At 63.2% G+C, this 45,991-nt stretch carries 44 protein-coding genes and 1 tRNA gene; 25 read left to right on the top strand and 20 right to left on the bottom strand.

The annotated features are described in order from the left end of the window. From AC2VNO_RS04445 to lpxC, 9 genes are all read left to right on the top strand, one after another. The coding region (locus AC2VNO_RS04445; RefSeq protein WP_486932996.1) for a glutamate ligase domain-containing protein at positions 1–410 on the top strand (410 nt) is incomplete at its 5' end. Continuing rightward, complete coding sequence (ftsW, locus tag AC2VNO_RS04440) at positions 400–1,659, top strand: putative lipid II flippase FtsW (RefSeq protein WP_486932995.1); 1,260 nt, start codon at positions 400–402, stop codon at positions 1,657–1,659. The genes AC2VNO_RS04445 and ftsW, both read left to right, overlap by 11 nt. A gap of 29 nt (positions 1,660–1,688) precedes the next feature. After that, positions 1,689–2,744, top strand: coding sequence for an undecaprenyldiphospho-muramoylpentapeptide beta-N-acetylglucosaminyltransferase (murG, locus tag AC2VNO_RS04435; protein WP_486933001.1), 1,056 nt, complete (start codon positions 1,689–1,691; stop codon positions 2,742–2,744). 58 nt (positions 2,745–2,802) lie between these two features. Continuing rightward, on the top strand, positions 2,803–4,215 hold the full coding sequence (murC, locus tag AC2VNO_RS04430) for a UDP-N-acetylmuramate--L-alanine ligase (RefSeq protein ID WP_486933000.1): 1,413 nt from the start codon (positions 2,803–2,805) through the stop codon (positions 4,213–4,215). After that, positions 4,212–5,141 carry a D-alanine--D-alanine ligase gene (locus tag AC2VNO_RS04425; protein ID WP_486932994.1) on the top strand — a complete coding sequence of 310 codons (930 nt, stop codon included), beginning with the start codon at positions 4,212–4,214 and terminating at the stop codon, positions 5,139–5,141. Before murC ends, AC2VNO_RS04425 begins: the two co-directional genes overlap by 4 nt. Then, positions 5,138–5,860 (top strand): cell division protein FtsQ/DivIB, encoded by a 723-nt coding sequence (locus AC2VNO_RS04420; RefSeq protein WP_486932993.1) that lies wholly within the window; start codon positions 5,138–5,140, stop codon positions 5,858–5,860. Before AC2VNO_RS04425 ends, AC2VNO_RS04420 begins: the two co-directional genes overlap by 4 nt. Positions 5,861–6,055: 195 nt before the next feature. Further along, positions 6,056–7,339 carry a cell division protein FtsA gene (ftsA, locus tag AC2VNO_RS04415; RefSeq protein WP_228578584.1) on the top strand — a complete coding sequence of 428 codons (1,284 nt, stop codon included), beginning with the start codon at positions 6,056–6,058 and terminating at the stop codon, positions 7,337–7,339. Positions 7,340–7,372: 33 nt separating this feature from the next. Then, positions 7,373–8,542, top strand: a complete 1,170-nt coding sequence (gene ftsZ / locus AC2VNO_RS04410) for a cell division protein FtsZ (RefSeq protein ID WP_486932992.1) — start codon at positions 7,373–7,375, stop codon at positions 8,540–8,542. Positions 8,543–8,653: 111 nt separating this feature from the next. Beyond that, a complete protein-coding gene (lpxC, locus tag AC2VNO_RS04405) occupies positions 8,654–9,565 on the top strand; it encodes a UDP-3-O-acyl-N-acetylglucosamine deacetylase (protein ID WP_486932991.1) in 912 nt (303 codons plus the stop codon). Between the two features lie 57 nt (positions 9,566–9,622). On the opposite strand, the gene bioA is transcribed toward lpxC, so the two are convergent. The 7 genes from bioA to bioB form a co-directional block, all read right to left on the bottom strand. Continuing rightward, positions 9,623–10,891 carry an adenosylmethionine--8-amino-7-oxononanoate transaminase gene (bioA, locus tag AC2VNO_RS04400; RefSeq protein ID WP_486932990.1) on the bottom strand — a complete coding sequence of 423 codons (1,269 nt, stop codon included), beginning with the start codon at positions 10,889–10,891 and terminating at the stop codon, positions 9,623–9,625. A 135-nt stretch (positions 10,892–11,026) separates the two neighbouring features. After that, positions 11,027–11,111, bottom strand: a tRNA-Leu gene (locus AC2VNO_RS04395). A gap of 44 nt (positions 11,112–11,155) precedes the next feature. After that, positions 11,156–11,857 (bottom strand): dethiobiotin synthase, encoded by a 702-nt coding sequence (bioD, locus tag AC2VNO_RS04390; protein WP_486932989.1) that lies wholly within the window; start codon positions 11,855–11,857, stop codon positions 11,156–11,158. Further along, positions 11,839–12,669: a methyltransferase domain-containing protein gene (locus tag AC2VNO_RS04385; RefSeq protein WP_486932988.1), complete on the bottom strand. Its 831-nt coding sequence runs from the start codon at positions 12,667–12,669 to the stop codon at positions 11,839–11,841. Before AC2VNO_RS04385 ends, bioD begins: the two co-directional genes overlap by 19 nt. Continuing rightward, complete coding sequence (locus AC2VNO_RS04380; RefSeq protein ID WP_486932987.1) at positions 12,666–13,403, bottom strand: alpha/beta fold hydrolase; 738 nt, start codon at positions 13,401–13,403, stop codon at positions 12,666–12,668. Before AC2VNO_RS04380 ends, AC2VNO_RS04385 begins: the two co-directional genes overlap by 4 nt. Further along, positions 13,400–14,551, bottom strand: coding sequence for an 8-amino-7-oxononanoate synthase (gene bioF, locus AC2VNO_RS04375; RefSeq protein WP_486932986.1), 1,152 nt, complete (start codon positions 14,549–14,551; stop codon positions 13,400–13,402). Before bioF ends, AC2VNO_RS04380 begins: the two co-directional genes overlap by 4 nt. Before the next feature lie 6 nt (positions 14,552–14,557). Beyond that, positions 14,558–15,655, bottom strand: a complete 1,098-nt coding sequence (bioB, locus tag AC2VNO_RS04370) for a biotin synthase BioB (RefSeq protein ID WP_486932985.1) — start codon at positions 15,653–15,655, stop codon at positions 14,558–14,560. A 181-nt stretch (positions 15,656–15,836) separates the two neighbouring features. Between bioB and AC2VNO_RS04365 the strand changes: the two genes are divergently transcribed. Together AC2VNO_RS04365 and AC2VNO_RS04360 are read left to right on the top strand one after the other, a co-directional pair. Then, positions 15,837–16,613, top strand: a complete 777-nt coding sequence (locus tag AC2VNO_RS04365; RefSeq protein ID WP_486932984.1) for a ComF family protein — start codon at positions 15,837–15,839, stop codon at positions 16,611–16,613. A gap of 68 nt (positions 16,614–16,681) precedes the next feature. Continuing rightward, positions 16,682–17,668 carry a serine/threonine protein kinase gene (locus AC2VNO_RS04360; RefSeq protein ID WP_486932983.1) on the top strand — a complete coding sequence of 329 codons (987 nt, stop codon included), beginning with the start codon at positions 16,682–16,684 and terminating at the stop codon, positions 17,666–17,668. A 29-nt stretch (positions 17,669–17,697) separates the two neighbouring features. On the opposite strand, the gene AC2VNO_RS04355 is transcribed toward AC2VNO_RS04360, so the two are convergent. Beyond that, a complete protein-coding gene (locus tag AC2VNO_RS04355) occupies positions 17,698–18,261 on the bottom strand; it encodes a hypothetical protein (protein WP_486932982.1) in 564 nt (187 codons plus the stop codon). Between the two features lie 271 nt (positions 18,262–18,532). Between AC2VNO_RS04355 and folE the strand changes: the two genes are divergently transcribed. From folE to AC2VNO_RS04330, 5 genes are all read left to right on the top strand, one after another. Then, a complete protein-coding gene (gene folE / locus AC2VNO_RS04350) occupies positions 18,533–19,090 on the top strand; it encodes a GTP cyclohydrolase I FolE (RefSeq protein ID WP_228574554.1) in 558 nt (185 codons plus the stop codon). A gap of 43 nt (positions 19,091–19,133) precedes the next feature. Next, on the top strand, positions 19,134–19,544 hold the full coding sequence (gene folX / locus AC2VNO_RS04345) for a dihydroneopterin triphosphate 2'-epimerase (protein WP_486932981.1): 411 nt from the start codon (positions 19,134–19,136) through the stop codon (positions 19,542–19,544). A gap of 104 nt (positions 19,545–19,648) precedes the next feature. Next, on the top strand, positions 19,649–19,966 hold the full coding sequence (locus tag AC2VNO_RS04340) for a hypothetical protein (RefSeq protein ID WP_486932980.1): 318 nt from the start codon (positions 19,649–19,651) through the stop codon (positions 19,964–19,966). Positions 19,967–20,032: 66 nt separating this feature from the next. Further along, positions 20,033–21,493, top strand: coding sequence for an NAD-dependent succinate-semialdehyde dehydrogenase (locus tag AC2VNO_RS04335; protein ID WP_486932979.1), 1,461 nt, complete (start codon positions 20,033–20,035; stop codon positions 21,491–21,493). A gap of 103 nt (positions 21,494–21,596) precedes the next feature. Next, positions 21,597–23,246 (top strand): diguanylate cyclase, encoded by a 1,650-nt coding sequence (locus tag AC2VNO_RS04330; RefSeq protein ID WP_486932978.1) that lies wholly within the window; start codon positions 21,597–21,599, stop codon positions 23,244–23,246. 61 nt (positions 23,247–23,307) lie between these two features. Here AC2VNO_RS04330 and purH read toward each other — a convergent pair whose 3' ends face one another. The 8 genes from purH to ppa form a co-directional block, all read right to left on the bottom strand. Further along, complete coding sequence (gene purH, locus AC2VNO_RS04325) at positions 23,308–24,888, bottom strand: bifunctional phosphoribosylaminoimidazolecarboxamide formyltransferase/IMP cyclohydrolase (RefSeq protein WP_486932977.1); 1,581 nt, start codon at positions 24,886–24,888, stop codon at positions 23,308–23,310. A 75-nt stretch (positions 24,889–24,963) separates the two neighbouring features. Then, positions 24,964–25,206, bottom strand: coding sequence for a DNA-binding transcriptional regulator Fis (gene fis / locus AC2VNO_RS04320; protein ID WP_228574610.1), 243 nt, complete (start codon positions 25,204–25,206; stop codon positions 24,964–24,966). A 98-nt stretch (positions 25,207–25,304) separates the two neighbouring features. Beyond that, positions 25,305–26,348 (bottom strand): tRNA dihydrouridine synthase DusB, encoded by a 1,044-nt coding sequence (dusB, locus tag AC2VNO_RS04315; RefSeq protein ID WP_486932976.1) that lies wholly within the window; start codon positions 26,346–26,348, stop codon positions 25,305–25,307. Between the two features lie 81 nt (positions 26,349–26,429). Next, the gene (prmA, locus tag AC2VNO_RS04310) at positions 26,430–27,344 is read right to left on the bottom strand and encodes a 50S ribosomal protein L11 methyltransferase (protein ID WP_486932975.1); all 915 of its coding nucleotides are present in this window, start codon (positions 27,342–27,344) and stop codon (positions 26,430–26,432) included. 79 nt (positions 27,345–27,423) lie between these two features. Beyond that, positions 27,424–28,764, bottom strand: coding sequence for an acetyl-CoA carboxylase biotin carboxylase subunit (accC, locus tag AC2VNO_RS04305; RefSeq protein WP_228574530.1), 1,341 nt, complete (start codon positions 28,762–28,764; stop codon positions 27,424–27,426). 27 nt (positions 28,765–28,791) lie between these two features. Beyond that, positions 28,792–29,256 carry an acetyl-CoA carboxylase biotin carboxyl carrier protein gene (accB, locus tag AC2VNO_RS04300; RefSeq protein WP_486932999.1) on the bottom strand — a complete coding sequence of 155 codons (465 nt, stop codon included), beginning with the start codon at positions 29,254–29,256 and terminating at the stop codon, positions 28,792–28,794. A 208-nt stretch (positions 29,257–29,464) separates the two neighbouring features. Next, entirely contained in the window at positions 29,465–31,312 is a 1,848-nt protein-coding gene (dsbD, locus tag AC2VNO_RS04295; RefSeq protein WP_486932974.1) for a protein-disulfide reductase DsbD, read from the bottom strand. A gap of 211 nt (positions 31,313–31,523) precedes the next feature. Further along, the gene (gene ppa, locus AC2VNO_RS04290) at positions 31,524–32,054 is read right to left on the bottom strand and encodes an inorganic diphosphatase (RefSeq protein ID WP_228574524.1); all 531 of its coding nucleotides are present in this window, start codon (positions 32,052–32,054) and stop codon (positions 31,524–31,526) included. Between the two features lie 300 nt (positions 32,055–32,354). On the opposite strand from ppa, the gene AC2VNO_RS04285 reads away from it, so the two are divergent. Then, entirely contained in the window at positions 32,355–34,010 is a 1,656-nt protein-coding gene (locus AC2VNO_RS04285; protein ID WP_486932998.1) for a serine/threonine protein kinase, read from the top strand. A gap of 79 nt (positions 34,011–34,089) precedes the next feature. On the opposite strand, the gene AC2VNO_RS04280 is transcribed toward AC2VNO_RS04285, so the two are convergent. After that, positions 34,090–35,349 (bottom strand): 6-phosphofructokinase, encoded by a 1,260-nt coding sequence (locus AC2VNO_RS04280; protein WP_228574521.1) that lies wholly within the window; start codon positions 35,347–35,349, stop codon positions 34,090–34,092. Positions 35,350–35,529: 180 nt separating this feature from the next. On the opposite strand from AC2VNO_RS04280, the gene mpl reads away from it, so the two are divergent. The 3 genes from mpl to AC2VNO_RS04265 all read left to right on the top strand — a co-directional run bounded on the left by mpl (position 35,530) and on the right by AC2VNO_RS04265 (position 38,214). After that, complete coding sequence (gene mpl, locus AC2VNO_RS04275; protein WP_486932973.1) at positions 35,530–36,909, top strand: UDP-N-acetylmuramate:L-alanyl-gamma-D-glutamyl-meso-diaminopimelate ligase; 1,380 nt, start codon at positions 35,530–35,532, stop codon at positions 36,907–36,909. Then, a complete protein-coding gene (locus AC2VNO_RS04270) occupies positions 36,902–37,519 on the top strand; it encodes a flavin prenyltransferase UbiX (RefSeq protein ID WP_486932972.1) in 618 nt (205 codons plus the stop codon). Before mpl ends, AC2VNO_RS04270 begins: the two co-directional genes overlap by 8 nt. A 71-nt stretch (positions 37,520–37,590) precedes the next feature. Next, entirely contained in the window at positions 37,591–38,214 is a 624-nt protein-coding gene (locus tag AC2VNO_RS04265) for a LysE family translocator (RefSeq protein WP_486932971.1), read from the top strand. 24 nt (positions 38,215–38,238) lie between these two features. Here AC2VNO_RS04265 and AC2VNO_RS04260 read toward each other — a convergent pair whose 3' ends face one another. The 3 genes from AC2VNO_RS04260 to AC2VNO_RS04250 are packed head-to-tail and all read right to left on the bottom strand — an operon-like array spanning position 38,239 to position 41,479. Further along, on the bottom strand, positions 38,239–39,639 hold the full coding sequence (locus tag AC2VNO_RS04260; RefSeq protein WP_228574509.1) for a bifunctional DedA family/phosphatase PAP2 family protein: 1,401 nt from the start codon (positions 39,637–39,639) through the stop codon (positions 38,239–38,241). 45 nt (positions 39,640–39,684) lie between these two features. Beyond that, positions 39,685–40,617: a diguanylate cyclase domain-containing protein gene (locus AC2VNO_RS04255; RefSeq protein WP_228574506.1), complete on the bottom strand. Its 933-nt coding sequence runs from the start codon at positions 40,615–40,617 to the stop codon at positions 39,685–39,687. Beyond that, positions 40,610–41,479 (bottom strand): hypothetical protein, encoded by an 870-nt coding sequence (locus AC2VNO_RS04250; protein ID WP_228574504.1) that lies wholly within the window; start codon positions 41,477–41,479, stop codon positions 40,610–40,612. Before AC2VNO_RS04250 ends, AC2VNO_RS04255 begins: the two co-directional genes overlap by 8 nt. Before the next feature lie 88 nt (positions 41,480–41,567). Between AC2VNO_RS04250 and AC2VNO_RS04245 the strand changes: the two genes are divergently transcribed. The 5 genes from AC2VNO_RS04245 to mrdA all read left to right on the top strand — a co-directional run. Beyond that, complete coding sequence (locus AC2VNO_RS04245; RefSeq protein WP_486932970.1) at positions 41,568–42,869, top strand: glutamate-5-semialdehyde dehydrogenase; 1,302 nt, start codon at positions 41,568–41,570, stop codon at positions 42,867–42,869. Between the two features lie 65 nt (positions 42,870–42,934). Next, on the top strand, positions 42,935–43,564 hold the full coding sequence (gene nadD, locus AC2VNO_RS04240; protein ID WP_486932997.1) for a nicotinate-nucleotide adenylyltransferase: 630 nt from the start codon (positions 42,935–42,937) through the stop codon (positions 43,562–43,564). 66 nt (positions 43,565–43,630) lie between these two features. Further along, complete coding sequence (gene rsfS / locus AC2VNO_RS04235; protein ID WP_486932969.1) at positions 43,631–43,993, top strand: ribosome silencing factor; 363 nt, start codon at positions 43,631–43,633, stop codon at positions 43,991–43,993. Next, a complete protein-coding gene (gene rlmH / locus AC2VNO_RS04230; RefSeq protein WP_486932968.1) occupies positions 43,990–44,457 on the top strand; it encodes a 23S rRNA (pseudouridine(1915)-N(3))-methyltransferase RlmH in 468 nt (155 codons plus the stop codon). Before rsfS ends, rlmH begins: the two co-directional genes overlap by 4 nt. A gap of 41 nt (positions 44,458–44,498) precedes the next feature. Further along, positions 44,499–45,991: penicillin-binding protein 2 (gene mrdA, locus AC2VNO_RS04225; RefSeq protein ID WP_486932967.1), on the top strand; the 1,493-nt coding region annotated here is incomplete at its 3' end.

Below are 45,991 nucleotides of genomic sequence, written 5' to 3'. Positions count from 1 at the left end.
GTTGGATCAATGATTCGAAGGGCACCAATGTCGGGGCTACACTGGCGGCGATTGGCGGCCTTGGCCCTACCTTGTCGGGCCGCCTGGTGCTTCTGGCTGGCGGTTTGGGCAAGGGCGCCGACTTCAGGCCGTTGGCCGAGCCGCTGGCGCGCTACGGACGCGAAGCGATACTGTTCGGCACCGATGCCGGTCTCATGGCTTCTGCCTTGCAGGGGAGCGTAAGCGTGACACGGGTCGACGATCTCATGACCGCCCTGGCTCGAGCACGAGAGATCGCCGAGCCGGGAGACTGTGTGTTGCTTTCGCCGGCCTGTGCCAGTCTCGATCAGTTTTCCGGCTACGGTGCCCGCGGCGATGCGTTTCGGCAGTGGGTCAGGCAACACGTCGAGGAGGCGCGGCATGTCGACTAAGGCCAAGCAGGCGTCCAAGCCAAGGTTCGTCCGCCTTCGGCGCCTGCGGGCGCGTCTTACAACGCAGGACCAGCCGTTCGACGGCTGGCTGCTGTTCGCCGCTCTGGCATTGGTCCTGACGGGCTGGGTCATGGTCACGTCGGCCTCCACCGAGGTGGCCGCCAGCCTGACCGGCAACCCATGGTATTTCAGTCAACGCCATGCGCTCTTCGTGATGATGGCGCTGGGGGTGGCGGTAGTGACCTTGCGCTCGCCGCTGGCCTGGTGGCGGGCTAACGGCCCCTTATTGCTGCTGATCAGCATTGCCTTGCTGTTCCTGGTCCTGCTCATCGGGCGTGAGGTCAATGGCAGCCGGCGCTGGCTGTCGATTCCGCTGCTGCCCTTCAATTTACAGGTTTCGGAAGTGGCCAAGCTGTGCCTGATCGTCTATCTGGCGGGCTACCTGGAGCGCTTCCTTCCCGACGTGCGGCGCAGCTGGGGGGCTTTCCTGCGCCCGCTGCTGGTGATGGGCGTGATTGCCGTGCTGCTGATCCTGGAGCCGGACTATGGCGCGGTCGTCGTCATGACGGGTTGCGTCATGGGTATGCTGTTGCTGGCAGGAGCGCCCTGGGGACGATTCGTCTTCATTCTGGTCGCCGTCGGTGTGCTGGGGTTCTACGTGGCAATTGCAGAGCCCTATCGTCTGGCGCGACTCACCAGCTTTTCCGATCCCTGGGCCGATCAGTTCGCCAGCGGCTACCAGCTGACCCAGGCGCTGATTGCCTTCGGTCGCGGTCACTGGCTGGGCATGGGGCTCGGTAACAGCGTGCAGAAGCTGTTCTATCTGCCGGAGGCGCATACCGACTTCGTCTTCGCCGTGCTAGCCGAAGAACTCGGCCTGTTTGGTGCCATTGCCGTGGTCGGCTTGTTCGCTCTGCTGATCTGGCGTGCGTTGGCAGTAGGCCGGCGGGCAGAGCTGGCCGGCATGGCCTTCGCCGCCTACGTCTGTTACGGCATTGCGCTGGTGATAGGGGCTCAGGCTTTCATCAACATCGCCGTGAGTACCGGTATGCTGCCCACCAAAGGGCTGACCTTGCCCCTGCTCAGCTATGGCGGTTCCAGTCTGCTGGTGAGTGCGGCGATGGTGGCATTGCTGCTGCGTGCGGACATCGACACCCGGCTGGCGCAGCGTCGGACCAGCCCAGCGGCTCCCCGGGAGCCGTCGGGTCGCCGCGAACCCCTGATCAACGGACAAGGAGTCATGAAGTGACCGAGGCCAGGGCACGTCGCGTGCTGATCATGGCCGGTGGCACCGGTGGGCACGTCATCCCGGCGCTGTCGCTGGCGCGCGGGCTTCAGGCTGAAGGGCTGGAAGTGCACTGGCTGGGCAGCCCGCGGGGCATCGAGAATCGCCTGGTGCCAGCCGCCGAACTGCCGCTGCATCATGTGTCTGTGGCGGGGTTGCGGGGCAATGGCCTATCCGGCTGGCTCATGGCACCCTTCAGCCTGGCGCGTGCCGTGTGGCAGGCAAGAGGCGTCATCCGCCAGCTCGACCCGGCGCTGGTGGTCGGGCTTGGCGGTTTCGCCAGCGGACCCGGCGGGCTTGCGGCCTGGCTGCTGCGATACCCGCTTGTCATACATGAGCAGAACGCGGTGGCCGGCATGACCAATCGCGCCCTGGCCCGGCTGGCACGGCGAGTGTACGCTGCCTTTCCGCAGGCCTTTGCCAAGCGTGCGGAAGTGGTGGGGAACCCGGTACGCGACGAGATCGCCGCACTGGGAGAGTCGCCGCGAGAGGCGGCACAGATGCAAGGACGCCGCCTGCGGCTATTGATCGTTGGCGGCTCGCTGGGCGCCTTGGCGCTCAACCAGCGTCTGCCTGAAGCCCTGGCGGAGCTGCCTGAAGCGAGTCGTCCCGAGGTGCGTCACCAGGCTGGGCGCGACAAGGACGAGGCGACCCGGGAAGGCTATCTGGCTCGACACGTCGAGGCCGAGGTGAGCGACTTCATCGATGACATGGCCAAGGCCTATGAGTGGGCCGATCTGGTGGTGTGCCGGGCAGGCGCCCTGACCGTTTCCGAGGTGGCTGCCGCGGCCAAGCCGGCCCTTTTCATCCCCCTGCCACATGCAGTGGATGACCATCAGACAGCCAATGCCCGCGCCCTGGTGGCGGCGGGAGCGGCTCAGTTGATACCACAGCAAGAGATGACGGCAGCGGCGCTGGCACAGAGCCTGACGACGCTGCTCGACCCCGACACTCTCGCCACCATGGCACGACAGGCGAGGCGCTGCGCGCACCTCGACGCCGTCGAACGCATGGTGGCCGGTTGCATGGAGACAGCGCTTGAGCGATAGCACCTTGAGGCCGGTTCCCGGTCAGGCCACGCTGCCCCGCAATGGGCAGGGCCTGGGCATGCGCCGTATTCGGCACATTCATTTCGTGGGCATTGGCGGTGCCGGTATGTGCGGTATTGCCGAAGTGCTCGTCAATCAGGGCTACCAGGTCAGCGGCAGCGACCTGAAGGCGTCGTCGGTGGTGAACCGGCTACGCGAACACGGCATTCGCGTGGCGATAGGCCACGCCGAAGAGAACGTTGCCAGCGCCGACGTGGTAGTGGTCTCGACCGCAGTAGACGCGTCGAACCCTGAAATTCGCTGGGCCCAGGAGCATCGCGTGCCGGTGGTACGGCGGGCCGAGATGCTCGCCGAGCTGATGCGTTTTCGCCACGGGATCGCTGTCGCCGGCACCCATGGCAAGACCACTACCACCAGCCTCACGGCAACGCTGCTGGCTGAGGGCGAGCTCGATCCGACCTTCGTCATCGGCGGCAAACTGACCAGCGCGGGTGCCAATGCGAGGCTGGGAGAGGGCGATTATCTGGTTGCCGAGGCCGACGAGTCCGACGCCTCCTTCCTGCACCTGCAGCCTATGGTCTCGATCATCACCAATATCGACGCCGACCATATGAGCACCTACGGTGGCGATTTCGAACGTCTCAAGGGCACCTTCATCGAGTTTCTGCACAATCTGCCCTTCTACGGACTTGCCATTCTCTGTATCGACGACGACAACGTCCGCAGCCTGCTGGATCGTATCCACCGGCAGTTCGTCACCTACGGTTTCAGTGAAGACGCCGACTACCGCATCGCCAGCTTCACCCAGCGAGGAGGTGAAGTCCGTTTTACGGCACTGCGTCCCGATGGCTTGGCTCCGCTGGAGGTGCGCCTGGGCATGCCAGGTCGCCACAACGCTCTCAATGCGCTGGCGGCCATTGCCGTTGCCACCGATGCCGGCGTAGAAGATGACGCAATCTTGCGGGGACTGGCCGCGTTTGCCGGTGTGGGCCGTCGTTTCCAGGTTCACGGTCACTTTCCGCCGCCCGCAAGCAGCGGCGAGGTCATGCTGGTAGACGATTACGGCCACCACCCGCGAGAGGTGGAGATGGTCATCAAGGCGGTACGCGCCGGCTGGCCCGAGCGCCGGTTGGTGATGATCTATCAGCCTCATCGTTACAGCCGTACCCGCGACCTCTATGAGGATTTCGTGCGCGTTCTGGCCGGGGTCGACGTGCTGCTGTTGCTGGATGTTTACAGTGCCGGGGAGGCGCCCATACCCGGCGCCGACGGTAAGACCCTGGCCGGTTCGATTCGGCAGCGTGGCAATCTCGATCCGATCTTCGTTCAGCACAAGTCCGAATTGCCGTCATTGCTTGCCAAGGTGCTGCGCGATGACGACATCCTGATTACCCAGGGCGCGGGTGACGTGGGCGGCATCGCCCTGGCACTGGCCGAGAGCCAACTGAAGCTTGACGAGGTGGTGTTATGACGCTGGCTCAGGACTTTGGGCGGGTGGTTGTCCTCTACGGCGGCAATTCCGCTGAGCGCGAGGTCTCTCTCAAGAGCGGTGCGGCGGTGCTGGCGGCGCTCGAGCGCAGCGGTGTCGACGCCATAGGCTACGACCCTGCCGATGGCGGTCTGGTCGGGCTCGAGGCGCTCGCCCCGGATCGCGTCTTCATTGCCCTGCATGGCAGAGGGGGAGAGGACGGCACCCTCCAGGGAGCGCTGGAACTGCTTGGCATCCCCTATACCGGGAGTGGCGTTTTGGCCTCGGCGCTGGGCATGGACAAGCAGCGCACCAAGCTGCTGTGGCATGCCGTTGGCCTGCCGACCCCGGAGTCGCTGATGCTGGTCGCCGATGCCGACTGGGATGCCATCGTCGCGCAGTTGGGTCTGCCGCTCATCGTCAAGCCGGTGCACGAAGGATCGACCCTGGGTATCAGCATCGTCGAAAGCAGGGCGGCTCTCGAGGCTGCTTATCGTGAAGCGGCGCGCTTCGATGCCAGAGTCATGGCCGAGCGCTTCATCAGCGGTAAGGAGTTCACCGTATCGCTGCTGGGCCAACGCGTGCTGCCAGCCATACGGGTGGAAGTGCCCAGTGGCTTTTACGACTATGAAGCCAAGTACGTCTCCAACGATACCCGCTACCACCTGCCCTGCGGCCTGAGCGTCGAGCAGGAGGCCGAGCTGGGCGCCTTGTGCCGTCAAGCCTTCGAGGCGGTAGGCGGAGAAGGGTGGGGTCGCGTCGACGTGATGCAAGATGCGCAGGGCCGCTTCTGGCTGATCGAGGTCAACACGTCGCCGGGCATGACCGACCACAGCCTCGTGCCTCAGGCGGCCGCCCATGCAGGGATCGGCTTCGAAGAGCTGGTGCTGATGATTCTGCGTACCACGCTGGAGCCGCGTCAGGCATGAGTACCCGAGGCTCGACGCTGGGTTTGCTGCTGCTGCTTATCTTGTTGGGAGCTGGGGGACGAGCCCTGTGGACCTGGCTTGACCGACCCATCGAGCGGGTCTCTATAAGCGGTGAGCTTCAGCACGTCAGTGCCGATTATCTTCGCTCTCAGCTGGCACCGCTGCTGCAAGGTCAGACCTGGCTCTCGGCCGATTTGCCTGCCCTGCGTCGGGCGGCGCGCAATATCGACTGGCTGGCGGAGGTCCGTCTTTCTCGCGAATGGCCCTACACGCTGGCTTTCGAACTGGTGGAACAGTCGCCGGTAGCGCGCTGGAATGACGATTATCTGCTCAATTCCGATGGCGAGCCCTTCGCCTTTGCGCCGATCGAGCCCCCTGAAGGCTTGCCCGATCTGGCCGGCCCTGTCGGTAGCGGCGCCGAGGTGCTGGCCTACCACCGGCGGTTGAGTTCGCGTTTCGACCAGCTCGATCTCACTATCACCCAGTTGCGGCTGGAGCCCCGTGGCGCCTGGCGACTTCAGCTCGACGATGGCGTTTGGGTGATGCTGGGGCGCAGCGATCGTGAGGCCCGTCTGGCGAGGCTGGCGGCGGCTTGGCAGCGGCAACTTGGCTCTCATGCGACCCATATTCGCTATATCGATCTGCGCTATCCGAATGGCGTATCCGTGGCCTGGCACGGCGAAACCGAGCTGAACGAGGAAGAAGAAGGTCCAGGTTGATACCTTTTTTCACCATTTGATCTCGACTTACGGTCACTGCGCTATTTTCTTTGTCGTCAATAACCCGTATCGTGAACCAGGTTTTTCGTAATGGACTGGTGGTTTAACGCCAGTTGTTTCTATAATGGGCGCAATGACCATTTATCAGAATAATGGATACCCAGCGGGTCAAGTTTCCAGGAGACACTCCGACACATGGCAGTCACTTCCAATTCCTCCAACATGGTAGTCGGACTGGATATCGGAACGTCCAAGGTGGTGGCCATCGTCGGACAACCTACCGATGACGGCGGCATCGAGATTGCCGGCATAGGTTCGCACCCTTCGCGTGGCATGAAGAAGGGTGTGGTGATCAACATCGAGTCGACGGTACAATCTATTCAGCGTGCCGTTGAAGAAGCCGAGTTGATGGCCGGATGTGATATCCATTCGGTGTATGTCGGTGTGGCGGGAAGCCATATCAGTTCGATGAACTCCGACGGTGTAGTCGCGATAAAAGAGCGCGAAGTGATGCCCGCAGATATCGACCGGGTCATCGATTCGGCTCGCGCGCGGGCAATTTCCGAGGGGCAGCGTGTGCTGCATGTGCTTCCTCAGGAATTCGCCATCGACACCCAGGGGGGAATTCGTGAGCCGCTGGGGATGTCAGGCGTACGTCTCGAGGCGCGCGTTCATCTCGTCACTGCCGCTCTAAATGCGGTGCAGAACATCGATAAATGTGTGCGGCGCTGCGGCCTCGAGGTCGATGCCATCATCCTCGAGCAGCTCGCCTCGAGCATGGCGGTGCTGACCGAAGACGAGCGTGAGCTGGGCGTGTGCATGGTCGATATCGGCGGCGGTACCACCGATATCGCCGTGTTCACCGAAGGGGCTATTCGCCACACCGCAGTGATACCCATTGCCGGCGATCAGGTCACCAACGATATCGCCATGGCACTGCGCACACCGACGCAATATGCTGAAGAGATCAAGGTCAAGTACGCCTGCGCTCTCACCCAACTGGCCGCCAGCGACGAAATGATCAAGGTGCCGAGCGTCGGCGATCGCCCCGCTCGGGATCTGTCGCGCCAGGCACTGGCCGAGGTGGTCGAGCCGCGCTATGAAGAGCTGTTCACGCTGATCCGTGATGAGCTGCGGCGCAGCGGTTACGAAGATCTGGTGGCCGCTGGCGTGGTGCTGACCGGAGGTACGTCGCGAATGGAGGGTGTCGTCGAACTGGCCGAGGAGATTTTCCACATGCCGGTTCGTATCGCCTGCCCGCACAACGTTCGCGGTCTGGCCGACGTGGTACGCAACCCGATTTATTCCACCGGTGTAGGTTTGCTACATTACGCCCTTCAGGAAGCCAGGCATGGGCATGGCCGTGAGGGCAGGGTGGTGGCAGCACCGCCCAGGCGTGATGACGTCTCCCAGCGCGGAGGATGGGAAGGGATTCCGGCGCTGGCAAAACTCAAGGGCTGGTTGAAAGGAAATTTCTGACAGGGCCGCGGCGCGGTCCAGGAGACGGGGCTTATGTTCGAACTGGTAGATAGCGCACCCTCGAGCAGTGCGGTCATCAAGGTCGTCGGCGTAGGTGGTGGCGGCGGTAACGCCGTCAATCACATGGTCGAGAGCAATATCGAAGGCGTGGAGTTCATCTGCGCCAACACGGATGCCCAGGCACTCAAGCGAGTGGCTGCCAAAACCGTGCTCCAACTCGGTAACGAAATTACCAAGGGGCTGGGCGCCGGCGCCAACCCTGAGGTCGGCCGGCAGGCGGCGATGGAAGACCGTGAGCGTATCGCTGAGCTCATCAGCGGCGCCGACATGGTCTTCATTACCGCCGGCATGGGTGGCGGCACCGGCACCGGCGGTGCTCCGGTGGTGGCCCAGGTGGCCAAGGAGCTCGGCATTCTCACCGTGGCCGTGGTCACTCGACCGTTCCCCTTCGAAGGTCCCAAGCGTATGCGCGTGGCTGAAGAAGGGATGAAGGAGCTGTCTGAACACGTCGACTCCCTGATCACCATTCCCAACGAGAAGCTGCTCTCCGTGCTGGGCAAGAACGCCAGCCTGCTGACGGCCTTCAGCGCTGCCAACGACGTGCTGCTGGGTGCCGTGCAGGGTATCGCCGAGCTGATCACCAGCCCGGGCATCATCAACGTCGACTTTGCCGACGTGCGTACGGTGATGTCGGAAATGGGCATGGCGATGATGGGTACCGGCGGTGCCACGGGCGAGAACCGTGCTCGCGAGGCCGCCGAGAAGGCCATTCGCAGCCCGCTGCTGGAAGACATCGATCTGCATGGCGCGCGCGGCATCCTGGTCAACATCACCGCCGGACCCGATCTTTCCATCGGCGAGTTCAACGACGTCGGTGCTACGGTGCAGGAGTTTGCCTCCCAGGATGCCACCATCGTCGTGGGTACTTCCATCGACATGGACATGACCGACGAGCTGCGTGTCACCGTGGTCGCCGCCGGCCTCGAAGGGCGTCAAGTCAAGGCAGCGAGCCAGACGACCGCAAAGCGCAACGAAGGCAGCGACTACCGTCAGCGCACCCAGCCGGCCATGCGCCAGCAGAGTGCCGTGGCCAAAGCCGAGCCTCAGGAGGCCGTCAAGCCGCAGGCCGAGAAGCGTCGCTCGCCTCAGGAGCTGGATGACTACCTCGACATTCCGGCCTTCCTGCGCCGGCAGGCTGATTGAGAAAAGCTATTGCAGGTATTGGCAGGGTCAGGAGATGTTTTTTTGTTGAAACACGCCTACGGTGTTATAGTGAACAGTGTTTGATAACTTACAACGGCCTGGCTACTGCCCATGATCAGACAACGCACCCTGCAGAACACCATCCGCGCCACCGGCGTTGGCCTTCACTCCGGCAAGAAGGTCTACCTGACCTTGCGTCCCGCCCCGGTCAATACGGGGATCGTGTTCGTTCGCACGGACCTGCAGCCGGAAGTCCAGGTGCCGGCCAGCGCTACCCTGGTCACCGATACGACCCTTTGCACCGCGCTCTCGCGTGGCGATGTCAAGGTGGCTACCGTGGAGCATCTCATGTCCGCGCTGGCGGGCCTGGGAATCGATAATGCCTATGTCGATCTCAGCGCTGCCGAAGTGCCGATCATGGATGGCAGCGCCGGTCCCTTCGTATTCCTGATCCAGTCGGCCGGTATCGCCGAACAGGAAGCCCCCAAGAAGTTCATTCGCATCAAACGCGAAGTGGTGGTACAGGACGATGGCAAGGAGGCGCGCTTCCTGCCGCATCAGGGCTTCAAGGTATCCTTTGCCATTGACTTCGACCATCCGGTTTTCGAGGATCAGAAGCAGACGGCGGTGGTGGATTTCTCCACGACCTCTTTCGTCAAGGAGGTTTCCCGTGCCAGGACCTTCGGCTTCATGCGTGACCTCGAATATCTGCGCTCCAACAATCTCGCCTTGGGTGGCAGTCTCGACAACGCCATCGTCGTCGATGACTACCGCATCGTTAACGAGGGTGGTTTGCGCTACGAGGATGAGTTCGTCAAGCACAAGGTGCTCGATGCCATCGGCGACCTCTACCTGCTGGGCTACAGCCTGATCGGCGAGTTCCGCGGCGTGAAGTCGGGCCATGCGCTGAACAATCAGCTGTGCCGGGCGCTGCTGGCACAACCCGATGCCTATGAGATCGTCACCTTCGAGAAGGAGCGCGAGCTGGCGCCCATCTCCTATGCCCAGCCTGCCATGGCCTGATCGGCCCACCTCGATTGCCCATGCCAACAGCGCCGCCTACGGGCGGCGCTGTCGTTTTCAGTCGAAAAACCAAGCCTTCATCGTATGGGTAATCCGCCGCATATCCGCCTCGCTGGTGATATAGGCGGGCATGGTGTAGAGCCAGCGTCCGAAGGGGCGCAGCCAGACGCCGCGGCGGCGGGCGAATGCCGCGACGCCCTGCAGTCGGGTGGAATCCTTTACCTCGATGACCGCAGTGGCACCGAGCACGCGTATGTCGCTTACGGCTGGATGGTGGCGTAGTGCTTCGTCTGCTAACAGCTCTTCACACAATACGCGATTCAGGCCGGCGATCTTTTCCAGGTAGTTCTCCTCCTCGAATACGGCGAGACTCTCCAGGGCGACGCGGCAGGCCAGCGGGTTGCCCATGAAGGTAGGGCCGTGCATGAACGCGTGCAGAGGTGTCTCGCCGGCGAAGGCGTCGTGCACCCTGTCGGTCGCCAGCGTGGCGGCATGGCCCAGGTAGCCGCCGGTGAGCCCCTTGGAGAGCACCATGATGTCGGGGGTCACCCCGGCGTGGTCGGCAGCGAACATCCGGCCGGTTCGACCGAAGCCCGTGGCGACCTCGTCGAACACCAGCAGCACGTCGAATTCATCGCACAGCTCCCGGGCACCGGTCAGATAGAGGGGAGACGTCATATTGAGCCCGCCCGCGGCCTGTAGCAGAGGCTCCATCAGCAGCGCGGCGATCTCTTCATGGTGGTGTTCCAATACGCCACGCAGCGCCGCAAGGTCCTTGGCGACGAGCTCGGCAGCGGCATCGTAAGGTGCCACCGGAGCAGGCGCGAAATGGTGGCGAGGCAAATAACCGGAGAACAGGCTGTGCATGCCTTCCTCGGGATCGCATACCGCCATGCAGCCACTGGTATCGCCGTGGTAGGCCTTCATCAGCGACAGCATGCGGTGCTTTTCCGGCCTGCCACGAAGGTAGTGGTATTGCACTGCCATCTTCATCGCCACTTCCATCCCCACTGAGCCGCTGTCGGAATAGAAGACGTGCTCGAGCCCTGGCGGGGTGATTCTTACCAGCTCACGGGCCAGGCGGTCTGCCGGCTCATGGGTCAAACCACCCAGCATGACGTGGCACAGCGTATCCGCCTGCTCCTTGATCGCTGCTACCAGGCGAGGATGGGCATAGCCGTGAATCATGCACCACCAGGAGCAGGTGGCGTCGAGCAGCGTTTCGCCGCCTTCGAGGAAAAAACGGGCCCCTTCGCCGCCGACGACCTTGGGTGCGACGGGTTGAGTGAGCAAGTGAGCATAGGGATGCCAGACGGGGGAAGCCATCATTGCCACCGTGAGGTATGCGAAACAAGCAGCCCGTGCATACGACAGGCGCAGGTAGTCAAGGCAGTCGCGAGTGCCGTAACGAATAAGCTGTCGACAAGGTGTGTCAGTCGGCTCGGCAAAGAGGAGCCGTGATGGTGCGGATGGGGAGACTTGAACTCCCACGCCCGAAGGCACCAGAACCTAAATCTGGCGTGTCTACCAATTCCACCACATCCGCAGGGTTGGGCAGGCGTCCACATTGTACGGACCCTTGTTCGCAAGTCAATTGTCATTGGGCAGGTCGAGGTACGCAATTGCGGCTTCCGGACGCCTTGACGGGGCTACCCGGCTCAAGCGTGGCACTATTCCCAGGCATGGTGCAGCCAGCGTGTGCCGCAGGGTATCCAGATTGGCCTCGTAAAGTGTGGCATGTCGGGCAAAGTCGGCGTCCAGCAGGTTCCCCACCCAGCCGGCGAGACGAGCGCCATCCGCGCGTATCGCCTCCGCCGTCAAACGCGCATGATTGATACAGCCAAGCTTGAGGCCGACCACCAGAATCACCGGAAGCTCGAGCCTAAGCGCCAACCCGGCAAGCTCTTCCTCGTCGTTCAGCGGTACCCGCCATCCGCCGGCGCCCTCGATGAGTAGCAGGTCCCGCGTTGCAGAAAGCGGCGAGGCGAGGCGCTCCTCGAGCTTAGCGAGAGTCACGTGGCTACCGACCTGACGGGCGGCCAGGTGGGGGGCGATGGCAGGCTCGAAGGCGAATGGGTTGATCGTTTCGTAGCTTACGGGCGGTACGCTGCGTGCCTGAAGGGCTAGGGCGTCGTCATTGCGCAGCCCATCGGGTGTCATCCGGCAGCCGGAAGCCACTGGCTTGAGCCCCAGCGTGGTCAGACCTCTGGAGCGGGCCAATGCCAGCAGGCCGGCGGCGACCAGTGTCTTGCCGGCATCGGTATCGGTGCCGGTCACGAAGAAGGCGGACATGGCGTCGGCTCCTTGTCGAGAACGATGCATAGGCGCTGATAGCTGACCGGCAGTCCCGCGGCTTCCCGCAGCGCTTCGTAGCGCTTCTCGGCACGAGCGACATCGCTGCGCGTCAGTGTCACCGTGCGGCGGGTTGCATGGGCCCCGACACCCTTGATCGAGGCCATTACCGCTCTCAGATCAGGGTAGTGGAAGCGTTCGCTCACGGCACGGCACTGGACCATGCCGAAGCCTGCCAGGCGTGCGCTGGCCAGATGTCGGTCACGGGATGGGAAGGGGAGAAGGGCGTCACCGCTCGACCAGGCGTGAGCGAGTTCCTGTAGTGTCCCCGGCCCCAAGGTGTTGATCACGGCACGGCCGCCGGGTCGAAGCACTCGGTAGAGCTCCGCCATAATGGCGTCGAGGTCGGGACACCACTGAATCGCGAGATTGGAAAATGCGACGTCCACCCGGCAGTCGGCAAGCGGAAGGTCGGCGGCGTCGGCGCATAGCCAGTGGACTCGAGGCGCGGGAGACTGGCGGGCGGTGGCGAGCATGCCTGGGGCTATATCGACACCGATGACGCGACAGTCCGTACCGTAGTGTTCTGCCAGGCATCGGCTCCAGTGCCCGGGGCCACAGCCCAGGTCGAGTACGCTCCGGGCATGGGCCGGAAGGTGCTCCCAGAGGGCTTCCCCCATCTTCTGTTGGGCCAGGGCCAGCTGCTTGTAGCGGTCCGAGGCACGCGAGAAGGCCCTGGCAACCTGTCGGCGCCAGACGCCTGGGTCGCTGGTTTCATTTCGACAGGCCGCGCGACTTTGAACGCCAGTCATTGCGCTGCCTCCGCCTTGTCGTCACAGGCGCGGGTGAACTCCTGTCCCAGGCCTGAGAGGTAACCGGCCAGCGCTGCGGGGCGGGATAGCATCGGGCAGTGACCGGTTTCGGTAAGCAGCAGGTCAGCCGATTCACGTGTGGTTGCATGCATCAAGCCGTCATGCTCCCCCGCGATGCGGCGTATCGGACACGGCGGCGATGCCAGCATGGGCGTAAGATCCATGTCGCCCAGTTGATGAAGCCCGGCCTCCAGGGAGCGCAGCGAAGCGCTTGGCTGACTTCCGATCAGGTCGAGCAGGCGCCGGTGGGCTGAGCGCGGTGCAGGCTCCCCCTGGAGCTGCCAGCGCAGGAAATGTTGCCAGGTGGCCATGGGGTCACGCTCGAAGGCCCGGCGAAAGGTAGCAAGTTCCGCTGTCGAGACGCCGTCGGCATGGCAGAACTTCGGACCGGTTCCGATCAACACCAGCGCCTTGGGCACTGGCAGGTGTGCCAGCAACGCGCCGGCCAGCAAGCCGCCGAGCGACCAGCCGACCCATACGGCATCGTTGGGCAGCTGATCGCGCATCTTGGCGGCCAGCGCCGGGAGGGAGACCGAAAAGCTTTCAGCGAACCGTTCACCGTAGCCTGGCCAGTCGGGCGTTCTCACGTCGAGATGTTTCGGCCAGTGAGGCGCGAGCGTTTGCCAGATCCGCGCATCGATCCCCCAGCCGGAGAGAAGTACCAGTGCCGTCATACCGTCAGCTCCCGTTGCATTCGCGACAGGGCGTCGAGCAGAACATCCAGTTGGGTCGTGCTGTGGCTGGCGGAAAGGGTGATGCGCAGACGGTCCTCACCCCGAGGCACGGTAGGTGGACGAATGGCGCCGACCAGCAGGCCAGCCTCCCGCAGCCGTGCTGCCCATTGCATTACGCGTGCCCCTGCACCCAGTATCAGCGGCTGAATGGGCGTGAAGGAGTCCGTAAGCGGCAGGTCGATCAGCGCTGCCTCGTGGCGGAAATAGCTGATATTGCGACGCAGGCGCTCACGGCGCTCCGGCTCGGCGGCAAGGATGTCGAGTGCCGCCAGACTGGCGCCGGCCACGCCGGGGGGCTGCGCCGTGGTGTAGACATAGGCGCGTGCGAACTGCATCAAGTGCAGTATCAGCGCTTCGCTGCCGGCAACGAAGGCGCCGGCGGTACCCAGCGCCTTGCCGAGAGTGCCGACCAGTATCGGCACGCTCTCATGGCCATGGGCGCGACCCACGCAGCCATCTCCCCGGGCGCCGAGCACGCCTACCCCATGGGCGTCGTCGATCATCAGCCAGGCGCCGTGTCGGGCGCTGACTGCCGCCAGAGCGCCTACATCCGCTACGTCGCCATCCATGCTGAACACACCATCGCTGACCACCAGCTTCGGTGTCTCCGGTGGAGCTCGGCGGAGAAGGCGCTCGAGGTCGTCGTGGTCGCGATGATGGAAGCGGCGTGAGCGAGCACCCGCGAGTCCGGCGCCATCGATCAGCGAGGCGTGGTTGAGACGGTCCTGGAAAACCAGTGTATGGCTGTCGCACAGCGCCTGCAGCGTGCCCAGATTGGCCATGTATCCGGTGGAGAAGAGCAGCGCACGGGGGCGTCCAACGAGCTCGGCCAGGCGTCGTTCGAGCGTTTCGTGTACCTCCAGGTGCCCCGTTACCAGGTGAGAGGCCCCGGCTCCGCTTCCGTACTCCCGCGCCGCTGCGGCCTGCCTCTCAGCCAGACGCGGGTCGCCCTTGAGTCCGAGGTAATCGTTACCGGCAAAGTCGATCAGTCCGGCCTGGAGCGTACGACGCTCGCGCCACAGCCCCTCGGCACGACGCCAGGCCGCCGCCTCATGGAGGCGTGCAGGCCACACGGATGAAGACGTCATTCCCGATCAGGCCTGAGTGGCGTCATAAGCCAGCGCTGCGCTGCGAGCCTGGCTCGTCTGACGTGCCAGAGCGCCCTCGAGAGAGCTTTGCTGCTGAGCATCGTCCTGGCAGGTGCTGCGACGCTCAGGGTGCAGCCCGAGTTTTGCGAATAGCGCACGGTCGCGGGTCGCCTGCGGATTGCCGGTGGTAAGCAGTCTGTCGCCGTAGAAAATCGAATTGGCACCGGCCAGGAAGGCCAGCGCCTGAGTCGACTCATCCATCTGCTCGCGACCGGCCGACAGCCGCACATGACTGGCCGGCATCAGAATCCGGGCCACGGCAATGGCGCGTATGAACTCGATGGGGTCGAGGTCCTCGACGTTCTCCAGCGGTGTGCCGGGCACCTTGACCAGCATGTTGATCGGCACCGACTCGGGATGTGGCTCCAGCCGGGCCAACTGCTGGAGCAGCGCCGCGCGGTCGCGGGGGGCTTCGCCCATGCCGACTATGCCCCCCGAGCAGACCTTCATGCCTGCCTCGCGCACGTTGGCCAACGTCTCCAGCCGGTCGGCGTAGGTTCGGGTGGTGATGATCTCACCGTAGTAGTCCGGCGAGGTGTCGAGGTTGTGGTTGTAGTAATCGAGACCGGCTGCAGCAAGGCGGCTGGCCTGAGCGCCGTCCACCATGCCCAGGGTCATGCATGTCTCCAGCCCCAGGGCCTTGACCCGGCTGACCATCTCGAGCACTACGTCGAGGTCCTTTTCGCGCGGGCTGCGCCAAGCCGCACCCATGCAGAAGCGGCTGGCGCCTGCTTCTTGCGCGGCCTTGGCCTGAGCCACTACCTTCTCGATCTCAAGCAGTTTTTCCTTGTCCAGTCCGGTGGCATAGTGTCCCGACTGCGGGCAGTACTTGCAGTCCTCGGGACAGGCGCCGGTCTTGATCGACAGCAGGGTGGAGACCTGTACCGCGTTGGCGTCGAAGTGAGCTCGATGAACCTGCTGAGCGTGGAACAGCAGGTCGTTGAAGGGAAGAGCGAAGAGTGCCTCGATCTCGTCCAACGACCAATCGTGGCGGGGGGGCTTTCTTGCCTCGTCGGCTTGGCTGGCATGCATGAGATCGGACATGTGAACTCGCCTTGGTCAACTTTATATAGGATAGGATGTTGACTGTGAGCGTACGTGAAATTACCGCTCTGTCAACTAGGCGGATCTTTCAGGTTGACGAGAAGGCAAGGGCAGGCAAGGCAGCAAAAGGAGAGTGCTAAGCTCGGCACCAATACGCAACGCGGCGATAAGGACATTGGTAGTGAAACCAGAATTCGAGCCGGAGCCCACCGATGAGGAGCGGCGCAGCAAAAGCGGATGTCGTAGCTGGCTGACGCCGCTCTGGCATGGGCTGGATCTCGGCCTGCGCCGCGCGCTGCCGGGCCGCTGCAGTTTCTGTCTGGCGCCGGCCGTGCAAGAGCGGCCCTGGTGCGAGGCGTGTTTCGAGTCGCTGCCCTGGAACCTGCCCGCTTGTCCGAGCTGTGCCGAGCCGCAGCCGATGGGCTCCCACGCAGACAGACTCTGCGGACACTGCCTGACCCGTCCGCTGGCCATCGTTCGCTCGCGCGTGCCGTTGCGCTACGAAGGGGAAGTGGCCCAGCTCATGCAGCGCTTCAAGTTCCACGCCTCACCCCGGGCCGGCAATGTCCTGCTGGAATTGCTCGAGCTAGGCCTGCCACCACACGCATTGGCTTGGCCCGAAGCGCTGATTCCGGTGCCTCTGCATCCACGACGCGCCAGGGAGCGAGGCTTCGATCAAGCCGACTGGCTGACCAAACGGCTGGCGGCACGCCACGGCCTGCGGTTGCAAAGGGCAAAACGGCGCCATCACACTCCCAGCCAGCGCGGCCTCGACCGCGTCGAGCGTTTCCGCAACCTGCGTGGTGCTTTCGTCATACCCGCCGAGCTTCCCGCTCGCGTGGCGCTGCTCGATGACGTCATGACCACCGGCGCAACGTTGGATGCGCTGGCTCGGGCGTGCCTGGCGGCCGGGGCTCGCGAGGTAGAGGCTTGGGCGGTGGCGCGCACGCCGTTGTAGCAGGACGAGCGGCGTACACGGCAAGCTGTGGCTGTTAACATGTGAGCTCTTCTCTACCGGTGACGATCATGCAGAGTACGCCGCACCCTTTTGCTGCCCTTTCCCCCGCGCGTGTCGTGGCTGCCGTCGAGTCGCTCGGCTTCTGGCTGCCGGGTGAGCCTTTTGCATTGAACAGTTACGAGAATCGGGTCTACCTACTGCATGACGACGAAGGGCGGCGTTGGGTCGCCAAATTCTATCGTCCCGAGCGTTGGCACGATGTCCAGATTCAGGAGGAGCACGACTTTCTGGACGAACTGGCGGCAGGGGGAGTGGCCGTGGCCGCGCCATGGCGCGATGCCGAGAGGCGAAGTCTGCACCACGCCGAGGGCTTCCGGTTGGCCCTGTTCCCACAGCGTTCGGGGCAAGCCCCCGAGCTGGAGAAACCGTCCCATCTATTTGCCTTGGGCGAGCTCATCGGCGCCGCTCATGCCGTAGGGGAGCGCGAGGCCTTCCGGCACCGGCTCAGCCTCGACATGGATGAAATGGTTCGTGAAGCTCAACGGCGGGTATTGAGCGCCCCCTGGCTTGATCGTCGCCAGCGTCAGGCCTACGAGCGCGTATCCGATGCTCTGCACAGCGAATTGCAGCGCTATGCCTGGGCATCACGCTCGGCTATCCGCGTTCACGGCGATTGCCATATCGGCAACATTCTCGGCCGGGATGACAGCTTTGCCCTAGTGGATTTCGACGACTGTCTGATGGCGCCCGCCATCCAGGATCTCTGGATGCTGCTAACCGCGCAGCAAGAGGCGGAGTGGCACATGCAGCTTTCGGAGGTGCTCGAGGGTTACGAGCAGAGTCGGGAGTTCGATCGCGATGAGCTCAAACTGATAGAGCCACTGCGCACGCTGCGGCTCATGCGCCACAGCGCCTGGCTGGTGGCCCGCTGGGATGACCCCGCCTTTCCGCCGGCGTTTCCGTGGGTGCCCGACGCAGGCTATTGGGACGCTCATATTCGCCAACTGGAACAGCAGCGTCAGGCGCTTGGAAAGACGCCGCTGTGGTTGGCCTGAGGCGCACTCATCTGAGTGCGCCGGCGGGTTCATACGTCATCGGGGTTGGGGCGCTCGGCAGGTATCGGGTTGGCGATACCTGCGCCATTGGCCTGGCGGCGCTGCTCGTTGATTCGCGCAGAGGGGTTATCCTGCTCGGCGATCTCCAGCCGAGTCGCCAGCTTGAGATGAAAGACGTGCTCCGCGGAGAGTTCGCAACGGCCAGCTTCACACACCGACAGCCCATAGCTGCCATCCAGGTCATAGCCGGCGGCTGAAATTTCCCCGCTGTAGATATCGCTGTCGCTTCCGTCTGTTTCGATGCAGGTCAGTGACTTGGTGGTGACGCGCAGGCGGTCGCCGTCCTGACGGGCATCGCCAACCAGTACGCAGTATTCCGGCAGCTCGTGGCTGGCTCCGTCGACTCCGCTGACGGGGCGCAACAGAACATCGTCCATGCGCCCTTCGTCTGCCTCGATAACGAGACTGTCCACGGCCTGTACTGCGACCGAGGCGTCCTGGGGCAGGGAAAGCGTTCCCGCCGAAGCATACAGGGGTAACAGAAGCAGGGCCATTCCACTGGCTGACAGTATCGCGTGCGGAATCTTGATCATTTCGTGCTCTCGCGGGGGCTCAGACTGCCCGTTTCGGCAGTTTTCATATGGCTCATTTTACCATAGCTGCCAGGGTGCGGCAGTGGCCCGAATGTCGCACGGGTGCAATTTCGTACGAGCTGCCTGCGATAGACTGTCGGTTACGATAGAATGGCGAGTTGAAGTAGATAAAGTTGTACAATATTTAATTTTTGTATATCTTTTGTATTTAGTGGTGACGATGGCCAGGCCATCGCGAAACAAGCGGTATCACCAGTTTCAGGGCCTGACCATGAACGAAGAACTTGCCGGCTTCTACCGCCAGATCATTCTCGAGCTGGGTGAAGACCCGAATCGTGAAGGGCTGCGCGATACGCCCAAGCGTGCTGCCAAGGCGATGCAGTTCCTCACGCGCGGCTATTCCCAGACGCTCGAGGAGATCGTCAACGGCGCCGTTTTCCAGAGCGAAACCGACGAAATGGTGCTCATCAAGGACATCGAACTCTACTCGATGTGCGAGCATCATCTATTGCCCTTCATCGGCAAGTGCCATATTGCCTACTTGCCCAGCGGCAAGGTTCTAGGGCTTTCCAAGTTTGCGCGCATCGTCGACATGTATGCCCGCCGCATGCAAATCCAGGAAAACCTGACTCGCCAGGTTGCCGAGGCGGTGCAGCAGGTCACCGGTGCGCGTGGCGTGGCGGTAGTGATCGAAGCGCGACATCTATGCATGATGATGCGTGGCGTGGAGAAGCAGAATTCCAGCATGTCATCTTCCATGATGCTGGGTGCGTTTCGAGACAACCCGACGACACGCCAGGAATTCCTGACCCTCGTCAGCGGGCGCTGAAGTACCTTCGGCCTATGGCCATTCCTCTCTGGAGCCGATGCCTATGACGCTGCATGCCCTGGATGATCAGCATCTCGACCATGACCTGGCCACGATACGCATCAAGAACCTGCGTCTGCGCACCTACATCGGCATCAAGGAGGAAGAAATCCTCAACCGTCAGGATGTCATCATCAACGCCGTGATTCGCTACCGGGCAGACCAGGCGGTGGCGTTCAACCATATCGAACAGGCATTGAACTACCGTACGATCACCAAAGAGATGATCGTCCTGGTGGAAGAGAACCGCTTCCTGCTGCTGGAGCGCATGACCCGCGAAGTGCTCGATCTCATCATGGGCCATGAGCAGGTGCTCACGGCCCAGGTCGAGATCGACAAGCCCCATGCGCTGCGCTTTGCCGACTCCGTCTCCATTACCCTCTCCGCCAGTCGCGAACCGCGTCGTCCACGCTGAGGGCGCGCCTCTGTCTGCCGTGAAATTGCCACGTTTTTTTGTGGCTACGGCACTTTACGCTTAGCATGGGGCTTCCTGCTGAGTCGACACAGAGAGACCTTAAGTTGGAACGCCACTCCTCGGCCCCCGCTTCACCGCGGCGACGCTATGCCCCTTGGGCCATGACCGCCATCGTCACGGCACTCATCGCCCTGCTGTTCCAGGGTAGCCTTCCGCCACTCAACATTGCCGCAGCGATTTTTGCGGTCATGGGGCTACGCCAGATCCGTCGCCAGCCCGACCGCTATATCGGTCGTGCCTTCTGTTGGCTGGCCATCGCGCTGGTGCTGATCCTTGCCATACTGACGGCGATGCTTCAGCCCCCGGTACTGGACGCCCCATCCGTTACTGTACCAGAGCAGAGAACCCTCGAGGCCGAGTGACGAGAGTGGGCTCGGCACGAATTCATCGAACATGAGTCAAGGCCCGCTGAGGCCAGGAGAGACACCATGGAAGCCCTCAAGGAAACGCAGCTCTACTGTCCATTCGCGTATATCGACGGCAGCTGGGTCGCTGCCGACAGCGGGGAGCAGATCGAGGTGGTCAACCCGGCGTCCGGCGAGACCTTCGGCACCGTGCCCAGGCTCGGCCGGATCGAGACCGAGCGTGCCATCGCCGCAGCGGATGCGGCCCTGGTGGGTTGGCGTGCGCTGACGGCCCAGGAGCGAGCCGATATCCTGTTGAAATGGCATGATCTCATGCTCGAGCATCAGGATGATCTGGCAATGATCATGACCTATGAGCAGGGCAAGCCGCTCAAGGAGGCGGCAGGGGAGATCGCCTATGCGGCCAGCTTCCTGCGTTGGTTCGCTGAAGAGGCCAGGCGAATCTATGGTGAGACCATCCCGGCTGCGAAGCCCAATCAGCGTATCGTCGTCACGAAGCAGCCGGTCGGCGTCGTCGGCGCCATCACCCCATGGAACTTCCCGGCTGCCATGATCACCCGTAAGGCCGGCGCGGCATTGGCGGCAGGCTGTACCATCGTCATCAAGCCGGCCAGTCAAACCCCCTTTTCGGCCACTGCCCTGGCCCTCCTGGCGGAGCGGGCCGGCATACCTCGCGGGGTGTTCAACGTGGTGCCGGGGCGCGCCAGTGAGATTGCCGCGGCCATGACCGAATCGCCGCTGGTGCGCAAGATCACCTTCACCGGCTCAACTGAGGTGGGTCGTGAGTTGATGGCACGCGCCGCCCAGCACATCCAGAAGATCTCACTCGAACTGGGTGGCAATGCGCCGTTCATCGTGTTCGAAGATGCCGATCTGGATGCGGCGGTTGAAGGCGCCATGGCGGCCAAATTCCGCAATGCCGGGCAAACCTGCATCTGCACCAATCGTTTTCTGGTTCAGTCCAGCGTAATCAACGCCTTCTGCGAAAAGCTGGCGGTCGCGATGAACAGCGAGCTGAAGGTAGGCGACGGCACCAAGCCAGACATCAATATCGGGCCGCTGATCGATTCGAATGCGGTAGCCAAGGTCAGTGAGCACGTTCACGATGCCGTCGACAAGGGTGCCGAGCTGCTGCTTGGCGGTCACCCGCACCCGCTGGGCGGCAACTTCTTCTCACCGACGTTGATCAGTTTTGCCAACGGTGACATGAAGGTGGCTCACGAGGAGACCTTCGGCCCGCTGGCGGCAGTGTTCCCCTTCGAGGACGAGGAGGATGCCGTGCAGATGGCCAACGACACGCAGTACGGCCTCGCTTCCTATTTCTACTCGCGGGATCTGGGCCGTGTCTGGCGGGTCGCCGATGCGCTGGAATACGGCATGGTGGGCATCAACACCGGGCTCATTTCCAACACCAGCGCACCGTTCGGTGGGGTCAAGGCATCGGGACTCGGCCGAGAGGGCGGCCGTCAGGGAATCGAGGAGTTTCTGGAAACGAAATACCTCTGCATCGATCTCGGCGCCTGAACGCAGCGCCGTGGTAGCCAGCCTCAAGCCCACCTGATGGTGGGCTCTTTTACAGAACAAGACGGTAAGTCGTTGGCGCATGCCTCGGCAAACGGAAAAAGATATGCCTACCTTCCAGCGCAAACTGTTGATCATGCTTGGCCTTGCGCTTGCCATCGTGGCCCTGATAACTGCTGCGGTCATGTACAACGCTCGTCAGGAAGCCCAGACGGAACAGCTCGTACATGAAAGCGGCTCTCGCATCACGATCCTGGATAACTTGCTGGCATCACTGTTCGAAGCCGAGTCGAGCCAGCGCGCTTTTGCCGCGAGCCGAGACGCGCTGTTCATCAATGAACACCGTCAGGAGCGTGATGATGTCGAGCGGCTCCTGGCTGCTTTTCGACAGCAAGACTTCGCGGTCGAGCCGACACTCACCACGCAGCTCATCGACCTGATCGAGCAGCGAACCGCGCTGATGGATGAATTGCTTCTCGTGAGCCAGGAGCAGGGCACGGTGGCCGCTGCACAGATGATCGCCTCCTACGAGGGCAAGCGCATCATGGATCGCATACGTGACGTCAGCTCACGCATGGTCCAGGCCGAGCGTAGCCGCATGGAGCGCAAGCTGCTCGAGTCCGAGCGCCTTTCCCAGAGGCTGCAGCTGTGGGTCGTGCTGGCGGGGCTTATCAATTCGCTGCTGCTGGTCGGGGCCTTTCTACTGATTCGCCGCGAAGCGCAGCGTAGCGAGAATCTGGTGGAACAGCTGCGCCAGACGAGCAACGAAGTGACGCTGGTAAATCAGCTCAGCAGCGGCCTGCAGTCCTGCGAGACGAGAGAAGATACCGCGGCCGTATTACAGCACTACATGCTTCGGCTTTTCCCCGGCATGACCGGTGGACTCTACCTGATGCGCGGCTCCCGTAACCTGCTGCAGCTCGCCGCCGCCTGGGGGGAGGAGGCGGATCAACTCGTCGACCCCATTGAGCCTCAGCAGTGCTGGGCGCTGCGCATGGGGCACACTCACCAGACGAGCGATCCTGACAAGGCGCTCAGATGCCAGCATTGGCCTGACCTGCACCACGCCTATCTCTGTCTGCCGCTGCTGGCACAGGGTGAAATCGTCGGCATGCTCCACCTGTCGTTGCGTGACAAGGGCAAGCTGGAGGAGGCGCAGCGTCTTGCCGAGCTATTGTCCACTCATGCGGCGGCTGCCATGGCCGGAATATTGCTGCGTGAAGCGCTTCATCATCAAAGCGTGCGCGACCCGCTCACCGGTCTTTTCAATCGTCGCTATCTCGAGGAGACCATGGAGCGCGAGCAGCTGCGTGCCAAGCGTAACAAGAGTGGCTTCGGTTTGATCATGCTCGACGTGGACCACTTCAAGCGCTTCAACGACGATTACGGCCACCAGGCCGGCGACCTGTTGCTCAAGGAGCTGAGCCAGTACTTGAGACGCTACATTCGCGGCGAGGACATTCCCTGTCGCTATGGGGGCGAGGAGTTTCTGCTGGTATTACCCGGGGCCACGCTCGAGCAGTGTCGTGAGCGTGCGGAGGAGATCAGGCGCAATCTCGCTGGCCTGCAGCTAGATTTCCAAGACCAGCGGTTGCCCTCGGTCACGGCTTCCATCGGGGTGGCGGCTTATCCAGACCATGGAGAAGAGTGGCAGGGCATACAGCATCTGGCCGACAAAGCGCTCTATCAGGCCAAACGCAGCGGTCGAAATCAGGTCAATGTCGCGCCGCTGCCGAGGACCCCTGACGAGGAATGAGAAAGCCCCGAGGCCTTTAGCGCGTCGGGGCTGCCTGGCTGCCGTACGGCCAGAGGCTACATCAGTGCCGGAAATGGCGCATGCCGGTGAACACCATGGCGATGCCCGCCTCGTTGGCGGCGTCGATCACTTCCTGATCGCGCATGGAGCCGCCGGGTTGAATCACCGCGGTAATGCCGGCCGCGGCGGCGGCGTCGATGCCGTCACGGAAAGGGAAGAAGGCGTCCGAGGCCATCACCGAGCCGGGAACCGAGAGGCCCTCGTCAGCGGCCTTGATGCCGGCGATTTTGGCCGAGTAGACGCGGCTCATCTGGCCGGCGCCAACCCCGATGGTCTGCCCGTCCTTGGCATAGACGATGGCGTTGGATTTGACGTACTTGGCCACCTTCCAGGCGAATGCAAGGTCGCGTAGCTCCTGCTCGCTGGGAACACGCTCGCTGACCACCGTTAGCTCGTCGCGGCCGATCATCCCCAAGTCGCGATCCTGCACCAGCAGCCCGCCGGTAACGCGTTTGAAATCGTGGGCGTGCTCGCGCTGGCCGGGCCAGCTGTCGCCGACGTCGAGCAGACGCACGTTCTGCTTCTCGGCAACGATTGCCCGGGCCGCGTCTTCAACGCCGGGGGCGATGATCACTTCGACGAACTGACGCTCGATGATGGCGCGAGCGGTCTCTTCGTCCAGCGTGCGGTTGAAGGCAATGATGCCACCGAAGGCGCTGGTGGGGTCGGTAGCGAAAGCCTTGTCGTACGCCTCACGGAGGGTGGTGCCAACCGCCACGCCGCAGGGGTTGGCATGCTTGACGATGACGCAGGCCGTGTCGGTGAAACTCTTGACGCACTCGAAGGCGGCGTCGGTATCGGCCACGTTGTTGAAAGAGAGCTCCTTGCCCTGGAGCTGACGGGCAGTGGCGACACTCGCTTCGCAGGCATCGGCTTCGACGTAGAACGCCGCACTCTGATGCGGGTTCTCGCCGTAGCGCATGGCCTGCTTCTTGACGAACTGTACGTTGTAGGTGCGCGGGAATCCGTCCTCGCCGCCGGGCACTCGCTGGCCCAGATAGTCGGCGATGGCTGCATCGTAGCCGGCGGTATGCTCGAAGGCCTTCACCGCCAGATCGAATCGTGTAGCGTCGCTTACGGCGCCATTGTGAGCAGCCATTTCCGACAGCACGCGGTCATAGTCATCGGCGTCGACCACGATAGCGGTATGGGCGTGATTCTTGGCGCAGGCGCGCACCATAGTCGGGCCGCCGATATCGATGTTCTCGATGGCGTCTTCGAGGGTGCAGTCCGGCTTGGCCACGGTCTGGGCAAAGGGGTAGAGATTGACCACCACCATGTCGATGGGTGCGATGCCGTGTTCGTCCATCACCGCATCGTCTTGTCCGCGTCGGCCCAGGATGCCGCCGTGTATCTTGGGGTGCAGGGTCTTGACGCGCCCGTCCATGATCTCGGGAAAGCCGGTGTGCTCGGACACCTCGGTCACGGCGATGCCATTCTCCTGAAGCAGGCGGAAGGTGCCGCCGGTGGAGAGTAGCTCGACGCTGCGCTCGGCCAGGCCGCGGGCGAAGTCGACAATGCCGGTCTTGTCGGAGACGCTGATCAGCGCACGGCGTACCGGGGTGGGGGAGACTTGGGCCATGATGGGGTACAACTCTGTAGCGGGAGTGGAATGAATCCGGAGCCGACGGTAGCTGTAGCGTCGACCCCGATCGGTTCAGATCAGGTCGTGCTGCTTGAGCTTCTTGCGCAGCGTGCCGCGATTGAGGCCGAGCATTTCGGCGGCGCGGGTCTGATTGCCCTGGGTGTGTTCCAGCACGCTGGCCAGCAACGGCGCTTCGACCTCGGCCATGACCATTGCATACAGGTCGGTAACGGTGCCGCCGTCGAGGTGGTCGAAGTACCGCCGCATGGCGACGTCCACGGCTTCACGCAGCGGCTGTTCGGCCAATGTCGTCATTGGCGTCAGGATTGGACTGCCAAGGGCCGTCAGGTCGGCGCAGGGGCCACCCTCCAGGCCTGCTGGCGCATCGGCATTCTGGTTGAAAGCTTCACGGTTCATGCGGCACTGATTCCATTCGTTGCCCACGAGAGGTCGGCTTCGCTCTCGAGGGAAAACAGATCGTCGATGAAGGCATACTGTTCGTTCGGCTGCATCAGGGCGTTGAAGGCCGCCCTTAGTACCCGCTGTCGCACGGGGTCGAAGCGGTGATCGGCAGCGATGTACCAGCCCAAATGCTTGCGTGCGATGCGCACCCCCATGAAATCGCCATAGAAGTCATGCAAGGCGTGTAGATGGCCTCGCAGGACGCTGGCCCGCTCGTTCATGTCGGGGGGAGGACACCCGTGTCCATGGCGCAGGTAGTGGTCGATCTCGCGGAAAATCCAGGGATTGCCCTGGGCGCCACGACCGACCATCACTGCATCCGCTCCAGTATAGTCGAGAACGTCGGCTGCCTTGCGTGGAGAGTCGATATCGCCATTGGCGAAAACGGGGATACGCACCGCCTGCTTGATGGCGGCAATGGTGTCGTACTCCGCCTCGCCCTGGTAACGCTGCTGGCGATGACGGCCATGCACTGCCAACGCCTGGATTCCGGCCTCTTCGGCCAGGCGGGCCACGCGTACGCCATTGTTGCTGTCGGCACACCAGCCGGTACGGATTTTCAGTGTCACCGGCACCTCGACGGCGGTCACCACGGCATCGAGAATTTCCGCCACCAGCGCTTCGTCGCGCAGCAATGCCGAACCGGCGGCCTTGTTGCACACTTTCTTGGCGGGGCAGCCCATGTTGATATCGATGATCTGGGCGCCCCGCTCGGCGTTCAGGCGTGCTGCCTCGGCCAGCATCGCGGCGTCTCCGCCGGCAATCTGTACGGCCCGGGGGCCGGGCTCGCCGCGGTGATCCATGCGCTGGCGCGATTTGCGCGTGTGCCATAGCGCCGGATCCGAAGTCACCATCTCGCCCACGACCAACCCCGCCCCCAGGCCTCGGCAGAGCTGGCGAAACGGGCGATCGGTCACGCCAGCCATGGGGGCCAGGATGACCCTGTTGGGCAGGCTGTAAGGGCCGATCTTGGGCAGCGGACGACTATCGGGCATGAGTCGGATCAGTCAACTTTGGGCTGCATATCATACGCCCCCGCGGGGCCAGGGTGAAGGTGGTAAAAAGCGTCGTCAGGCTCAACGAGCACGATGCCCGCTGAGTCGCACCCAGCCTTCGCGGACCATGGGCTCTTCCATCGCCAGCCCCTGGTCGCGGTAGGCATCGAGTACCTCGTCGGCCTGGTGCTCGAGAATGCCCGACAGCGCCAGGCGCCCGCCTGGGGCTACGTGGCCGGCGATCGTCGCGGCCAGTTGCACCAGGGGGCCGGCCAGGATGTTGGCTACCACCAGCGGAAAGCGTCGTTCGGCACCGAGCTGCTCCGGATAGCACAGCGTCAGCTCATGCTCGGCAATGGCGTTACGCTCGGCGTTGTCGCGACTTGCCAGCAGCGCTTGAGGGTCGATATCCGTGCCGATGGCCCGTGCCGCTCCCAGCTTCAGGGCGGCAATGGCCAGAATGCCGGAGCCACAGCCGACGTCGAGCAAGTCGATGTCGTCGAGGCCGCCGTCCAGCGACAGCCCATCCAGCCATTCGAGGCACAGCGCAGTCGTTGGGTGGGTTCCGGTACCGAAGGCAAGGCCGGGGTCCAGCTGCAGGTTGACGGCGTCCGCCACCGGCGGCTCGTGCCAGCTCGGCACGATCCACAGTCGCTGGCCCATGCGCAGCGGCTGGAAGTCCTCCATCCACTCACGCTCCCAGTCACGATCGGCCAGCAGCTCGTGTTCGATGACCGGGCAAGGCTCGTCGGGTTGAGTTTCGGCCCATGCTGCGGCGAGACGCTCGAGCATCGCTTCCAGGCCCTCGAGATCGTCGTAGAGGCCGGTCAGTACGGTCTCGTTCCACAGTGGCGTAGTGCCACGCTCGGGCTCGAAAACGGGGTCGTCGTGGGCGTCCTGCAGCGTGATGGCGGTAGCGCCTTCGGCCAGCAGCAGTTCTTCGAGCAGTTCGGCCTGCTCCGGGGCGATGCGTGCCTTGAGTTGCAGCCAGGGCATGAGGTTCTCCGTGACTAACGCAAGCAGGGTGGCCGTGGCCACCCTGCCGGGAGCGATGCTCGTTCCAGGAGTCGTCTTCCTAGGAGCCGAGCTTCTTCTCCAGATAGTGAATGTTGACGCCGCCCTGCTGGAAGTGGCCATCGCGGACCAGATCCTTGTGCAGGTCGGTGTTGGTCTTGATCCCTTCCACCAGCAGTTCGTCCAGCCCGTTGCGCATGCGGGTCAGGGCGATCTCACGACTATCGCCCCAGGTGATCAGCTTGCCGATCAGCGAGTCGTAGTGGGGCGGTACGGTGTAACCGGTATAGAGATGCGAATCCATGCGCACGCCAAGGCCGCCCGGTGGATGGTAGAGCGTAACCTTGCCGGGAGAGGGCAGGAAGGTGCGGGCGTCTTCCGCATTGATGCGACACTCGAAGGCATGCCCGCTGACCTTGACGTCTTCCTGGCGGATCGACAGCGGCAGGCCCGACGCAATGCGCAGCTGTTCACGCACGATATCCACACCCGTCACCATTTCAGTGACAGGGTGCTCCACCTGCACCCGGGTATTCATCTCGATGAAGAAGAACTGCCCATCTTCATAGAGGAACTCGAAGGTGCCGGCGCCGCGATAGTCGATCTCGATGCAGGCCTGACGGCAGGCTTCCAGCACCTTGGCACGTGCTTCGGGGTCGATTCCCGGTGCCGGGGCCTCTTCCAGCACCTTCTGGTGTCGGCGCTGAAGGGAGCAATCACGATCGTACAGGTGAATGGCGTTGCCCTGGCCGTCGGCCAGTACCTGTACCTCGACGTGACGTGGACGCTCGAGAAACTTCTCCATGTATACCGTGCCATCGCCAAACGCCGCGTGTGCCTCGGTACGGGTTACGGTGATCGCTGACAGCAGGTGCCCCTCGGTGTGCACCACGCGCATGCCGCGGCCCCCGCCCCCGGCGGCCGCCTTGATGATCACCGGATAGCCGATACGCCGGGCGATGGCCATGTTGTCGCCCTCGTCGTCACCCAGCGGACCGTCCGAGCCGGGCACGGTAGGTACGCCGGCCAGCTTCATCGCTTCGATGGCGCTGACCTTGTCACCCATCAGGCGAATGGTCTCGGCGCGCGGGCCGATGAAGACGAAGCCGGAGCGTTCCACCTGCTCGGCGAAGTTGGCGTTCTCGGAAAGAAAACCATAGCCGGGGTGAATGGCACTGGAATCGGTGACTTCCGCGGCGCTGATCAGCGCCGGAATGTTCAGATAGGATTGCGCCGAGGGGGCCGGGCCGATGCATACGGCTTCGTCGGCCAGACGTACGTGCATCAGCTCGCGGTCGGCCTTGGAGTGAACCGCCACGGTCTTGATGCCCAACTCCTTGCAGGCACGCAGAATTCTCAGGGCGATCTCGCCACGGTTGGCGATGAGTACCTTGTCCAGCATAGGGGGTCCGCCAGTGTCGGTGAAGGATCAGGAAATAACGAGCATCGGCTGGTCGAATTCGACCGGCTCGCCGTCCTCGACCAGAATCGCCTCGATGACGCCGTCGCGATCGGCTTCGATCTGGTTCATCATCTTCATGGCTTCCACGATACACACGGTTTCGCCCTTTTTGACGCTTTGACCCACTTCCACGAAAGCTTTCGAACCGGGGGCCGGGCTGCGGTAGAAGGTTCCGACCATGGGGGATGTCAGTGCGTGACCCCGGTAGGTTGCTGCCGGAGCCTCTTCGGCGGGGCTGGCTGCGGAAGAGGGTGCGGGCTGACTGGGTGTCGCATAGGGAGCGGCATACTGCGGCATGGGGGGCTGGGGCCAGCTCACTCCGTTGGGGTGCCGGCTGATACGCACCGATTCTTCGCCTTCCTGAATCTCGATTTCACTGATGTTGGATTCTTCGAGCAGCTCGATCAGCTTCTTGACCTTGCGGATATCCATGTTGAGTCTCGACCGGTGGGTAAATGGCGGTAGGGCGAGGGCGCTGTTAACCCTGTCCAACTTTCGATAGATCGCGGCAAGATGACGAACATTGCCGACGCTATCGGCCTTGAAGTGCGTTGTTGGCGGAGTGTGCCTAAAATCGCCGGGGATGTCCAGCTGGTCGAGAACAGTGTTCGGTGGCGTATTGCCGCTGTAGGACATGAGCTCAGCTGTGCGGCTGATCGATCCACTGGAGCAAGCCTTGGAGGTGACTGGCGAGCTCTCCTGCCCTGACCTCGCCCTGAATGCGGGCCTCGCGAATTTCATCATCACCGCTGAAGAATAGCAGGCTCGGTGGGCCGAACAGGCCGAAGTGATCGAGCAGCTCACGGCTGGCGGCGTCGGTGCGGGTAACATCGACGTTGATGCGGGCGAAGCGTGCCAGTGACTCGGCGACCTGAGGATCCGGGTAGACCTGGCGCTCCATCTGTTTACAGGAGATACACCAGTCGGCAGTGAAGTGAACGAAAGCCGGTTGACCTTGTTCCGTCCGTTCCCTGAGCGTGGCATTGAGAGCGTCGAGGTCTTTTACCGTGGTCACCTCCAGGGCGTCAACGTTCGAGGTGCCGGTTGAATACAATGCCAGCGGGCGAAGCGGGTCGCTGCTACCCATTGCGGCGCCGAACACCAGGGCGATGCCCCAGGCCAACAACAGCAGGCCGCCGGCCTGGCGCACCCGGGGCCAGCCTTGGGCCAGATTGAGCGACAGGGCGCCAAGCGCCAAAGCGCTGCCGATCGCCAAGGCCGCCCAGAGGAGCAGGCTGACCGCCGGCGGCACCAAGCGCTCGATCAGCCACACGGCGACGCCAAGCAGAAGAATGCCGAAAGCGATCTTGAACCCGTTCATCCATGCACCGCTGCGAGGTAGTGCGGTAGCCCCGAAGGTACCGACCAGAAGCAGCGGCACGCCCATGCCTAGGCCCAGTGCCAGCAGAGCCGCGCCACCCATCACGGCATCGCCGGTGGATGAGATGAATACCAGAGCCCCGGCCAGGGGTGCCGAGACGCAGGGGGACACTACCAGCACGGAGAGAGAGCCTGCGCCGGCCAGACCAAGCGGTCCGCTGCGCTGGGCACGGTCTTGCCAGGCATCGACTCTTCCCGCCAGACGTGGAGAAAGGCGCAGATCGAAGGTGCCGAACATGGCCATGGCGAAGAGCACGAAGAGCACGGCAAAGACGATCAGCACAGGAGCGGATTGCAGGTGTGCCTGCAGGTTGAGGCCGGCACCGAACAGGCCCATCAGCACGCCAACCAACGCATAGGTGAGCGCCATGCCGGCTACGTAGCTGGCAGACAGGGCAAAGGCACGCGGGCGGGTCGGGTTCTGACCGACGATGATCGACGAGAGAATCGGCACCATCGGTAGCACGCAGGGAGTGAAGGTCAGGCCCAGTCCAGCCAGGAAGAAAAGACCAAGCACCAGCGGCAGGCTGGCTTCACTCATGAGGCTGCTGAAGCGACCGTCCTGGCTCTGCAAGGTGGGTGGAGCCGGTCGGTTCGCACCGTTGCCGCTTGCATCGCCGCCCTCTCGCCACCCGGCGAAAGCGGCCGGCATTTCACTGGCAGGCGCCTGCAGCTCGACACTCTCGGGTGGGTAGCAAAGGCCGGCATCGGCGCAGCCTTGAAAGCGAACCGTAACCTCCAGCGGTCCCTCGGCGGAGCCCTGCAGAGGCGCTTCGAAAACCACCCGATCATAGAAGACATACACGTCGCCGAGGAATTCGTCGCTCTTGAACTCTCCCGGTGGTATCTCGGGCTCGCCGACCTCGAACGCCCCGTCACGGCTCTCGACGCCGAGCTGGTGGCGATAGAGGTAATACCCCTCGGCATTCTCGAAGCCGATGAAGAGTGTTTCACCGTCATGCCAGGCGCTGGGCTGGAAGGCCTCCATCACCGGTAGAAAATTGCTCTGATTGGTGGAAGAGGAGGAGAACCACTGGGCATGGGCGAACAGCGGCAGCCACAGCAGCAGGCTGAAGATCAGGCGTATGGCGAGAGAGCGGCTAGTCAACGCAAGCGTTCCTTTTCGAAGCGAGGCCGGGTGCTACAGGGACCCTGAAGCGAGACGCCGAGTTCCCGGACCGGGGTGAAGCGTCATTCAAGCATAACCCAGTCACAGGCAGCGTTTGAATGGCTTCCACGCCACCATGCTGCGCCTCATTGTCGCAGAAAGGCGAACGGGCCGCCCAGTGGCGGCCCGTTCGGCAAGGGGTTGGCCAGGCTCAGGCCTTTTCGTAGGCGGCCACGGACTTCTCGATGGCCTTGCGTGCGGCATCGGCACCTTCCCAGGATTCCACCTTCACCCACTTGCCCTTCTCGAGATCCTTGTAGTTCTCGAAGAAATGCGCGATCTGCTGGCGCAGCAGTTCAGGCAGGTCGGCCACTTCCTGTACGTCGTCATAGAGAGTGGTGAGTTTGGCATGGGGTACACAGACGAGCTTGGCATCTTCCCCGGCTTCGTCGGTCATGTTCAGAATGCCGACCGGACGTGCACGGATGATGCTGCCGGCCTGGACCGGATAGGGCGTTACCACCAGGGCGTCCAGCGGGTCGCCATCGTCGGCCAGCGTGTGGGGGATGAAGCCATAGTTCGCCGGATAGAACATCGGCGTGGCCATGAAGCGATCCACGAGAAGGGTCCCCATCTCCTTGTCGATCTCGTACTTGATCGGAGCGTGGTTGGCTGGGATCTCGATGGCGACATAGACGTCATTGGGGAGGTCCTTGCCGGCGGGGATGTGGTCGAAGTTCATCGTCGCTTCCTTCGTTGGCGAAAAGTTGAGACACCGCAAAATGCGCAGAATTATACGTAGCCGGCCTGGGGATTACCAATTCGACATAGGTGAGGGGCGTCCCGGCTTGGGCTTTGGTTGACAGGTGGTAATCGCCGCAAGCGTGTATGATGGCCGACGTCAGGCGGTTCGGCCAGTCATTCGGAGCGAGCGGTGATCAGTGGCGATATCTTGAAGGAGCGCGTTTTGCCGACCAACCGGCTTGCGCTGAGTGTCGGGCAAGCCTTCGTGGCTCCGGATCGACGGCGCCACCGCAGCTCCATGTCGGTGCGCATACCCGAGCAGCCAGCGCAGTACATCGCCAAGGGTGCCAGCGCCGCCATCAGCGATACCAGCTCGCGCAACGGCATCGCCAAGCAGGCGGGCGACCTTAGCGTTCGCGGCTTTCTGGCCGACTATTTCTCCACGCCCGACCACTGGGACGTGAAGACGTCGGCTACCCGCGTGCTGCGCGCACTCAATGGCTGGTGCTACAGCCAGAGCACCTTCGTCGAAGGCGGCGGCTATGTGGCCTCGCTCTCGGCCATGGTCTATCGCGGTCGCGAAGCGCACCTGTTTCACATGGGCGATACGCTCATCTTCCGTCTGCGCGGAGCCGAATTCGAACAGCTCTCGCGAGACCATATCACCGACCTCGGCGGCTATCGCTATCCGTCGCGAGCTCTGGGTCTGGACGGCAGTATCGATATCGATTACCTGCAGCTCCCTCTGAAGCAGGGGGATCTCTTCCTTTTCACCACTCAGGCGGTCCGCGGTACGTTGATGCCCTCCGACTATGTCGGCTTGATCCGCCAGGATGCCAGTGACCTCGACGCCGCCTGCGAACGGTTGGCCGCCGCCGCTCGCGACAGGGCGCAGGAGCGTGGCTACGGCGCCGATCAGTTCTGCTTCCAACTGGTGCGCATCGACCAGCTGCCCGAAGAAGAGCGCGATCATCCCAGTCGTATCTATGGGGACCTGCCTATCCCACCCGAGCTGTCGTTGGGCGAGCGCATCGACGGTCTGGAAGTGCAGGAAGTGCTCTCACGTACTGCGCAATCCCGGGTCTATCGGGTGCGCGACACCCGTACCGAGCGGGAAATGGTGATGAAGGCTCCGAGTCCGGAGCTCTCCAATCGCAACGCCTATCTCGAGCACTTCTTGCTTCAGCAGTGGGTGGTGGAGCGGGTCAAGTCGCCGTTCGTGGCTCGTGTCATGGAGTCCTCGCGGCCGCGTCGTTATCTCTATTACCTAATGGCCTACGTGGAGGGCATGACCCTCACCGAGTGGGCTCTTCGCCACCCTCAGGCCAGCCTGGCCCAGCGACTGGATATAGCCGTGCAGTTAGGCAAGGCGATGCAGGCGCTGCATCACCGTGACGTGCTGCATCAGCGTATTCATCCCGACAACATTCTGATCGATGTCCATGGACAGGTGGTGTTGACCGACTTCAGTGCCTGTCACATGCGTGACCTTGACGGACATAGGCGCTCACGTGAGCTTGCCCGCCAAACCGGTCTTTCCGAGCACAGTGCGCCGGAGTATGCATTGGATGACAGTGTCGGGAGGCGTAGCGATCAATATTCGCTGGCGTCTACCGTCTACTGGCTGCTCACCGGAGCATTGCCCTATGAGTTGACGCCCGATCGGCTGCGCAGCCACACCGACCTCGAACAGCTCGACTATCGTAGTGCCAGGTTGTTCAACCCCGAAATCTCAGCTCAGCTCGACGATACGCTGCGCCGCGCCCTGGACCCGCAGCGATCCCTGCGTTTCAGGCGTCTTTCAGAGCTGCTCTATGCGCTAAGACATCATGAGGGGCGCGACATGCCGAGGCGTCGCGATCCGCGCCGTTTCCTGCGCGATCCAGCCAACTTCTGGCAGGGGGTGGCGGGCATTCTGTTACTGCTGCTGGTGCTTTCCTGGCTTCTTAAGTAAGAACCGCTCGGCGTTGCAAGCTCTAACGCAAGAGCCCTGGCCGGTGCCAGGGCTCTTGCTTTGCAGTGCCGCGTTCGCCTTACAGCGTGAATTCGGGAAGCTTGCGCTCCACCTTGGCCAGCTTGAGCTTGGCTACCTTGGGCAGACCGTTCTCGAACGGCGGGTAGTCTTCGCCCTGAATCAAGGGCGACAGATAGCGGCGACAGGCCTCAGTGATGCCGAAGCCGTCCTCGCGAATGTACTCGCGGGGCATGAACTTCTCGCGGTTGGCCACCTCTGCCAGAGGAGCTGGCTCGATGCGCCATTCATAGGGCGAATCGCTGATGCGTTTGATAGCCGGCATCATGGCATTCTTGCCGGCGACGGCGAGCTCCACCGCCTGCTGTCCCACCGCATAGGCCTGCTCGACGTCGGTGCGCGATGCAAGGTGGCGTGCGGCTCGTTGCAGGTAGTCGGCTACGGCCCAGTGATACTTGTAGCCCAGATCCTGCTTGACCATGCCAGCCAGCGTCGGTGCCACGCCACCGAGCTGGCGGTGACCGAAAGCGTCGGTATTGCCCGAGTCGGCCAGAAAGGTGCCGTCCTCGTAGCGGGCGCCTTCCGAGACCACGATGACGCAGTAGCCGTATTTCTCGACGCACTCCTCGACGCGAGTCATTACCTTGCTGCGCTCGAAGGGTACCTCGGGAAAGATCACCAGGTGGGGCGGCTGGCCTTCGCCTTCTCCAGCCAGCGCGCCGGCCGCGGCGATCCACCCGGCGTGGCGACCCATGACCTCGAGTACGAATACCTTGGTCGAGGTGGCGCACATCGAGGCGATGTCCAGCGACGCTTCCAGAGTGGAGGTGGCGATGTACTTGGCTACGCTGCCGAAGCCCGGCGAGTTGTCGGTGATGGGCAGGTCGTTGTCCACGGTCTTGGGCACGTGGATGGCGGTCAGCGGGTAGCCCAGCTTATCGGAAAGCTGCGAGACCTTGAGACAGGTATCGGCGCTGTCGCCACCGCCATTGTAGAAGAAATAGCGGATGTCATGCGCCTTGAACACTTCGATGAGGCGTTCGTACTGGGTGCGGTGGCTTTCGATGTCCTTGAGCTTGTAGCGGCAGGAGCCGAAGGCGCCGCCAGGGGTGTGGCGCAGGGCAGCGATCGTTTCGTCGGATTCCTGGCTGACGTCGATAAGATCCTCGGTCAGGGCGCCGATGATGCCGTTGTGTCCGGCATAGACCTTGCCGATGCGATCGGAGTGTTGGCGGCAGGCTTCGATCACGCCGCAGGCACTGGCATTGATCACGGCGGTGACACCGCCAGACTGGGCATAGAAGGCGTTATGCTGGGCCATGGGGCTTATGTGCTCCTGGGAAAGTTCCATTTCATGCGTTACGGCAAGGCGATGTATTTTAGACGAAAGGCGCCGAGCCTGCACGCCGGCTGGAGGGCCGGCGTCGCGCCGTGCTAGTCTGCCGATTCCCTACCGGCAGGCGATGCCTGCCTGCGCTACCCGGTGATAAGGTCGGACTTAATGCACGTTCATATTCTCGGTATCTGTGGCACTTTCATGGGCAGTCTGGCACTGCTGGCGCGTGATATGGGCCATACCGTCACCGGTTCGGACAGTGGCGTCTATCCGCCCATGAGCACTCAATTGATCGAGGCCGGTATCGCTCTGCGCGAGGGGTATGCCGCGAGCAACCTCAAGCCACTGCCCGATCTGGTAGTGGTGGGCAATGCCCTGTCGCGGGGAAATGCCGAGGTCGAGGCGCTGCTCGACCTGGGTCTGCCCTATACGTCAGGCCCGCAGTGGCTGGCCGAGCACGTGTTGCCGGGGCGTCAGGTGATCGCCGTGGCCGGCACCCACGGGAAGACCACGACGGCAAGCCTGACGGCCTGGCTGCTCGAGTCGGCCGGACTCGAGCCAGGCTTTCTTATCGGCGGCGTGCCGCGCAACTTCGGCGTGTCGGCACGGCTCGGCGCTCCCGGGTCACCCTTCGTGGTCGAGGCGGACGAGTATGACACTGCCTTCTTCGACAAACGCTCCAAGTTCGTTCACTACCGCCCCGAGATCGCAGTGCTGGGCAATCTCGAATATGACCATGCGGATATTTTCCCTGATCTTGCCGCCATCGAGCGTCAGTTCCATTACCTGGTACGCAGCGTACCGGGCCGCGGCAGGCTGTTGGTGGCGGATGGCGAGCCGTCCCTGGATCGTGTGCTCGAGATGGGCTGCTGGACCCCGGTGGAGCGCTTCGGTGACCAGGCCTCGAGCCCCTGGAGGTTGGAGCTTGAGCGCGACGATGCATCGCGTTTTCGCGTGGTACACCAGCAAGGCGAGACCAATGAAGATGCCGTCATCGATTGGCCGTTGACCGGTATCTACAATGCGCGAAATGCATTGGCGGCCTTGGCGGCAGCCCACGTCTGCGGGGTCGATCTGGCGCGTGCCTGTGCCGCCGCCGCTCGCTTCGAAACGCCGCGGCGACGGCAGGAAGTGCGCGGAGAGGTGGGCGGTGTCCAGGTCATCGACGACTTCGCTCACCACCCCACGGCCTTTGCCGCCACTCTAGAGGGCCTGCGCGCCGCCACTCCGCGAGGACGCTTGCTGGCGGTGATCGAGCCGCGCTCCAACACCATGCGTCTGGGCACGCTACGCGATCGCCTGATGGCGAGCACCGCAGCAGCCGATCGGGTTTACTGGTACCAGCCGCCGGGCCTCGATTGGTCGCTGGCCCCGCTAGTCGAGGCGAGCCCGGTTCCGGCGTGCCTCGAGGAGGACATCGACGCACTTGTGGCGTCGCTGGTCGCCGAGGCGCGACCGATGGACCGTATCGTGGTCATGTCCAACGGCGGCTTTGGCGGCATTCATGAAAAGCTGCTGGCGGCGCTCGAGGTGGCTCATGGCTGACGGCCTCTTTCTGCCACCCGTCACGGTGGCGCTCACCGGCGCTTCCGGCGCGCAGTATGGTCTGCGTCTTGTCGAGGCGTTGGTCGAGGCGGGGCACGAGGTCTGGGTCATGGTCTCCAAGGCGGCTCACCTGGTCATCGAGACGGAGACCGACGCCAGCCTGCCGGCGCGGCCCGAGCGGCTGGCCAGTGCCTTGACCGAACGCTGTGGCGCCGAGAGGGGCCAGATCCGTTGCTTCGGACGTGAGGATTGGATGGCTCCGGTGGCCTCGGGGTCCGGGGCGCCGTCGGCCATGGTGATCTGTCCCTGCTCGACCGGTACCTTGTCGGCGGTGGCCACCGGTGCCAGCAACAATTTGATCGAACGGGCGGCTGACGTCGCCTTGAAGGAGCGGCGCAAGCTGATACTGGTGCCACGCGAAACGCCGTTTTCTGCGATCCATCTCGAGCACATGCTCAAGCTGACTCGCATGGGAGCGGTGATTCTGCCGGCGGCGCCCGGTTTCTATCACCGGCCCACGTCGGTGGAAGACCTCGTCGACTTCATCGTGGCGCGTATTCTCAACCAGCTTGGCATCGAGCATCGTCTCATGCCGCGGTGGGGCGAGTGAACGCCGCGCCCTGACACCGCCATGTCATACGAACCTGCTAGAACAAGCGCCTGAAGACGAGGCCTAGCCGCATGATCAAGCTGTCCCTACTGTCGGTTTTCGTACCGACCTTCCTGTTCGTCTCGCTGACCCCGGGCATGTGCATGACCCTGTCGATGGTGCTGGGCATGACCCAAGGAGTAAAAAGAACTCTCTGGATGATGGCCGGCGAGCTCATCGGGGTGGGGCTCGTGGCGCTTGCCGCCGGAGTCGGCGTAGCCGCCCTGATGCTGCGACAGCCGGAACTCTTTGCTCTGTTCAGGTGGGTGGGTGGAGCCTATCTGGGTTACCTGGGGGTCATGATGTGGCGCTCGCGCGGGCGCATGGCGATACCGCTCGAGAACGTCGATCTGCCCAGGGTCTCACGGGGCCAACTGGCATTACAGGGCTTCGTCACCGCCGTGGCGAACCCCAAGGGCTGGGCCTTCTTCATCGCTCTGTTGCCGCCTTTCCTCGATGCCTCGCGGTCGCTGGGCGGTCAGCTGGCCGTGTTGATCGGCGTTATCCTGATGATTGAATTCCTCAGCTTGTTGCTGTATGCCGCTGGTGGCAAAGGGCTGCGCCGCGTGCTTGGCGAGAGCGGCAACGTCAGGCTGCTCAATCGCATTGCCGGAACACTGATGGTGGGCGTGGGGGTATGGCTCGCATTGGGGTGACGGGCCCGCCCGGCCGGTGTGTGCTCACACCGGCGGCAGCAACGCCACTCGGAGGCTGATCAATACCATCGAGGCCACCGCCAGCCATCGCCAGGGGCAGGGCGCGAGAGAGGAGTGGTGGCCCCGCTGCCAGGCCAGCCTTACCAGAGCGCAGACGACCAATCCCAGCAGGCCGCCACCGATCAGGTCCGAGAGCCAATGAACGCCTATCACCAAGCGCGACAGCGCCATGGGTAGCGCCAGGGCGATCGCCACCCAATAGACCCAGAAGCGTCGCTGCGGCGGCAACTCTTGAGCAATGAAGGCGGCGGCCATGCCATACAGCACCACAGCGGATGAAGCGTGGGCGCTGGGATAGGCCAACGAACCGGTTAGGTACTCGGGGGTGTCCGGACGGGGGCGGCCGATAAGCGCCTTGCCGAACGTATTGATCAGCGCGATGGCTCCCAGGCCGCAGGCGATATGGGCGAAGGCAGCCAGGTGGCGTCGCGCCAGCAGCCAGATGCCCCAGGGTAGTACCAATGCCAGGATGCCGTACATGTCCCCGATGCGCGCCAGGAGCTGGCCCACCTCGGGCATCATCGGCACGACCAGCGTGTCGAAGAAGGCGTGAACCTGCAGATCGATGAGAAAAGGCCCACGCTGACGGATGACCGCGATGGTCAGCCCCGAAGCTCCACCAAGCGAGAAGACCAGCAGCAGCCAGCTAGCCAGCGGTACCTCGCCGCGCCGCCAGCTCTGCTTCAGCCAGGTCCGCCGCAGCAGGCGGTTTCGTCTTGCTCCATGGGCCAGCATTCGATAGACACGCCCGGAGCGGCTGACCTGATAACGCAGCCATGAAAAAGCTACCGCCAGTACCACGATGATCGCCGCCACGATGATGAGCAACGCCTCGAGCCCCGGGGGAATCGTCAGCAGCTGCTGCCAGGTCTGGCCGAGCAGGTACCCAGGAAGCACATAGGCCGGGGCCCATAATGCCGCCGACGCCAGGTTGGCCCACAGGAAGGCCCGGGGCGACATGTGCAGCATGCCCGCAATGAGTGGGATGACGGGGCGCACCGGCCCTACGAAGCGTCCGAAGAAGACCGACAGACTGCCATAGCGCTGAAAGAACCGAGCGCCGCGAGCCAGCCACTCGGGATGGCGTGACAGTGGCCATAGCCGGGTGACTCTCTCGCGCTGGCTGTAACCCAGGGCGAAGCTGATGCCGTCGCCGATGACGGCGCCGATGAAGGCCGCCAGCAAGAGCGATGTTATGGCCAGATCCTGGTGCCCGGCCAGAGAGGCTGCCGCCGTGATCAGCAATACACCGGGTAACAGCAGCCCGACCAGGGCGAGAGATTCGAGCAGGGCGATGGCGCCAACGATGAGCAGCAGCATCTCGGGGGAGGGCGAAAGCTGTTGCAGTGTCTCGATCATGCTCAACGATAACTCCTTGTTCGGACGAGCCTGTCGGGTCCAGTGAGCGTATCAGGTTTCGCCAAGCTGCCGTGTCTGCTCCAGCAGGCGCTGCTCGAAGCGTGGCCAGCTCTCGCCGGGAAGTCGCTGGAAATGGACAATGGAGGCGCGTAGGGGGCCGGTATCCACCAGCACGGTGGCTTCGAGAGCCTGCTCGATGCGCTGCAGTACCATCTGGGCGCCGCCCTGACTGGTGTCGGGTAGTACCAGCCAGAAGGTCGCGTCGCCTTGACGCCCCAGGAAATCGTGTCGTCGCGAGCAACGCTGAACGGCCAGGCAGAGGGCGTCGAGCAGGGTCTGACGTGCCCTGCTCCCAAACTGCTCACTGGCCATTTCCAGCTGAGGCAAGTGTATGACCAGCACGCCCAGCGGCTGGCCAAGAAATTGGGTGCGCTGATACTCGCTGACCAGCAATTCGTGCATGGCTTCGCGAGCCAGCGCATTGCAGTGGCGATCACGCGGGTTGGTGGCGTCGAGTAACGCCTGTTGGCGACGCTGCTCCCACGGTACCAGGGCGACGACCAGGGTCATGGCCAAATAGCTGAGAATGACGTGCGGCTCGGTCAGCGTGTCGCTGAGAATGAGCCAGGCGGGAGCCAGGAGTAGATTCAACACCATTGCTGAGGCGAGCGGCAGTAGCAGGACCGTGAGCAAGGGAGCCAGGCCAAGCCACATGATGGCCGCTCCCTCGAGCCATGGCAGTTCCAGCGCCAGCATCAGGTAACCGACGATAAGCGCCAGGTAGGCCGGCAGACGAGCATGACTGACACGGGCCACGTGCAGTAGGCAGGCGACCAGCATCACCAGGGCGAGCGATGCCGGCAGCAGGATGCGCTCGTAATCGCCCATCAGATAGCGCCAGGTGGCATATCCGCCCAGCAGAAGCATGGTGAAGGCATAGGCAAAGACGAAGCGGCCCGCGAGGTTGCGGCTTTCATCATCCATCGTGGCGCTCCGTCTCGATTCCTTCTTTCGCTCGCCCTGGCTTGAATTGCGCCGCGAGATCCTCGAGGGAGGCTACCTGGCTGAGTGCTATGAAGCGTACCTCGACATGGGGCCGCAGTCCTTTGAGCAGCACCTTGCGCCGCTTCATGACCTGCTCATCGTTGCGGCTCAGCAACAGGGTGGCCAGGGTGCGTCGATCGAGGCGATAGCAATTCTCGAACTCGAGGGTCAAACGGCAGAGGTCCTGGGCCAATGGCCAGAACTGGCCGCGAGGCGTGCGTATCAGCATGAGTTCGCCGTGGACGCCTTCCCGGCGGCAGCGCGCGCGTTCAAGGCGTAAGTCGATCGCCAGCTGCTGGCTGCTCCAGAGGGGAAGGCCCGGCACCAGGCGCATACGCTGGCGAGCTTTGGACCGTGTTGGTAGCAGATAGCGGTTGCGTGACAGACCCAGCAGCATCAAGGGGAGCAGCACCAGCCCGGAAAAGAGAGTCTGTTCGATCCCGAGCAGCTCAGCCAGTCGCCACCAGGTGACCCCGGCCAGTGCACAGCTCAGCGCGAGCACCCAGCCGGGTTGAGGCAGCATCAGCAGGGCGGGCCAGACCCATATCCACAGGGCGTGGCGCTCGGGTTCGGTAATCAGTAGGCCAGCCAGCAGCAGGCTAGGCAGCAACTGCCAGGGAACGGCAGCGGGGCGGCGATAGCTGAATTCGAGCCGGCTCGCCGTCACCATCAGCCAGACACTGGCAAGGGCCAGCAGCAGAGCGCTGGTCAGCGGTTCCGAGAGATAGGCCAGCAGGATTAGGAGCAGCGCCGCGGCCCAGAGATTCAGGCGCATCAGCCCGACTTTGTACTTGCTCTGCATGGTGCCTTACTATGGGGGCCAACGAGGTATCGCGCCAGTATAACGTCCCCAGCGCCCAGTGGCGCTCTGCCAGGAGAACTTCGACAGCATGACCGCTCACGCCCCCCAAACCGAACGTTCCGTTGTCGAGGTGGCCGATGTCGCTGCCTATATGGTGGGTCTTGGGCAGGCGGCTCGTGCCGCTGCCAGCCAGATGCGCCGCGCAGCAACGGGAGACAAGAACCGCGCCTTGTTGGCCATGGCCACACACTTGCAGCGCCAGCGCGGCGAGATATTGGCGGCCAACGCCGCCGATCTGGCGCGCGGTCGCGAGAGTGGCCTCGAGGCGGCTCTCCTGGATCGGCTGGCACTCAACGACGACCGCCTCGATGCCATGGTCGAGGGGCTGGTGCAGGTAGCCGCGTTACCGGATCCCGTAGGCGAGATCGACGGTATGCACTCTCGTCCCAGCGGCATACAGGTAGGTCAGATGCGCGTGCCGCTTGGTGTGATTGGCATCATCTACGAATCGCGGCCCAACGTGACCCTGGAGGCGGCCAGTCTGTGTCTGAAGTCCGGTAACGCCAGTATTCTGCGCGGTGGCTCCGAGGCGCGGGATTCCAATGCCGCCATCGCCGCCTGTATTAGAGATGGTCTGTGCGACGCCGGGTTGCCTGAGGCAGCGGTACAGGTGGTGGCCACTACCGATCGCGCTGCGGTCGGACAGCTGATCACCATGCCCGAATATGTCGATGTGATCATACCGCGTGGCGGCAAGTCGCTCATCGAACGAATCTCGCGTGAGGCACGCGTGCCGGTGATCAAGCATCTGGACGGCGTTTGTCACGTCTACATCGACGCTACCGCCGACCTCGACAAGGCCCTGGCCATTGCCGTCAACGCCAAGACGCATCGCTATGGCACCTGCAATACCATGGAGACGCTGCTGATCGACGCCCAGGTTGCCGAGCGGATATTGCCGCGCCTGGCCGAGGCCTATGCCCGGCACGATGTCGAGCTGCGTGGCTGTGAGCGTAGCCGCGCCATACTCGACGGGATGTCGGCTGCCACGGAAGAGGACTGGCATGCCGAATACCTGGCGCCGGTACTGGCGGTGCGCCTGGTCGACGGCATCGACGCCGCCATCGAGCACATCGAGCGCTACGGCTCACACCACACCGACGCCATCGTCACCGAGAATTACGGCCTGGCACGCCGCTTCATGGCCGAGGTCGATTCCAGCTCGGTCATCGTCAATGCCTCGACTCGCTTTGCCGATGGTTTCGAATATGGCCTTGGCGCGGAGATCGGCATCTCCACCGACAAGCTTCACGCGCGTGGTCCGGTGGGTCTCGAGGGGCTGACGACCCGCAAGTACGTGGTGCTGGGTGACGGCCAGGTACGCCAGTGACGGCTCAGAGCGGTGCGCTGCCATGCCGCCAGGCCGTCAGGCCGCTCGAACCGCCTCGGGTAGCGATGCTGGGGGGAACCTTCGACCCGGTTCACATTGGACATCTACGCAGTGCCGTCGAGCTGCACGAAGCCTTGACGCTGGATCGCGTGCATCTGGTGCCGGCAAGCAAGCCGCCGCTGCGCGGCGAGCCCCAGGTAACTTCGCAGGAGCGCCTGGCCTTGCTCAGGCTGGGGATAGGCGATACGCCGGGGCTCGTGGCCGACGGCCGTGAACTCGAGCGTGACGGCCCCTCCTATAGCATCGATACCCTGGCGAGCCTGCGCGAAGAGTATGGCAGCCAGGCTCGCTTGGTCATGGCCCTGGGCCATGACGCCTTTCTGCGTCTCACCGAATGGCATTCGCCGGGTCGACTGTTCGAGCTTGCTCATCTGGTGGTGATCGATCGTCCCGATCATGAGTCGCCACTTTCCCAGGCGTTGGCCGAACTGATTGCAGGGCGGGAGGTCGATAGTCCCGGTGTGCTCATGCAGCGCCCTGCAGGGGGACTGTTGCGCCTGACGTTACCTACCCGCTTGGCGCTCTCGGCAACCGCGATACGCCAACGCCTGGCAGAGGGTCTGAGCGTTCGCTACCTGCTGCCCGAGGCCGTAGAACGAAGAATAAACGCCAACTCGCTGTATCGTGATGGTTGAACGCTGCCAGCGGCGGCTCAAGGCGCTACAATGGCGCCGACCAAGACTTCCCGTTGATGAGGGGCTATGCAGAACGAATCGCTCAAGACACTGGTGGTAGATGCACTGGAGGACCTCAAGGCCAAGGATGTCGCGCTGCTGGACGTGTCCCGGCTGACCAGCGTCACCGATCTGATGGTCGTGGCAAGCGGCACGTCGACTCGCCACGTGGCGGCGCTGGCCGAGCATGTGGTCGAACAGGCCAAGGCCAGTGGTATCCAGCCCTTGGGCGTGGAGGGGCAGGCAGGTTCCGACTGGGTCCTGGTGGACCTCGGCGACCTAGTCGTCCATGTCATGCTGCCCGACACCCGCCAGCTATACGATCTGGAACGCCTGTGGGCCGATTTGCCCAGCGATTCCGAACAGCAGCAGGAGCAGGGTGGGGCATGAAGATCCGCCTGCTGGCGGTTGGCACTCGCATGCCCGGCTGGGTCAACGAAGGTGTCGAGGAATACCGCAAGCGGCTGCCCCGTGATTTCAGCCTGGAGATAGAGGAGATCGCTCCGGGCCAGCGTGGCAAGAACGCCGATACCGCCAAGGCGGTGGCGCTCGAGGCCAAGCGGATACGTGAACGACTTCGTGGAGACGAGCTGATCGTGGCGCTCGAAGTCGGCGGGCGACCCTGGAGTACCCAACGCCTGGCCGAGGAGGCCGAGGGCTGGCGGCTTGAAGGGCGCGACGTGGCGCTGCTGGTGGGGGGGCCGGATGGCCTCGCCCCTGAGCTCTCCGCCACCGCTGACCGTAGCTGGTCGCTGTCACCGCTGACCCTGCCTCATCCGCTGGTCAGAGTGCTACTCGCCGAACAGCTCTACCGCGCCTGGACCCTGCTGGTGGGACATCCCTACCACCGCTGAGCGGTCCCACACCGAAACCTGAGTCGAGATCATTAGCCGGCATGCGCGATCGCCGTGACACCCTCAAGAATCCCGAGCAGGAGCTGCGCATCTTTCGTGTGCGCGCCTTCCTGGCGGTGCTGACGATCCTGATCCTGAGCGGACTGCTGTCGGGCCGGCTCGTCTACCTGCAAGTGGTCCAGCACGAGGTGTACAGCACGCGCTCCGAGAAGAACCGCGTACGAGTGGAGCCGCTGCCTCCGACGCGAGGTCTGATCTACGATCGCAACGGCGTGCTCCTGGCCGAGAACCGCCCCACTTACAATCTGACCTTGATCCGCGAGCGGGTCGACAATCTGGATACCACCCTGGACCGGCTCGAAGAGCTGTTGAACCTGAGTCCGGAGGAGGCGGAGGGCTTTCGCATTCGTGCCCGTCAGCCGCAGCGGCCTTTTCAACCGGCGCTGCTGATGAGCGATCTCGACGAGACCCAGATCGCCGGGCTGGCTATCAATCGGCATCGCCTGCCTGGAATCGAGGTCGAAGCGCAGCTGCTGCGCTATTACCCCGATTCACAGATCATGGCTCATGCCATCGGCTATGTCGGTCGTATCAATGCCGAAGAGGTCAAAACTCTCGATCCGGGGCGTTATGCCGGCACCCACTTCATCGGCAAGACCGGTGTGGAACGGTTCTACGAGGACGTACTGCACGGCGAGGCGGGGTTGCGTCAGGTGGAAACCAACGCCCGTGGGCGTGTGTTGCGCGAATTGGGGCGTACCGACCCGGTGCCGGGACAGAATCTGACCCTGACCATCGACAGGGAGCTGCAGAATCTTGCCTACGAGCTGCTCGATGGTCGTCGTGGTTCGATCGTGGCGCTGGTGCCCGGAACCGGAGAGATTCTGGCCATGGTGTCTGCCCCGGGCTTCGATAGTAACCAGTTCGTCACCGGCATCGATTTTGCCTCCTATCGGGAGCTGCAGGAGAACATCGATCTGCCGCTTTTCAACCGCGCCATTCGCGGCCAGTACCCACCGGGTTCCACCATCAAGCCCTTTCTCGCTCTAGCCGGCCTGGTGGAGGGGGTCATCACTCCGGACCGGACGATCAACGATCCCGGCTTCTACCAGCTACCCAATGACAGCCGCCGCTATCGCAACTGGCTGCGCTGGGGGCATGGCAGAGTGGATATGGAGCGCTCCATCGCCGTTTCCAACAACACTTACTACTATTCGCTGGCCCACGAAATGGGCATCGATCGTCTGCACGATCAGATGAGTGCCTTCGGCTTCGGTCAGCGCGTGGGCCACGATATTTTCGGCGAGAGTGGCGCATTGATGCCATCACGCGACTGGAAGCGCGCTCGCTTCAACCAGCCGTGGTATCCCGGCGAGACGCTTTCCGTCGGCATCGGTCAGGGCTATTGGCAGGTGACGCCGCTGCAGTTGGCAACCGCCACGGCGGTGCTGGCCAATCGCGGGCAGTGGGTCAGGCCGCGATTGGCCAGCCAAATCGGTGACAATCCGGTGCCGGTGGAGCTGCCGGATACCCC

The organism is Halomonas sp. TH-94 (genome assembly GCF_057473365.1).
This window is presented reverse-complemented; position numbering and strand designations above follow the sequence as displayed.

Excerpts from the sequence above, each read along its gene's own strand:
- accC (WP_228574530.1), bottom strand. The coding sequence starts at position 28,764 with ATGCTGGACAAGGTACTCATCGCCAACCGTGGCGAGATCGCCCTGAGA.
- AC2VNO_RS04330 (WP_486932978.1), top strand. The coding sequence starts at position 21,597 with ATGCCTACCTTCCAGCGCAAACTGTTGATCATGCTTGGCCTTGCGCTT.
- bioB (WP_486932985.1), bottom strand. The coding sequence starts at position 15,655 with ATGTCCGATCTCATGCATGCCAGCCAAGCCGACGAGGCAAGAAAGCCC.
- rlmH (WP_486932968.1), top strand. The coding sequence starts at position 43,990 with ATGAAGATCCGCCTGCTGGCGGTTGGCACTCGCATGCCCGGCTGGGTC.
- AC2VNO_RS04360 (WP_486932983.1), top strand. The coding sequence starts at position 16,682 with ATGCAGAGTACGCCGCACCCTTTTGCTGCCCTTTCCCCCGCGCGTGTC.
- bioA (WP_486932990.1), bottom strand. The coding sequence starts at position 10,891 with ATGGCTTCCCCCGTCTGGCATCCCTATGCTCACTTGCTCACTCAACCC.
- murG (WP_486933001.1), top strand. The coding sequence starts at position 1,689 with ATGGCCGGTGGCACCGGTGGGCACGTCATCCCGGCGCTGTCGCTGGCG.
- accB (WP_486932999.1), bottom strand. The coding sequence starts at position 29,256 with ATGGATATCCGCAAGGTCAAGAAGCTGATCGAGCTGCTCGAAGAATCC.
- AC2VNO_RS04270 (WP_486932972.1), top strand. The coding sequence starts at position 36,902 with ATGGCTGACGGCCTCTTTCTGCCACCCGTCACGGTGGCGCTCACCGGC.
- rsfS (WP_486932969.1), top strand. The coding sequence starts at position 43,631 with ATGCAGAACGAATCGCTCAAGACACTGGTGGTAGATGCACTGGAGGAC.
- AC2VNO_RS04355 (WP_486932982.1), bottom strand. The coding sequence starts at position 18,261 with ATGATCAAGATTCCGCACGCGATACTGTCAGCCAGTGGAATGGCCCTG.
- nadD (WP_486932997.1), top strand. The coding sequence starts at position 42,935 with ATGCTGGGGGGAACCTTCGACCCGGTTCACATTGGACATCTACGCAGT.
- AC2VNO_RS04265 (WP_486932971.1), top strand. The coding sequence starts at position 37,591 with ATGATCAAGCTGTCCCTACTGTCGGTTTTCGTACCGACCTTCCTGTTC.
- AC2VNO_RS04250 (WP_228574504.1), bottom strand. The coding sequence starts at position 41,479 with ATGCAGAGCAAGTACAAAGTCGGGCTGATGCGCCTGAATCTCTGGGCC.
- fis (WP_228574610.1), bottom strand. The coding sequence starts at position 25,206 with ATGACGACATTGGCCGAACAGCCGCTGCGTGAAGCCGTGGACGTCGCC.
- murC (WP_486933000.1), top strand. The coding sequence starts at position 2,803 with ATGCGCCGTATTCGGCACATTCATTTCGTGGGCATTGGCGGTGCCGGT.
- purH (WP_486932977.1), bottom strand. The coding sequence starts at position 24,888 with ATGGCCCAAGTCTCCCCCACCCCGGTACGCCGTGCGCTGATCAGCGTC.
- ftsW (WP_486932995.1), top strand. The coding sequence starts at position 400 with ATGTCGACTAAGGCCAAGCAGGCGTCCAAGCCAAGGTTCGTCCGCCTT.
- ftsZ (WP_486932992.1), top strand. The coding sequence starts at position 7,373 with ATGTTCGAACTGGTAGATAGCGCACCCTCGAGCAGTGCGGTCATCAAG.
- mpl (WP_486932973.1), top strand. The coding sequence starts at position 35,530 with ATGCACGTTCATATTCTCGGTATCTGTGGCACTTTCATGGGCAGTCTG.
- AC2VNO_RS04425 (WP_486932994.1), top strand. The coding sequence starts at position 4,212 with ATGACGCTGGCTCAGGACTTTGGGCGGGTGGTTGTCCTCTACGGCGGC.
- AC2VNO_RS04255 (WP_228574506.1), bottom strand. The coding sequence starts at position 40,617 with ATGGATGATGAAAGCCGCAACCTCGCGGGCCGCTTCGTCTTTGCCTAT.
- lpxC (WP_486932991.1), top strand. The coding sequence starts at position 8,654 with ATGATCAGACAACGCACCCTGCAGAACACCATCCGCGCCACCGGCGTT.
- AC2VNO_RS04420 (WP_486932993.1), top strand. The coding sequence starts at position 5,138 with ATGAGTACCCGAGGCTCGACGCTGGGTTTGCTGCTGCTGCTTATCTTG.
- folE (WP_228574554.1), top strand. The coding sequence starts at position 18,533 with ATGAACGAAGAACTTGCCGGCTTCTACCGCCAGATCATTCTCGAGCTG.
- AC2VNO_RS04245 (WP_486932970.1), top strand. The coding sequence starts at position 41,568 with ATGACCGCTCACGCCCCCCAAACCGAACGTTCCGTTGTCGAGGTGGCC.
- dusB (WP_486932976.1), bottom strand. The coding sequence starts at position 26,348 with ATGCCCGATAGTCGTCCGCTGCCCAAGATCGGCCCTTACAGCCTGCCC.
- AC2VNO_RS04385 (WP_486932988.1), bottom strand. The coding sequence starts at position 12,669 with ATGACTGGCGTTCAAAGTCGCGCGGCCTGTCGAAATGAAACCAGCGAC.
- folX (WP_486932981.1), top strand. The coding sequence starts at position 19,134 with ATGACGCTGCATGCCCTGGATGATCAGCATCTCGACCATGACCTGGCC.
- ppa (WP_228574524.1), bottom strand. The coding sequence starts at position 32,054 with ATGAACTTCGACCACATCCCCGCCGGCAAGGACCTCCCCAATGACGTC.
- AC2VNO_RS04335 (WP_486932979.1), top strand. The coding sequence starts at position 20,033 with ATGGAAGCCCTCAAGGAAACGCAGCTCTACTGTCCATTCGCGTATATC.
- bioF (WP_486932986.1), bottom strand. The coding sequence starts at position 14,551 with ATGACGTCTTCATCCGTGTGGCCTGCACGCCTCCATGAGGCGGCGGCC.
- AC2VNO_RS04280 (WP_228574521.1), bottom strand. The coding sequence starts at position 35,349 with ATGGCCCAGCATAACGCCTTCTATGCCCAGTCTGGCGGTGTCACCGCC.
- AC2VNO_RS04285 (WP_486932998.1), top strand. The coding sequence starts at position 32,355 with ATGTCGGTGCGCATACCCGAGCAGCCAGCGCAGTACATCGCCAAGGGT.
- prmA (WP_486932975.1), bottom strand. The coding sequence starts at position 27,344 with ATGCCCTGGCTGCAACTCAAGGCACGCATCGCCCCGGAGCAGGCCGAA.
- bioD (WP_486932989.1), bottom strand. The coding sequence starts at position 11,857 with ATGTCCGCCTTCTTCGTGACCGGCACCGATACCGATGCCGGCAAGACA.
- AC2VNO_RS04380 (WP_486932987.1), bottom strand. The coding sequence starts at position 13,403 with ATGACGGCACTGGTACTTCTCTCCGGCTGGGGGATCGATGCGCGGATC.
- ftsA (WP_228578584.1), top strand. The coding sequence starts at position 6,056 with ATGGCAGTCACTTCCAATTCCTCCAACATGGTAGTCGGACTGGATATC.